Source organism: Arthrobacter sp. NPDC055585 (assembly GCF_053619115.1).
The window spans coordinates 1-57,671 of sequence record NZ_JBSHIT010000010.1 but is presented as its reverse complement, the minus strand read 5'-3'; the positions used below and the strand labels follow the sequence as shown (position 1 = coordinate 57,671).

Here is a 57,671-nt window from a genome sequence, read left to right as displayed (position 1 = left end):
CCAGGCGTCCCGGGCAGCATTTACCCGCGGGGTGGCCTCAGCGGCAAGCCGTTCAAGTTCAGCGAGCCGCGCGCCCTGCGCGGCGGCTTCCTGTTCCACCTGGGCACGCCGCGTGCGCAGCGCGGCCTCGGCGGCGGTGTCCTCCTCGACTGCGGCGGCGAGTGTCACAATGTCATCGGCCAGCAGCCGGGCCCTTGCGTCCCGGACATCCAGCTGCACCTGCTTGGCCCGGCGGGCCACCGCGGCCTGTTTGCCCAGCGGCCCCAGCTGCCGGCGCAGTTCAGCGGTCAGGTCACTCAGCCGGGCCAGGTTGGCCTGCATCGCATCGAGTTTCCGCACGGTTTTCTCCCGGCGGCGGCGGTGCTTGAGGATTCCGGCTGCTTCCTCAATGAACCCCCGGCGGTCTTCCGGGGAGGCGTGCAGGACCTTGTCCAGCTGGCCCTGACCAACTATCACATGCATTTCCCGGCCCAGGCCGGAATCGGAGAGCAGTTCCTGGATGTCCAGCAGCCGGCAGGGTGCACCGTTGATGGCATATTCAGAGCCGCCGGCGCGGAACAGGGTCCGGGAGATGGTGACTTCGGAGTAGTCGATCGGCAGGGCGCCGTCGGAATTGTCGATGGTGAGGGAGACCTGTGCCCGGCCCAGCGGCGCCCGCCCGGAGGTACCGGCGAAGATCACATCTTCCATCTTTCCGCCGCGCAGGGTCTTGGCTCCCTGCTCCCCCATTACCCAGGCCAGGGCGTCCACCACATTGGACTTGCCTGAGCCGTTGGGACCGACGACGGCGGTCACTCCCGGCTCAAACTCGAAGGTGGTGGCCGACGCGAAGGACTTGAAGCCCCGCATCGTGAGGGTTTTTAAGTGCACTGGCCTCTGTCTCTCGTTTGTGGAACATTCCTTAAAGCCGGGTGGTACTCCACACTTAAGCGCAGTACTCGCAGAGCGTAATCCGGGATTTCGCGCGTTCCAGGCCTGGCAGGAAAGTAGGCTTCTTAGAGAATCATATGGTTCGACGGCGCCGTTACGGGTTGACCGGGCCCGGACCGCGATCTTTTTTGGCAGCAGACAAGGCAGGCATTTTGAGCGGGAACTTCAACTTCCACCACACCAACACCGCACTCCTGAGCGTCAAGAGCGTAGAAGCGCCCGTTGTTGTCAGTTCTCACGAGTTTGATGAACGGCTCTCGCCGTCACTGAAACGGCTGCGGTTATCCAAGGGCCTGCTCGAGCGTGTAGCCGGCGTCAGCGAGCGCCGATGGTGGGCGCCCGGTTCGACGTTCGAGGACGGCGCGATTGAGGCAGGAGCCAAGGCGATGGCCGAGGCCGGTGTCGAGCCGTCCCAGATCGGGCTGCTGATCAACACCTCCGTGACCCGGAAGAACCTGGAGCCCTCCGTTGCCGTGAAGATCCACCACAGCCTGGGCCTGCCCTCCTCTGCTCTGAACTTCGACCTCGCCAACGCCTGCCTCGGGTTCGTCAACGGGATCACCATGGCCTCGAACATGATCGAGTCCGGTCAGATCGACTACGCCCTGATCGTGGCCGGGGAAGACTCCCAGGGCGTGCAGGAAGCCACCTTCGGCCGCCTGAACCGCGAGGACTCGACCCGCCAGGACTACCTGCGTGAATTCGCCACCCTGACGCTGGGCAGCGGCGCCGCGGCCGCCGTGATCGGCAGGGCCGGGGACCACCCCGGCTCGCACCGCATCCTCGGCGGAGTCTCCCGGGCCGGCACCGAACACCACGAACTGTGTGTCGGCGGCGAGGGCGGCATGTACACCGATACCAAGGGTCTGCTTGAGGGCGGCCTGGATCTGGTGGTGACCGCCTGGCACGAGGCGCAGGAGAACGGCTGGGACTGGAAGGGCATGGACCGCTACGTCACCCACCAGGTCTCCAACTCCTACACCAACGCCATCATCAAGGCCGTGGACCTGGACAAGGAACGCGTTCCCATCACCTTCCCCCGGTGGGGCAACGTGGGTCCGGCGTCCCTGCCGATGACCCTGGCGCAGGAAGCCCGCACCCTGCATCCGGGAGACCGGGTGCTGTGCATGGGGGTCGGCTCCGGCCTGAACACCACCATGATGGAAATCGCGTGGTAGCTGAAGCCTGGCCCGGAGTTCCGGCCGCGTGGTCCCGCCATGTCCAGGTGCCCTCCACTGCCGCCGTCGACACCCCCGGCACCATCAACACGTGGCATCTCCTGGACAACGCCCCAGACCTCGCCGCCCGCGGCGTCGAACCTGCCGGAACGCTGCTGTGCGTCCATGGAAACCCCACCTGGTCCTATCTCTGGCGCTCCCTGGCAGCTGCCGGCAGCACGGCCGAGCGGCCCTGGCGGGTCATTGCCGTGGACCAGCTGGACATGGGCTATTCCGACCGCACCGGCACCTTCCGCAGGCTCGCTGACCGGATCACCGACCTCGGTGACCTGACGCGCGCCCTGAACCTCACCGGCCCGGTAGTAAGCGTGGGACATGACTGGGGCGGCATCATCTCCCTGGGCTGGGCTCTGGCCCACCGCAAGCAGCTCGCCGGCGTGGTACTGACCAACACCGCGGTGCACCCCGCCGGTTTCTCACTGCCCCCGGCGCTGAAGCTGGCACTGCACCCGGCCGTGCACGGCTGGGGCACCAAAAGCACCGACGCTTTCCTGCGCGTCACGCATTCACTGGCCCGTCCGGCGCTGCGCCCCGAGATTCGCCAGGCGTACGCCGAGCCCTACCGCACCGCGGCCCGCCGCACCGGCGTCGGCAATTTCGTTGCCGACATCCCCGCCGACGAGACCCATCCGAGCTACCGGACACTCACCCGGGTCGCGGAAGGCATCCGGGACCTGGACGTGCCAGTGCTGGCACTGTGGGGACCGAAGGACCCGGTGTTCTCCGACCGCTATCTCCGCGACCTGATCGGCCGCCTGCCGCAGGCCGACGTGCACCGCTTTGAGGGCGCCGGGCATCTGGTTGCCGAGGACAGGGACATCGCCTCTCCGGTCTTCGCCTGGCTGGAAGCCGCTGCTTCTCCCCGAGCCGGAAAGCCGGCAGCAAAGACGCAGCCGTCCGGTTTCCGCCCCATGCTGGCCGAACTGGATGAACGCAGCGAAGATGGGTCACCTGCCGTCGTGGACATGGCACCGGCCGCTTCCGGCAAAGCTCCCGCCGTGCTGTCCTGGGCGGAGCTGGGTACCAGGGTCAACGCCCTGGCAGCCGGCCTGGCCGGCATCGGAGTCCGCCCGGGCAGCCGGGTGAACCTGCTGGTACCGCCCGGCAGTGAACTGACCACCCTGATCTACGCCTGCCTGCGGCTTGGCGCAGTTGTGGTGGTAGCCGACGCCGGCCTGGGCGCTAAGGGCCTGAGCCGCGCCATCAAGGGCGCGGGACCGGACTTCATCGTTGGAATTGAACGCGGCCTCACCGGTGCGCGGCTCTTCGGCTGGCCGGGCACCCGGGTGCTCGCCGGCGAGGCATCCCCGTCCAGGCGCCGCCTGCTGGGCGTGGAACATACGGTGGCCGGGCTGACCGCAGCCGGTGCCGGACAGCCTGTTCCCGGCTGGGAGGTTGATCCCGACGCCGACGCCGCGGTGCTCTTCACCTCAGGGTCCACCGGTCCGGCCAAGGGCGCTGTTTACACGCACCGACGGCTCACCGCCATGCGGGACACCCTGCGGCAGACGTACAACCTCAAGGCAGGGTCATCCCTGGTGGCAGGTTTCGCACCGTTTGCGCTGCTGGGGCCCGCCCTGGGTGCGACGTCGGTAACGCCGGACATGGATGTCACGGCGCCGCGCACGCTGAGCGCCGCTGCCCTGGCCGACGCCGCAGCAGCGGTTGACGCCACCACTGTGTTCGCTTCCCCGGCCGCCCTGACCAACGTCCTCGCCACCGCCGGGAACCTCGACGCCGGCCAGCGCGCCGCACTGGGCAAAGTGGAACTGCTGCTCTCCGCCGGCGCTCCCATCCCGGAGGCACTGCTGACCCGCGTCCAGGACCTGGTTCCGGCCGCCGCGCTCCACACTCCCTACGGGATGACCGAGGCGCTGCCGGTAACGGACATCAGTCTGGAACAGATCCGCAAAGCCGGCACCGGCAACGGCGTCTGCGTTGGCACCGCCGTTGCCGGCGCCCGCGTGGCACTGGCACCGCTGTCCGCCGACGGCACGGCCGGCACCGAGGTTTCCGAAGCATCCGGGATCACCGGTGAAATCCTGGTCAGCGCACCTCATGTGAAGGACCGGTATGACCGGCTCTGGATCACCGAGCAGCACAGCAGTTCCCTGCCGGGCTGGCACCGGACCGGAGACGTTGGCCATTTCGACACCGACGGACGGCTCTGGGTCGAGGGCCGGCTGGGCCATGTGCTCACCACTGCTTCCGGCCCGGTAACCCCGGTAGCTGCCGAGCAGGCCGCCGAGTCGGTACCTGCTGTCCGGCTGGCCGCACTGGTAGGGGTCGGACCGGCCGGAACCCAGGTTCCCGTGGCCGTGGTGGAGACCGTTGACGGTGTCCGCCGCCCCGGCCCCGCCGAGGATTCACTGGCTGCCGAAGTACGCTCCGCCGTCGCGGAACGCTGCGGCCTGGACCTGGCCGCGGTGCTGGTGCTGCCGCAGATGCCTACGGACATCCGCCACAACTCCAAGATCGACCGCTCCGCGCTCGGTGCCTGGGCTGCACAGGTGCTTGCCGGGGGCCGGATCTCCGCACCGGGAGCACGCCGATGAGCCGCCGGACACTTGTCACCGGAGCCAGCGGGCTGCTTGGCGGCGCCGTCGCCGGCGTCCTCGCCGGCAAGGGGCATCGGGTACGCACCCTGCAGCGCCGTCCCTCCGCGGTTCCGGGACTGGAGTCCGTCTCGGGTTCCATCACGGACCGCGCCGCCGTGGACGCAGCCACGGCGGGAATGGACGCCGTGGTGCACCTCGCTGCCAAGGTGTCCTTCACCGGTGCGTGGTCCGAGTTCCAGGCCACGAACATCGACGGCACCCGCAACGTCCTGGACGCCGCACGGGCGGCCGGGGTGCGCGACGTCGTCTTTGTCTCCTCCCCCTCGGTGGCGCACTTCGGCGAGCCAATCGCCGGTGCCGGAGCAGGAACCGCGGACCCCGAGCGGGCACGCGGCCACTATGCCCGGTCCAAAGCGGCCGCGGAGCTGCTGGCCCTGGCTGAAGACTCCCCCGGTTTCCGCGTCGCTTCCATCCGGCCGCACATCGTCTGGGGGCCCGGGGACACGCAGCTGGTGGAACGGGTGATGGACCGGGCACGGTCCGGACGGCTTCCACTGCTCGACGGCGGCGCTGCCCTGATCGACACCACGTACCTGGACAACGCCGCAGCCGCCATTGCCCGGGCACTTGAGCGGATGGAACACGCCCGCGGCCAGGCACTGGTGGTCACCAACGGCCAGCCCCGCATGGTCCGGGAAATGATCAGCGGCATCTGCGCAGCCGCAGGCATTCCGTCTCCGTCCCTGAGTGTGCCTGGCTGGCTGGCCCGCGGCGCCGGCAGCGTCATTGAAAAGGCCTGGCTGGCCGCAGGGTCCCGGGGACTGGTGGAGGACGAGCCGCCCATGACCCGGTTCCTGGCCGAGCAGCTTTCCACGTCCCACTGGTTTGACCAGCGGCGCACCCGGCAGGTCCTGGACTGGGAGCCGGAGGTCTCCGTCGAGGAGGGCATGGCCCGGCTGGCCAAGCACTACGCCGCATAGGATGGCAGGGATGAAGACTCTCGAACAGACCCAGTCCTGGCCCGCTGACAACGTCTCCGCCGCCGTCATTGCTGCCGATGGCACTGTGCTCGGAACCGCCGGGGATCAGCAGAAACGTTATCCGCTGGCCTCGGTAACGAAACTGCTGACCGCTTACGCGTTCCAGGTGGCCCTTGAAGAGGAAGCCGTTGCCCTGGATGATCCGGCCGGTCCGGAGGGGTCCACGATCCGGCACCTGCTCGCCCACTCCGGCGGGTACGACTTCGGCGACCGCACGGTCCGCTACGAACCCGGAACCCGCCGGCTGTACTCCAACGCGGGTTTCGAGGTTTTGGCTGAGCATCTGGAAGCGGCCACGGGCATCGGTTTCGCTGACTATCTCTCGGAGGCAGTCCTGGCGCCGCTGGGCATGAAGGACACAGCCCTGGAAGGTTCCCCGGCCGCCGGTGCCGTCTCCACGGCGGCTGACCTGTCCCGCTTCGCTGCCGAACTGCAGGCCCCCCGGCTGATCTCTGCTGAGTCCCTGGCTGCAGCTACCTCCGTGGTGTTCCCCGGCCTGACCGGCGTGCTGCCCGGTTTTGGCCGGCAGAGGGAGAATGACTGGGGCCTGGGGTTCGAGATCCGCAACGGGAAATCCCCGCACTGGACCGGTTCCTCCAACTCTCCGCGCACCTTTGGGCACTTCGGACAGTCAGGGACGTTCCTGTGGGTGGATCCGGAGCTGAAGACCGGTGCGGTAGCGCTGACCGACCGCGACTTTGGCCCCTGGGCGGCAGAAACCTGGCCGGCATTTAACGACGCACTGGCCGCCGAACTGCGGGAGCGCTGACTACCAGCGCCCGTTGCGCGGTCGCTTCTGGCAAACAGGGCAGGAGTAGGACGAGCGGTTCATAAACGAATCGCGCCGGATCAGCGTGGGAAGGCCGGCTGCCTCGCACCGCGGGCACGGCTGGCCCTCACGCCCGTACGCGTTCAGGGAGCGCGCAAAGTAGCCTGATGCACCGTTGACGTTGACGTAGAGCGAGTCGAAGCTGGTGCCCCCTGCCTCGAGCGCTCGGAGCATTACGTCCCGGGCAGCTTCCACCAGCCGCAGTGCATCGGCACGGCGCATGGTGTCGGTGGGCCGGGCGAAGTGCAGCTTCGCCGCCCACAGCGCCTCATCGGCATAGATGTTGCCGACGCCGGAAATTAGACCCTGATCCAGCAGGGCGCGTTTGATGCCGGTGCGGCGGGCGCGCAGCCGGCGGAAGAAATCCTCGAAGGAGAACGCCGGATCGAGCGGATCGCGGGCAATGTGCGCAGCTTCTGCCGGTACCAGCGGCAAACCGGTTTCAGACAGGCCGCCGGGCTCCCCATCAGCGGTGGGCTGCAGATCCGCCAGGAACACTCCGCCGAAGATCCGCTGGTCCACAAAACGCAGCTCCTCCGGCATGGGAGTGCCGTCGGGATCAGTAGCGGGGCTGAGCGTGAACCGGACCTTCAGGTGCTTTTCATCCGGCAGGTCCGGGGTTTCCATCAGCAGCTGTCCGCTCATGCCCAAGTGGGCCATCAGCGCGAACGGGGGTGCGGCGTCGGCCGCTGAGGCCTCCACCAGCGGCATCCAGAGGAATTTGCCGCGCCGGGCCACGTCCAGGACGCGGGCTCCTTCAAGGTTGCCTCGCAGATCCTCTGGACCCGGGGCGTGCCGGCGGATGGAGCGCACGTCGAGGATTTCGACGCCGGTGATGGCGCGCCCACGCACCCAGCGGGCCAGGCCGCGCCGCACTACCTCGACTTCGGGAAGTTCGGGCATGGCGCAGCCTACGCGCCGGCGGGGGCTGCGGGAGTTTGGAGCGTGTCCTGCTCGCGGAGCAGCCGGCAGGTGTCTGCTGCTGCTTCCTGTTCGGCGTCCTTCTTGGACCGGCCGTTGCCGGTTCCGAAGGCACGTCCGCCAATGTGCAGCACGGCCACGAAGCTGCGGGAGTGGTCCGGTCCCGAGCCGGTGACCCGGTATTCGATGTCGCCCATTTTCCGTGCGGCAGCGATTTCCTGGATGCTGGTCTTCCAGTCGGTGCCGGCGCCCAGCGTGTCGGCGTCATGGAGCAGCGGTCCGATCAGCCGCATCACCATGGAGCGTGCGGTTTCAATGCCGTGGCAGAGGTACACCGCGCCGATCAGTGCTTCGGTGGTGTCCGCCAGGATGGAGGACTTGTCCTTGCCGTTGGTCAGTTTCTCGCCCTGGCCGAGCAGGATGAAGTCGCCGAGCCTCAGCTGGCGGGCTACCGATGCGAGGGCCTTGGTACTGACCACGGCGGAACGCCGCTTGGCCAGTTCGCCCTCGGAAAGATCGGGGTTGTCCCGGTAAAGCGCATCGGTCACGGAGAAGCCCAGAATCGAATCGCCCAGGAATTCAAGGCGTTCGTTGGTGGGGATGCCGCCGTGCTCGTACGCGTAGGAGCGGTGGGTGAGCGCAAGACGAAGCGTCTCGGCATCGATGTCGACGCCGAGACGCTTCAGAAGCTCTTCAGTATTTTTCACTTGCTGATTGTGCCCCGAAAAGCAGTGAGCCCCCTCCAGCGGCTGCCCGTGGGGCAGACGGCAAAGGGGACGTTCACTGGTCTTAGACGTCCGCTACCTTGCGGCCCTTGTATTCAAGGAACAGCGCGGTACCTGCGGAGTCGGTTACGACCTTGGCCTGGTGGGGCAGGCTGTAGGTAACGCGGCCGTTCTCAACGGTCTTTACCAGGTTGGGCGCAGTTGCCTTCCACTGGGACCGGCGTGCACGCGTATTCGAGCGGGACATTTTCCGCTTGGGAACAGCCACGACTAACTCTCTTCTCTCTCGTCTGACTCTGTACTTGTTGCCGCATCTTCAGCGGCGGTGCCAGCCAACCCGGCAAGGGCTGCCCAGCGAGGATCCACGACTTCATGGTGGTGACCCGGATCCTCCTCAAGGCGCGCCCCGCATTCGGAGCAAAGGCCTTCGCAGTCCTCCCGGCACACCGGCTGGAACGGCAGGGAAGTTACCACTGCGTCCCGCAAAACCGGTTCAAGATCGATTACATCTCGCTCGATCCGGCGTTGCTCTTCTTCCTCTTCTTCTTCGAAGGACTCAGTGTCCTCGTAGTAGAAGAGTTCCTGCACATCGACGTCCTCGTTGTACTCGATGGGAACCAGGCACCGCCCGCACTCCCCCTTGACGGGGACAAGCGCGGAACCCGAGACCAGGATCCCCTCGTGTACAGCTTCGAACCTCAGATCGAGCTCAATGTCCGATCCGAACGGCACGCCAATAAGCGCAACACCGAAGTCTTTCGGTGCCGGCACATGCTCATGCATTGTCCGCATGGTTCCCGGGCTGCGCCCGAGATCCTTGACATTAATTGCCAAGGGGGAACTCGGTTGTGACCGCGATGAAACGCTAATGAGAACTCCTGTAGAACATAGACCGACATATCATCTTAGCCTGAGGAGCCGGAATCTCTCAAACCGGCGTCCGGGCAAGCCGGAAGCGCCGGGTTTCCGTCTCCCACCCAAGTCTACTGCCTGTGTACCGGCCGCAGCGCCGATGCGGGCGCGCAGGGCGCATTCGCCTAGGCTTACGGTGTGCTTCACTCCCCTCCCCGCGCCAGGCTGCTTCGGATCCTCACAGTGTCCGTGGCTGCTGCAGTTTCGGCACTGCTTCTCTGGCTGCTGGTGGCGGTGAACCTCTTCTACTATCCGCAGACCTCCCGGGAACCGGGCAGTGCCGACGCCGTTGTGGTCCTGGCCGGCGCGGCATCGGAGCGGCTGCCCGTAGGCAGGGAGCTGATGCGGGAGGGCAGCGCGCCCGTCCTGGTCCTCTCCACGACGGACACCCCGGGGAACACGAACATGGACATTGTCTGCAAATACACCCAGGACCCGTCCATTCGCTGCTTCTCCCCCTCGCCGCTGAGCACACGCGCCGAAGCGCGGTCCATCGCCCGCCTGGCGGCAGACAACGGCTGGGACGAGATCATTGTGGTTACATCCACGTACCATCTGGTCCGCGCCCAGGCGAACATAGAGCAGTGCAGCAACGCCCGGGTGCAGATGGTCGCCGCCGAACCGGACCTCTCCGCACGCCAGTGGCTGGGCCGGTTCGTTGAGGAGACCGGCGGTGTGCTGGCGGCTTTCCTCCGCCCGGCGTGCAGTTCCCGGGTGGGTTAGCCCAGCCGCTTCAGGACGGCGCGGGGAACGAAGTCAGTAATGTCTCCGCCCAGTGACGCCACTTCCTTGATCAGGCTCGAGGAAAGGTGCGTGTAGGAGTTCTCTGCAGCGAGGAAAACGGTTTCGACGCCGGTGAGCTGCCGGTTCATGACGGCCATCGGCAGCTCGTACTGGTAGTCCTGTACGGAACGCAGCCCTTTGACGATCGCGCTGGCGCCGTGTTCGCGGCAGAAGTCGGCCAGCAGTCCGTGGCCCATGGGCAGTACGGACACGCCCGCGAGGGAACCCAGAGTCTCGGCCGCAATTTCCAGCCTCTCCTCTTCGGAGAACCGGTACTTCTTGGAGTAATTGGTGGAAACGGCCACGATCACCTCGTCAAAAAGGTTCGTGGCACGGGCAATGACTTCAAGGTGGCCGTTGTGGATGGGGTCATATGATCCGGGGCATACAGCGCGTCGCATAAGACGAATCTACCCGGTGGCCGGCCTCAGCCCGGGTCAGGCGCGGCGGTGCGGGAAACTCTCCAGCAGCGGTGCCAGGTCAATTCTCAGTTCCGGAAGGCTCGCCCCCGCCGCCAGGTCGGCGATCAGCTGAGGACTCAGCGCTTCCGAAGGAACGTCGCAGGCGCTGACGGCGTCCGCATCCAGGGTGGTAAAGAAATCCTCGAATTTGTACCGGTCCCCGCTGATCACCCGGTCACTGATACGCAGCCACACCCACGGCACGCCGTACGCCTGAGCCACAACAATTCCATGGAGCGAACTCGAGATGCAGGCCCGTGCCCCGGCGATCTGCCGGACCGCCGGTTCAACTCCTTCCCGGACATCCACCACTGTGATGCCGGAACCCGCTGCAGCCTTCAGGGGTTCCCGGTGGTCCAGATGCGCGACGACGGCGACTGCCCCGGTGGCATCTGCTTGATCAGCCTGGAGGAACTGCGGGAGCAGCAGCGCGGGGTCACCATAGATTTCCGGAACGCTCCAACCGGTTTTCCGTTTCAGTTCAGCGCGTGTGTTCCGGCCGCGGACGGCATGGACTCGCACGTCCGCCAGGCTCCGGAGCCGTGCCAGGTTCTCCCCTTCCAGCGGTCCCATCAGCCCGGATCCCCAGATTTGGGATCCGTCCTGTTCCAGCCAGCCGGCAATCTAACCGGCAGTTGCCAGTGCCGGCGTGCCCAGCCGAAGACCCCGGCCGTTCACGGGCGTCAGGCCGCTGAGGCACCTGGCGAGCCACGGCCCGACGGCGTCGCCAAAGTTGGGGCGTTCATCCCACCAGAGCAGGTTGAGGAACCCCGGCGCGAGTTCACCTGCCGGCCGGGATGCGTCCAGGACGGCGCCCACTGTGTTGCGGATTTCGCGGATCCTGGCCTCCGCGCCGGCAAGGAGATCGCCTGGACGCGCTGCGGCAACCCCCAGCAGGTGGCGTTCTCCCCGGTCCTGAACCAGCGGAAACCTTCCCACCAAGGCGTTCCGCAGCACCCTGCGTGCTTCTTCCGTGTCGGCCGTGACTGAGAACTCTGCTCTGCTGCCGTCCGGTCGAATCTGGAGGATGAAGCTGCTTTCACGGCTGTGAAACTGGAGTTCCAGCAGGCTGTTCCCTCTGCTGCGGATTTCCTGCCACGGCGGGGCCTGTTCCCGGGCTGCGCGTTCCGCCGCCCGTACCAGCAACCCGGATGACTCCATGTTTCCCAGCCTTTCGTCGCCTCGGTTTCGCTCCTGCTGCGGCCGGTTCCAGGCGCCGGGGCTTCTGGCCGGACCATGCCGTCAAACGCCAGCAACTATACCGGCGGGACGTTTCGTGTCCCCGGCGGGTAATACTGGAAGGCATGACTTCAACTCCCAGTTCACCCGCGCTCCGAGACTCCCGGGACGGACAGCCCGCCCCCTGGCAGCGGACGGCAGCCGGCGCGAATCTCCTCGGCGAAGACGGCAACCTGGGCATCACCATTTTCGAGGAGATCACGGCCCTGGCCGGGACCCACAACGCGATCAACCTGGGACAGGGCTTCCCGGACGAGGACGGGCCGGCAGAGATCCGCAACGCCGCCCGCAGGGCGATCCTGGCCGGCGCCAACCAGTACGCCCCCGGGATGGGGCTGCCCGTGCTGCGCGAAGCCGTGGCCGATCACCAGGAACGGTTCTACGGCCTGCGGCTGGACCCCGGCACGGAAGTTATGGTCACCACCGGCGCTACGGAAGGCATCGCTGCCACCCTGCTGGCGCTGACCGGCCCCGGCGACGAGGTGCTTACTTTCGAGCCGTTCTATGACTCCTACGGCGCCATGATCGGCCTTAGCGGTGCAACCCACACCACTGCTCCGCTGCTGGCCCCGGACTTCCAGCCGGATCTTCAGGCCCTGGAAGCAGCTTTCACGGACCGCACCCGGGTGGTGCTGGTCAACAACCCGCACAACCCCACCGGCGCCGTTTTCCCGGAACCTGTGCTGCAGCGCATTGTGGATCTGGCAGTGAAGCACGACGCCGTGATCGTCACCGATGAAGTCTACGAACACCTCACCTTTGGTCCCCGGCACATTCCCGTCGCTACGCTGCCCGGCGCCCGGGACCGCACCCTGACGATTTCCTCCGCAGGCAAAACGTTCTCCCTCACGGGATGGAAGATCGGCTGGCTCAGCGGACCCGCGGATCTGATTGCCGCCGTACGGGCGGTCAAGAGCTTCCTGACCTACAGCTCAGGTTCCCCGTTCCAGTCCGCCATTGCAGAGGGCCTGCGGATGGATGACGCGTTCTTTACCGACATCGCCGGGACACTCCGCGCCAAGCGCAATGTCCTTTCTGCCGGCCTCCGGAAAGCGGGGCTGGAGGTTTACCAGCCGCAGGGCACCTACTTCGTAAATGCCGACGTCGCACCGCTGGGCATCGACGACGCCACCGAGCTGGCGCGGCGGCTGCCGGAGCTGGTGGGCGTCGCCGCAATTCCGGTAGCGATGTTCTGCCATCCCGAGGGGGCCGGGCGGACCCGGACACTGCTGCGCTTTGCCTTCTGCAAGCGGTTCGATGTGCTGCAGGAAGCAGCAGAGCGCATTTCCCGGCTTAACGAGGTGCTCTGAAGTGGAACGCCGCCCGCCGTCCCGGCTGCTGCGTGGAATCGGCGCCCACGCTGAACTGGATGAGGACGCGTTCAACGACGGCGCCTGGATCCTCTCCATCGGAGGTGCCCAGCAGTCCCACGTGAACCTCGCCCATCCGGAAGAGATCTTCTACGAGTACCTGCGCCGCATCGGCAACGTCCTGGACCTGGCCGGACCGCAGGGTGTGCCGCTGCGGGTCCTGCACCTCGGTGCCGGTGCCCTGACCCTGGCCCGGTACGTGCAGGCTACGCGCCCGGGTTCGGAGCAGGCCGCCGTCGAACTTGAACGTGAGCTGCTGGACTACGTGCTGGCCTATCTGCCGCTGCCGGAAGGAACGGTACTTCAGACAGTGACCGGTGACGCGCGGTCGGAACTGGAACGTTTCGCGGCCCACTCGTTCGACGCGGTGGTGCTGGATGTCTTCGCCGGTGCTGATGCACCGGAGCACCTTGCAGACGCCGGATACTACGCGGAGCTGCTTCAGCTGCTCTCGGAGCGCGGCGTGCTACTGGTGAACGTGGGCGACGATCCTCCGCTGGCGTTCGCGCGCCGGCAGGCCAAAGCACTGCAGGAGGTCTTCACTGCTGCCGGCGGTGAGATCGCCGCGCTGGGCGACGCCTCGATGTTTACCGGCAGGCATCCCGGGAACATCGTCCTTGCAGCAGTGCCGTATCGCTGGCCGGCGGAGTGGACGCAGTCCCTGCTGCAGGCCGGACCGCATCCGGCCGCCGTGCTGACGGGAGCCGATCTGGATGCGTTTGCTGCCGGACGCTGAGGAGACCTATTCCTCGTCTTTCTGCGCCGGTTCGGCAAACCAGAGGGTTGTTTCCCCGTAGGAACGTTCACTGAAGCGTTCCATGCCTTCCGGCCAGGCAGGTTCGGGTGAGCGGGAGGAGCGTTCCACCACTACGACGGCGCCGGCGGCCAGCCGCGGGCTGAGCGCTTCCAGCACGGCAGCCAGTCCGTCTTCCTCCAGCGGGTAGGGCGGGTCCAGGAAAACCAGGTCCCAGACCAGTCCCGGCGGTACCCGGAGCAGGTAGGACTCTGCCTTGGTCCGGTGCACGCGCACCCGCTCCGAGCCGAGGATCTTGTTTACCAGTGAAGCGTTGCTGCGGCAGACCTGGGCTGCTTTCTCGGCCAGTTCAACCAGGTCAACGCGGGCGGCCCCGCGGCTGGCGCTTTCCACGCCCAGGGAGCCGGAACCGGCGAACAGGTCCAGCACGTAGGCGCCGTCCAGGATTCCGTAGGATTCCAGCCGGGAAAAGAGCGCTTCTTTCACCCGGTCCGTGGTGGGCCGGGTGCCCGATCCGGGAACACTGGACAGGGTGGATCCGCCGGCGACTCCGGCAATGATGCGGCTCATGTGTCCACTTTAGCCAGCGGGCAGGTGCCGTCCGGCATCCTCGACCCTCTGCCGGTGTCAGCCGCGGTCCAGGAACGCTTCCTTCTCCGGGTTCAGGTACGCCTCGATCGCCTCGTTGAGGGCCGGATGCTCCAGCAGGTCCGGGTCTTCCTGGATCAGCGCCTGGGCGTCTGCCCGCGCGCGTTCGATCACTTTTTCATCCTGGATGGCACGGAGCAGCTTCAGCGTTGACCGGCCGCCGGATTGGGAGGCGCCCAGAATGTCGCCTTCACGCCGCAGTTCCAGGTCCCGGCGGGAGAGCTCGAAGCCGTCGGTGGTGGCGGCCACGGCGTCCAGGCGTTCCCGGCTGGGATGCCCGTTCTCAAGGTTGGTGACCAGCAGGCAGGTTCCGGGCAGGCCTCCGCGGCCTACCCGGCCGCGCAGCTGATGCAGCTGGGAAATCCCGAAGCGCTCGGCGTCGAGAATCACCATCATGGTGGCGTTGTGCACGTCCACGCCCACTTCGATCACAGTGGTGGAAACCAGCAGGTCTATCTCACCGCGGTTGAACGCGTCCATTGCGGCGGATTTCTCCGCCGGGTCCATCCTGCCGTGGAGCATGCCCAGCCGCGTGCCGGAGAGCACCGGCAGCTCCTGCAGGCGTTCGAGGACTTCCAGGACGGACGCCAGCGGCCGCTGGTTCCGCGGGGCGGCGGGCTGGTGCGGCAGGTCTTCCAGCAGCGCCAGCTCTGTTCCGGGTTCCTCTTCTTTCTCCCCGATCTTGGGGCAAACCACGTACACCTGCCGTCCGGCATCGATCTCTTCCCGGGCACGCGCCCAGATCCGCGGGCCCCACGCTGGTTTGTCCGCCAGCGGAGCCAGGTGGGTGGAGATCGGTGCACGTCCGGCGGGCAGCTCGGTGAGGGTGGAAACGTCCAGGTCTCCGAAGACGGTCATGGCCACTGTGCGTGGAATCGGGGTTGCCGTCATGACCAGCAGGTGCGGGGTGGAGTCGCGGCCCTTGGTGCGCAGGATGTCCCGCTGTTCGACGCCGAAGCGGTGCTGTTCGTCAACCACCACCAGGCCCAGGTCAGCGAACTGGACGTGTTCGGAGAGCAGTGCGTGTGTGCCGATCACGATTCCCGCCGAGCCGGAAGCAGCTTCGAGGAGGGCGGCCTTGCGCTGTCCGGCGGACATAGAGCCGGTGAGCAGGGTGACCCGGGTGGCGGTTTCGCTGCCGCCCAGCATGCCGGCCTGGCCCAGCGGTCCAAGTGTCCGGGTGATCGAGGCGTAATGCTGGGCTGCCAGTACCTCGGTGGGGGCCAGCAGCGCTGCCTGGCCGCCGGCGTCGACCACCTGCAGCATGGCCCGCAGGGCCACCAGGGTCTTGCCGGAGCCAACCTCGCCCTGCAGCAGGCGGTTCATGGGGTGGGCTTTGGCCAGGTCAGCGGCCAGTTCCTCACCGATGGCGGCCTGCCCTGCGGTGAGCGTGAACGGCAGCGCGGCGTCGAAAGCTTCCAGCAGCCCGCCGGGGTGCGGCGGGCGGGCGGTGGCATCCTGTTCGGCGGTGAAGGCATGCCGCCGGGCAAGCGCGGTTTGCAGCACCAGGGCTTCCTCATAGCGGAAGCGGTGCCGGGCCTTGTACGCGTCCTCGATGACCGCCGGGCGGTGGATCGCGTTGAAGGCGTCGGCCATGCCCATCAGACGTTCCCGGGAGCGGATGGCCGGCGGAATCGGGTCGCGGAGGCGTTCGGTCTGGAGCGAGTCGAGCAGCAGGTCAATGGTGGTCTTGATTTCCCAGCTGGTCAGCTTGGCGGTGGCCGGGTAGACGGGGATGGGCCGTTTGGCTTCCTCTTCGTCATCCGCTTCGTCACTGAGCAGCACGTAGTTCGGGTTGGTGAGCGTCAGCTGGTGCTTGTAGACGCCCACCTTGCCGGAGAACATCGCACGGACGCCCGGCTGCAGGTCCTTAAGCGCTCCGTAGCCGTTGAAGAAGGTGAGATGCAGCAGTCCCAGGGCGCCGGCGTCGTCATCATCAGTGACCGTGATTTCCACGATCATGCCCTTGCGGGTCTGCATACGGCGCGAGTTGTTGCTCTGCACCCTCGCCACGAGGGTTACTTCCTCGTCGAACGGGATCTCGGAAATCCGGGTGAGTTCCCCGCGTTCCAGGTAGCGCCGCGGTACGTGGAGCAGCAGCTGGCCCACCGTGGTAATGCCGAGCTGCTTCTCGATCTTGTCCGCAGACTTCTTTCCGATCCGGCGGTTCAGTGGATAGTCGAGCTCGCCGGGAATCCTGTCCTGCATGGGCCTCTAGGCTTCGCGCGCGAAACCGTCGACGGCGGGCTGGCCGGGCAGCGGGATCTGCGGGATTTCAGTGGTCTGGTGTCCATTGGCGGAGAGCTCGGTGATGGTGACGTTGGTCGGTTCACCCACGGCGTGCAGCGCGTCCATCGCGGCACCGGCGTCGGGGGTGTGGACGTGGACCCGCCAGCGGTAGCCCTCCCCCACCGGGCTGACGGCACTCATGATCACCGAGTCGCCCAGTTCGTCCAGCTGCAGCCGCAGGGTGGCGGCGTCCAGCGGGCTGAGCGTGATGGTGCACATGACCTCCACACCTTCGAGCTGCGGCTGGGTACCGTGGATGTGCGGATCCTGCACGTCGTAGCCGTGCAGCCCGTCAAGGAGCTCGCCCTGCAGTTCCTCGCCCAGCGCCGCGGCGCGCATCGCATCGAGCACGAGCAGGAAGCCCACACCACCTGCGTCCACGACGCCGGCGTCGGACAGGGTTTCAAGCTGCTCCTCGGTGCGCACGACGGCGGCGAGGGCGCTGGTCATCATGCCCCGCAGGGTCTCTGCCAGTCCCGCGTTGCTGTCGTCGCCGGTCTGGGCGGCCTCTACCTGGGAAGCTCCGCGGGCCGCTTCTTCCAGGACCGAGAGCATGGTGCCGGGGACCGGGTCGCTCAGCACGGACCAGGAGCGCAGCTGCGCTCGTTCCAGCGCACGGGCCAGCAGTGGGGCCGAGAGCCGTGTGTTTCCCTGCAGTGGTTCGGCCATGGAGGTGAGGAAGACGGACAGCAGCGTGCCGGAGTTTCCCTTGGCCTGCTCCATCGCCGCGCGGCCTGCTGCGGAAAGCAGTTCTCCGATGTCCTGGGTTTCCAGGTCAGCAACCGCTGCCGAAGCTGCCCGCATGGTCAGGTAGAGGTTCGTTCCGGTGTCGCCGTCGGCCACCGGGAAAATGTTGATGGCGTTCAGCCGGTCGCTGTGGTTCCCCAGGGACACCTCGGCTTTGCTCAACCATCGCTTCAGCGCCTGCGCGTTTGCGGTGATCTTAGTCTGCAAGGTAATCCCGTTCCGTGCTGCTGCTCATGCTTCTCCTCCGGATTATCTTCGACGGACGTCGTTGTCCTTCGAACCGGCATGGTCAGTAGGAAGCCTACCGCAGGGCCCTGGCAGCGTGCAGACGGAGATTTGCATAATTATGGGAAGGTGGAGTCCATGGCGCAGAAGCAGTATCCGGACATTGCAGCGGCACGGCACATGAAGAGCACCCCCTCGCGGCCGGACAAAGGTCCTGCCCGCGGGAAGCGGGTGCACTCACCGGCTGAGGCGCCCAGACCTGTCCCCGCCTCCCGCTCCAAGATGGACCCGGCATACCGAAAAAAGAGGCTGGTGGCGTTGCTTGTCACAAATCTGGTGTGTCTTACGGTTCCAGCGCTCATTGTGCTTTTGGTTCTTTTTGGCTGATCCCCTGCGGCCGCGCGGCTCTTCGACGGGGCAGCGGCGTCCCGGTTGCGTAACGGCAAATGACCCTATCCGGTGATCGGCTATACTCACTACTGCTAGCGAAGCATTTGTCAAGTCTTTTCGGGGGAATCTCATGCCAGTTGTTATGCCGATCTACGGGACGCGCCCGGAAGCCATCAAAATGGCTCCGATCGTGGCCGCTCTCCGGAAATCGAAAACACTGGAGTGCTTTGTAACCGTGACCGGACAGCACCGTTCAATGCTGGACCAGGTAAACAGCCTCTTTGACATCGTTCCGGACTATGACCTGAACATTTTCACGCCGGGCCAGACCCTCAACGGGATTCTCACCAAAACCATCGACGGCCTGGACAAGCTTTTCAGCGTCAACAAGCCGGATGCGGTCATCGTCCAGGGCGACACAACAACCTCCACCGCTGGCGCAATCGCAGCCTTCTACCACGGCATTCCGGTTATCCACGTGGAAGCCGGCCTTCGCAGCGGCGATCTCTTCTCCCCCTTCCCCGAAGAAGCCAACCGCAAGATCACCTCGCAGATCGCCAGTCTGCACCTCGCGCCGACCACGACCAGCCGGCAGAACCTTCTGGTAGAGAATATTTCTGCTGCAGACATTGTGGTCTCCGGAAACACTGTCATCGATGCACTGCTGATGACCGTTGACAAGAAGATTCCGTTTACCGACCCGAAGCTTGAAGATCTTGCGGCAGCCGGCGGCCGTATTCTGCTCTCCACCACACACCGGCGGGAAAACCAGGGCGAAGCAATGCGCGGTGTGGGCCGGGCTCTGGCACGGATTGCTGCAGCAGAGCCGGAGCTGACGATTGTGCTTCCCCTGCACAAGAACCCCGTGGTGCGGGATGCTGTTATGCCGTTTGTGGAGAACGTCCCCAACATCATCGTGACGGAGCCCCTTGCCTACGGTGAGTTCACCCGTATGCTCTCCCTGTCCCACGTCGTCCTCACGGACTCCGGCGGAGTGCAGGAAGAAGCACCCAGCCTTGGCAAGCCCGTCCTGGTCATGCGCGAAAACACCGAACGGCCGGAAGCCGTCGTAGCCGGGACCGTCAAACTGATTGGCACGGATGAGGAGCGCATCGTCTCCGAGGTGCAGCAGCTCCTGAACGACGAGGCCTACTTCAACTCCATGGCCAATGCGGTCAACCCGTACGGTGACGGCAAGGCCGCCGAGCGCACCGTGGCTGCCATTGAGGAGATGCTGGGCCTCGGAACTAGGGTCGCTGACTTCCGTTCTTTGTGACGGCCCGTTCGACGCGCAACAGCCCAGATGCGCCGGGCATAGTCTCGGCAGAGAATATAGGTAACATGCTTACTCCGAGCCAGGTATCAGCCATAAGACTCATTGTTCTAGAACAGTTCCACCCTCTTAATAATTCAACGGTACGTGAACGAGCTGAGAAACTCATCCACCAGAGAATCATCAGTTCTGACTCTTTTCCTGACGTTTCCATAACGCATGAAGGCGTTTGGCAACCCCAAGAAGGTAGGAGTCACCAGCGGTATCTCCATGGGTTTCTCTTCCTCAACGACTGGTTTGGCACGGTACTGGCTGACGAAAGTACGCGGCACGCCGCGACCAAATCGGCCCTGGATCTCATACAGGCATGGGTTGAAATGAACCCATGGACGGGCGACGGAACGGGCATGGCCTACCACGATGAGACAACGGCGCAGCGCATGATCAACCTGTTGCGTTTGGAAATTTTGATATCTGATGTATCCCCTGAGCATACGGAAAGCCTGCTTCGTCCGCTGCTGGACCAAACCGCCCGCATTCTGGCCAGCCCAGACTTTCACTCTCCGGGCAACAACCATGGAATGTTCCAGGATCTGGCACTGGCATACTATTCGGTCCTAGCTGACTGGGCACCGTCAGAAACTAAAGAACGTTACTTTAATTTGTCGCTAACGCGACTAAAAGATTACTTCTCAGAGTGTTTCACATCCGAGGGTGTTCATATTGAAAACACGCCAACCTATCATGTGATGGTGTCGCGTCACCTGGGCGTAGTCCAGCGAATCGTACAGACAGCAAATCACCCGGATTCCGCATATTATACGGCCCTTCTCAGTAACGCAGAAAAGTATGCAACGCACGCGCTAATGCCCAACGGAATCTATCCCCCAGTGAGCGACACCACTCAACGCCGCGTAGACTCGAAACAGAACCTTGACCTTTTCAATAGTCAAGAATTCCTGTACGCAGCAACGGCAGGAAAACGTGGATCCGCCGACCCAAACCGCATTTTAGTGCTGCCAGAGTCCGGCTACGCCATATATCGCAGCTCGTGGGGCGACCAGAATGCCACCTATGCTTTCTTCTCAGCTGCTTACAACGGGAATTACCATAAGCATTCCGATGACTTAAGCCTCTACCTTCGGAGCCAAGATACTGAACTCCTGACTGAAGCAGGCCCCTATAGCTACGACTATAAGGACCCGTTGTCCAAATATGCCTATTCGCAATTCTCACATAATAGCTTGATTGTCGATAATCAAAGTCTCCCTCGAACAGACGACAAAGCCCACACAGTTCGCCTTCATGCCAAGGAACAGACCCCCAACCGCGTCGTCGTACTTGGTACTAACGGCCGCTACCCGGACACCGAGCACTCACGCGAGCTCAGAATCGACGACTCAGCTGGCACGGTACGCATCGACATAGTGGACACCGTCATAAGCTCAACGCACCACAGCTACAAGCTGCTCTGGCACCTGGGAACCGACATCCAGCCCGTAGTTCACGGCCAGGGCTTTGAGTTATACAAGAACGGAGCTAAAGTCATGGACCTTGCGTTCACCGCAAATGTCCCGACACGCACTTCGGTCCACTACGGGCGAGTCAAGCCCCGTCCCATGGGTTGGAGGTTCCCAAAATTTGGGGAAGCCGTCCCTACCCACACCGTCTCAATTGAGTTCGAGGGTAAAAACGCCGAGATGGCGACCACGATTCGGCTGAATGACTACACCTATCAAGACCGTCAAATCCTACCGGCTCAGGGCTGGAAGCGTCATCAGGGAACAGTGCCGGTTAATTATCTGTACATCCCTCCGAAAAACGGCAGGCCCAACAAACTGGTGATCGTCTTTTCAGCAATCAATCGGGCTGGGGATTTCACATACAATTATAAGAAAACCGTTGATGAGTCAGGCATAGGCGCTCTCTACATTCTTGATGATTTCGGCGACCAGGGCGCTTACTACTACTCTGACCATCGCTCCACGGACATATTCGACTCTGTCCAGAAACTCATTAAGTTGGTCATGGAACAACATGGATACGGCCTGGCGGACGTAGCCATGGCGGGCTCTTCCAAAGGCGGATCGGCTGCCCTTATCCATGGCTTGGCGCTTGGCGCCGCACGCATCATTGTTGGGGCTCCGCAAACGAGAATCGGGACATTCGTTCGGCACGCACATCCTAATATCCTGAAGTTCATGAGCGGTGGCACGTCGGAAGAAGACGTAGATTTCCTCGACAGCATCATCAGCGAGAAGCTTCGGCAAGCGAAACCAGCAACTAAGATATTCCTGGTGGTTGGAGAGAAGGACCACCATCTGCGCGGACACGTGACTCCATTCTTGGCGGATGCTGAGTCCGCTGGCGTCGATGTTTCCAGCCTGGTCCTGCCGGGCCTTCCGCACGGTGAAATTGGCAGGATATACCGCGATTATTTGAGCGCTAATTTGGAGCAGTGGACCCGCAATAGTACGGAAATCGCTTTACCATACAGCATTTCTGTCGACAAGAGCACCAAGAGCGTGAGACTGCGAGTCCATTCAGGGACAGGGGATCAGCATGCATATCGACTTTTCCATGACAACCAACTAGTCGAGAGTTGCGGGTACTCAGACAGTCGGAGTGCCTCCTATGCGGACCTTGCGCCCGGAGTTTACCGTGTTCGAGTATATTCTCGGAGCTCTCCCGACTCGTTGCCCACGGCCTTCACTACTCGGACCGTCAGAATCAGCTAGGTTCACTGGGACAGGACGTTATTCCACGTGCATAGGAAAGGACCCATTAGGGTCGTGTCTGCGAACACGAGCTGCTTCCCAAGACATCTTCATGTCTCACCGTAGTGCTCGGCTGGCTCCGGCCGGAAGAATGATCTTGGTCTAGGAAGTCACTTCTGGAGGCACGGGGCGAGATGCAGACAAATAGATGGGCGCCTCCCGTTCCATCGCTTACTGGTGAGCGAACCGCTACCGGGGCCGGCCTGGCAGACCACGCATCGACGCTGAAGTCCTACCTACGCCACCCGCGCCGGCGGCGACAGCCAGAGTCGTTGCGGCCCGGATTATAAACACTACCGGCCGGGTGAACCTGGCGAACCGAACCGGGTCGTCGTCGGACGGCGGGACGCTCGATCGGCCCGGTCTGGGCCAGCCGGCGATTTCTCCTCCGGGCCGTAGACACGCTTTCGGACAGGGCCCGGAACCGTTGCTCCACCGTGTTCGGCCGGACGATGCCACCGGAAAGCGTCAGGCATCCACACGTATCCTGTTGCGCAGTGTTTCTAGAACCGATGCACGAACACCCATCACGGCAGAAAATTCACCACGAAACATAAAGGGAGTAGATACCGTTCTGGCGCCAAGCCGCTGGGTGAGGCGTTGCAGGACTTCGGTGATCATGTCGATGTCATTGCCAAGCTTGACCACATGGAACGCGTCTACTGGTGACAGCTGTGCGAGGCAGCCAGATCAGCGGTGCCCCGCGGAACAGCGCCGACCACTCGTTCGCAACGAACTGCATACCCAGCCGCCATTCCTGCGGGAGGGCGAAAATGCCAATCTCAAGGCCTTGGCTATCAAGGCCGTCCACGAAGCCCAGGACCTGGCCGGTGTCGAGTTCGACAATGGCTTGCCGCCCCGAGTACGGTACGTGGATCTGTCCCTTAAGACAGCTTCCACATACTGCCCTGGGACGGCGCCATCTGTTTATGACTCACTCGTATGTCGTCCGGTCATCGCGCGCCATCCATGCATGCTCCCCTACAACATGCGATGTGATCTCAGGCAGTATCCGGGCCGATGAAAAAACAGTTTCCACGAATACTCGCGCTTCGACTGTGACTCTCTCATAGATCTCTTCCGATTCAGTGGATTGTCGTATTCTGGTCACCATTTCGTCCACGGACGCGGAAATCCAAGAGACCGGGTAAATCTGGTCCGCCCCTGGCCAGCCTAGAATGACGGGCAGACTCCCATGGGCGGCCCCATCTGCGATCGTGAGGTGGAAGGACTCGAAGTCACTCACCGATATGACCACGCCCACCCCTTGGTACCAGTCGGACATATCGTTACCGTAGCCATCGAACGTCACTGCGTTGATGAGGTCCGGATCTGTCCGGAGACGCTCATATTGAGCGGCGTAATATTCCATCTCAGCGGGCCGCTGCGACATCCATGAGTATTCCTCCGGCTTCTTGCCCTTAATAGCCAAGGTGTACCGCCGATCGAGCTTCCTGAGAGCGCTCAGAAGATCCAGCGCCACATCCAGGTTCTTCTGTGCAGGAACGATTCCAACCATTCCGAGCCTATGCCGGGCTGAATCGTCTTTCGCCTGTACGTCTCCAGGGATGTCTACCGCGTTTGGCACGACTATCATCTTCGATGAAGGGATGCCGTGATCCCTCGCTGCGATGTTCGCGATGTGCTGCCCAACCACCAGTATTTGATCTATACGATCATGTTTGAGCTGCTTCAGGTAAGGTGTAAACAGTTCCTGTGAGTGCAGTCTGGTAACCAGTCTTTGATGCGGCTCGACATTTGCGGAATACCAGACTGCATTTCCCAGAGTCCACTCACAGAAGATCACATCTGCGACGGCGAGTAACTCGCGGCTTTGTTCCTCATCATGCTGCGCGTGCCCCGCCCACTGGTCGATTAGCACCTTATGTCCCTGGCTTTCCCACGCTGCAATAATACCGCGGGCAAATTTCAGGTCGTGTCCGGCGACCAGAATCGTTAGGGCCTGGCTGTTGATTCCGGGAGCATCCGCAGCTTTTCTGGAGCCATCCTGGTCATCAAGACACGAAACGCTTCGACGCATTCGCACGCAATTCGCCGCATCGCTGTTCGTGGCTGCTCCTATCCTCTCCAGAAGAGGCATCCGCTGGTCTGCTTCCCGAGGTTCTGCCGCACCGACTAGTGCCAAAGTTTGTCCAGGTACGTCCAGAGCCTGATCTGAGTACGTGAGCTTGTCCCATCGACCATATCGCTCGGCAGTTAGCAAGTCCTCATAGGCCGTGCGGTCCGATAGCCCGTCTATGTAAGGACCAATCCATACTATTCCGCTCTCGATAAGCAACTCCGAGGACAACTCAGCCCGTGGAATTGCTGTGATTCCTGACGGCAGGTGGACACCATCGATAGCGGAGTCGTAGACCACTACGCTTGGCAGCACGGTTTGCCGGCTGATGGCAGTTGCCGCTTCCGGGGTGAGTGACCCCACGGTGAGGGCGTACCCGCCTAGGACCGGGGCTTTAACGACCAGACCCGCCGTTCGCAGCGCATAAGTGAGGCGATGCGCGGCTGTATGGCCACGGTGGATAAGCCTGTACGCAAGCCAGGCATCGTGGATCCGGCTCTTTTCGTCAGTCATCCACCGCTTTGCGAGGACGGTAGCTTCCTCTTGGGACTCCACGGTATATACCAGGCCGGCCATAACCTCATCGACGCCTCGTCCTCGGCCGCTGATTATTGTGGAGCCGGATGCTGCAATTTCGACGACTCGGCGCGAAAACATAGTTGGTGACGACGCGACCGAGTTCACATTGATATGAACAGGATGGGCCTTATAGGCCTTCACCATGTCTAGGTAGTTGAGTCCCCCAGACACGTACCTGCTCAGCCCGGCCGGGAATTTATACGGGCTGTTTTCGTTGAGCAGCTGCCGGTCATAAATAGTCAATCCAAATGGTTTCGCTGCATCCAGCAGCTGACCAAGCTCCCGGGACCGTTCCTTGTACCGGTCACCGTAATAAGTTCCAGCGTAAGCCACCGATGGGATGGGCTTCTGTCCCGAAGGCAGCGGGTTATGGATTAATGGCTGTGCGTAGAACGGCAGCGATCCAACGCTTTTAACGTGGGGGCCAGCATCTGTTGCATATCTGGAGATGCAGTCCGCATCGGTTGTAAAGATATGGTCGAAGTGTTTGGCACTGCCCTTAAACCTGTTGTAATGTACTGGATCTTCTTTATTCCAGAATATGGTTGGAATCGACCGTTCGCGGCAGAATTCCAAGAGGCTGCGCATAACACTGAACTTTTCGTCATCGTAAAAACCGACGCGCTGGTGCCACTCATTATTGATACCTTCCCATGCCGACTCCACGAACAGGGCGTCGACGTCCGCTTGCTCAAGCTGTTTCTGCCACGAGTATGGCCGCAGTTCAACGAGGTCTACCTCCGGACGGAGGCCTTCCGTGGTGAATGTGTCGGCGATGATAGCCAGTCGGATATCCCGCAAGACCCGGGATTTCCCATCCATCTGGCTCTGGGAATCCTGTATCTGCTTGTATGCGCTCAGAATCTGTTCAGCGGTCAGATACCAGGTGCGTTCTAGGACGGTCCAGAGTCGTGAGCGCCGTCCAAGTTCTCGCCGGTATTCAGGATTGTCAAGAAGCCTGATAATGCCGTCCGCCAAGGACTGCGGGTTCGAAGGCTCGACCAGGATACCCCTGTCTTCGTTTGCTCCAGCCAGATCAATGAGGGGTGCGACCCTCGTGACCACCATGGCCTTGGCGCACGCCATCGCTTCCAACGGCTTCAACGGGGAAACGAGTTCCGTGACGGGCAGGCTCAGCCTCGGGCAGGGCATAACATCAAAGATACTGATGTACTTTGACACTTCCGACGCAGGCACTCGCCCGGTGAAAATGACTGTCCGAGCCAGTCCCAGCCTGTCGGACTCCGTTTTCAAGTTCGCTAGCTCTGGCCCGTCCCCCACCAATACAACGCGAAGATCACGCCCTGAATCCAGAATTCTGCGGGTTGCCTGGAGCAGATCAGATACCCCCTCGTAGCCAACGAGACTTCCTGCGTAGCCAATGACGGGAACATCAGCTGGGATATCGAGTTTGGTTCTTAGCGGAAGATATGGTGGCATCGGCGTGAACTCATGAGTGTCCACTGCGTTCGGCAAAAGACTGATCTTCGACGAATCGACACCTCGGCGTACTAGCTCATCCCGTACCTGCGGAGTGATCGCAAACACGTGATCCGCCTGGCTTGCGACCAGGGTTTCCATACGTTCCGAGAACTTGTATCGCTCGGACTCTTCCCATCCATTCCGCTCTGAAGCCCCCGTAACTTCCCACAGTCCCCGCACCTCGTAGGCGAACGGGACGCCCAGCCGGCGGGCTGCAATGAGTGCCGGCAAGGCGGTCACATAGTTCGACGCCGAATGTATGACCGCGGGCCGTTGCCGTTGCGCTTCACGGACGTATGCATCTATTGATGCCAGCAGATAGTGGTCGAGGCGGTCATCGGTCCAGCTCAGGCAAGGGTTATAGACGTGTTCGACTCCGCCGATGATCTTCACAAATCGCTTGACAGGGGGTTTCTGGACGTCGACTTTGATGTCCCAGGGATACCCCGGACGCGCAACCGTCACTACATCTTTGTCTTGACTCGTAAGTCCTCGAATGATTCCGGCAGTTCTCGTCGAATACCCGTTGCTGTTGAAATGTCCGGTGCTGTGGGCGCAGTACAACACACGGTTCCTTTCCACCTGGAAGGCGGCATTCGGCTGCCGCGGAGGAATCTGCGGCTCATTCTGCATGAGTGCGTCCAGCCCCAGAAGAACGCGGACCAAGCGCGCGTCTTTCACATCAAGGTCGGTGAGGATAGCCGCGTGAGCTCTCAACAGCGAAGCAGGACGACTTATATCCCCTAGCACAAAGTAGGCATGGTTGGCGTAGCGGAGAACACTCTCCCTGGTGCCGTCCTTTTCGGCCGCTTCGAGATAAGAGTCATTAACCGCCCTCGCATCCATATCCTGGCGGCGCGATGCCCCAGGTATGGGCTTGAAAACATCGGGTTCATGCTTCGGCACGGAAGCAGGACTAGGGGAAGCTTCCGGCTTCGTTGACTCCATTATTGCCTTCTTTACGAGGCGCATAGGCAAGGTAACGGCACGTCCAGCTCTGACGCTCTTGGACAGCCTCAAAGCTTTCAGTGTGTCTTTGAGCTTCTGGTTTTCAGCGCGCAACTTCGCAACGTCGGATTTTAGTCCGGCGAGTTGCTTTTGGCTTTTCGTGAGTTCATTTCTCAGTTCAATAAGTTGCTTCGACTCACGTTTGCTACGAACCACGAGGTGTTCATAGTTAGTCACCAACTGATCAAAGTTGCCCAAGTATTTCTCACGCTTCGCTTGCATCCCTGGTGAGAAGGGGGGCAGTTCATCTTGATGCTTCATATCTCCGTTACCTTGCCCAAGCCGATATGCGCTGTCTAGCGCCAGATACCCCGAGTGTCGATGACCTTTTTATGGCGCAGCAGTTCCGTGTCCACCTGCTTGAACGAGTCATGGTCAACGAGGAGGAGCACCACGTCAGCGGATGTTACCGCGTCTTCGGTAGAGACCAGCTTGACGTTTGCCGCTCCGGACAGGGAACCGGGCAGTTCTTCAACATGAGGCTCTGCAACCAGAACGCGCACTCCTTCCATCTCGGAGAGTTCGCTGACGATGGCAACCGCTGGTGATTCGCGCAGATCGTCAATATTGGCCTTGAACGCCAGTCCCAGGGCCGCAACTGTCGGAGTGGTTTTCCCTTTGGGCAGGTTCTTACGCACTTGATCCAGTACCCATTGGGGCTTTGCGTCATTAGACTCCCGTGCCTGCCGGATAAGCTTGGCTTCCTCAGGTGCGCTGGCCACGATAAACCACGGATCAACGGCGATGCAGTGTCCGCCCACCCCCGGCCCCGGCTGAAGGATGTTCACCCGAGGATGGTGATTCGCCAGTTCAATAAGCTTCCATACATCGATGTCGAGTTTCTCACTGATAACAGAAAGCTCGTTCGCAAAAGCGATGTTTACGTCCCGGTAAGAATTCTCCACCAGCTTAGCCATCTCGGCAGTTACGGAATCGGTAAGGTGTATCTCACCCTGGCAGAAGGAAAGGTACAGATCCCGTGCCATTTCCGCAGCAGTACTTGTTAGGCCACCAATGATTCGGTCATTGGTCACCAATTCGATCATTACCCGCCCCGGGAGCACACGCTCAGGGCAGTGCGCCACGTGAATCGTCGGAAGATCCGAACCCGGGTCCAGAGACAGGTCTGGACGCAGTGAGACGAGGTAATTCGCGAGGTGCTTGGTCGCTCCCGGAGGAGACGTCGATTCCAGAATAATCAGCTCATCTCCCGTGAGCTGCGGCGCGATGTTGCGAGCGGCAGCTTCAATGTAGGAGAGATCCGCGTTCCTGTCCGATGTGAAGGGGGTGGGAACGGCAACGATGTACGCGTCAGCTGGTGGAGTATCAAGCGTCGCTTTGAGCATACCCTTGCTCACCGCCCCGGCCACCTGCGTAGCGAGATCCGGCTCCACGAAGGGAACCTCCCCGCGGTTGATAGCTTCCACGGACGATGCCTTCACGTCCACGCCGACCACGTTGACGCCGTTGGCTGCAAGGACAGCGGCGGTCGGGAGACCGATGTAGCCGAGGCCAATAACGGCCACAGTTTGGATATTGCGCATTAATAATCCCCTAAATAACTATGTGTTTGCTCGGCGGGCCGAAAAACACAACTCTTCCCGACGCCATGATTTTTGCGTCAGAAATTTTCCAAGTGTGGTCCGCGCTTCCGCGGTACTGGAAGTAATTGAAGCGGTCCGCCGAGTAGATGCGTCCACCTTCGCGAACGACATCGCGGAGGAAGGTGGTGTCTTCCCCGAGGGACAGATCTTGAAAATTTACATTTTCAAACGTATCTCGGCCACCAGTAATGGTTGGCCCCATTACCGATGTCGTATACCGGTGTTCTCGGTCTGCGTACCTCAGGACCGCGGTGTTCGCCTGATCTAAAAACACATAGTGTGCCTGCTTGCCGACGATATCTGCTTTGGAATAGGTGAGCGCGTGGAGCGCGTCCACCAAATAACGAGGAGAGTAGAAATCGTCGTCGTCCATTTTGGACAGCACCTGACCCGATGACGCGGTCACACAATCGTTTAGGCACCTACCCAAAGAAACTGAACGAGGACGTTCGAGGACGGATACGTTGTCGACGCCAAATTCAGCCTGAAGGCTTCTCAGCTGGTCTGCGGGCAGATGGAATCCGTGTGTCGCCAGGATCAGTTCAGTCTCGACACCTTCCTGACTGCCAATCGTGCCGAAGACAGAACGAAGCTGATGCGGGCGTATGGTCGAAACGAGAAGAGATACCGGCGGCAAAGTCACTGGAACGGTCCGCTCAGGCAGAACGGACGAAACAATCTGTTCCGTCCTGTGCGTGTATGTGTGCTCTGACCAGATCCGTCGCTGAGCACGGTGAAGCTGGCGGTCCGATATCTCGGGATTCTTTATGATCGCTTCGATTGTGAGTTCAGCATCCTCTACCGTCTGAACTAGGAACTGTTCCTCCGGCTCCCACATTCGGGTAAGCGCTTCACTAGGGGTGCTGACTATAGAGGTTCCAGCAGCCGAAATCTCGAAAATACGCCTTGCACACATCGTGGGAGACTCGACGACAGAGTTGACGTTGAGGAAGACCTTGAACGCCTTATAGGCCGTAAGCATCTCGGCATATGACAGCGTACCCCTGACAAATCTCGTCAACTCCGCAGGAAACCTATAGTTGGGGTCCTTCTCGGCGTGGCGGGTAAAAATGTCGAGTTCATGCCCGCTGTTATCTGCGACTCGACGAGCCGCTGAGAGCAGCATGTCGAGTTGTTCCCGGCGCTGTGGAAACTTATGTGCGAAGTACATGCCTGCGAACGCGACGCCGCGATCATGCCATCCGGTCCTCGGCCGTGCAGGGTTGTGCAACGCGGGCTGCGCGGCGAACTGCAGGACACCAACGTTACGGTGGCCCAGGTCTGCGAGATAGGCCGGCAGCCGATCCGAGTCACTTGTAAAGACGAAGTCAAAGAGCCGTGCAGTCTCAAGAAAGTCATGGTAGTGCGGTGGGTCTTCTTTGTTCCAGAAGACGGTAGGTATGCCCATGTCACGGCATGTGTTAACCAGATCTACCAGTTCCTGTTTGGGGCCGGATGCTCCCGTTAGCGCATATTTCCACTCGCCACCGTTGCCGTTCCACGCTGATTCTACAAAAAGCAGGTCGGGGCTGGTCTCCGCTAGAGCAGTCCGCCAGTCCTTTCGTGCTAGGGAGACCTGGTTCCATTCGTACTGAAAGGCGAGACTAGAAAACTCATCCAGGATGACGGCAGCCGTAAGGTCCGGACGCCTGACCTGTCCAACCTTCACTTTATAGGGTTCGAAAGTTAGCCGTTTGCGATGCGTCCAGTAACTTGATGTTCTAAGCACACGGGCTGATCCTCCAGGCTCAACCCATTGTTCCCGATGTCGGCGCAGTTGCTGCACACCACCGTTCCTGAAGTGCCACAGCAGTTTCCGAGCTCTTTGAATATCTGGCCTCATGCGGCACCGAGTTTCCGCCGGCCAGCAACTTTAGGCTGGACATCGATGACCTTGAGGTCCCGCAGCATACGTCGTCGAATCTGCGCAGCTGAGCCCCTGTCCTTGGCTGACAAAAGAGAGGTGTACTTTCGGTACCAGCTAATTCCTTGCTGCGGCTCACCATCGTACAAGAGATCCCCTTTGTCAAGCCAAATCAGTCGGTTACACAGATCGTTAACGGTGGCCAGGCTGTGGCTGACTAGGAAAACGCATCCGGCTTGGGCGCGCACCTCATCCATTCGTTTTTTCGTTCTATCCTTAAATTCGTCGTCACCGGTGTTGAGCGCCTCATCGATAATTAGGATCTCCGGATCGATGGCCGCAGCAATAGCGAATCTTAGGCGAGACGCCATACCGGATGAATAGGAACGCATTGGCAAATGTATAGATTCCTGCAGCCCGGAGAGTTCGAGGATGGACTCATACCTGTCCGCGACTTCTTCCCTGGTCATGCCCATGGCCAGGCATCCCAGCATGATGTTGTGGGCTCCCGAGAGATCAGGTACCAGAGCAGCAGACACACCCAGCATGATCGGGACCGAGGAAGCATATACGCTCCCCTGAGTCGGTTTGATCTTCCCTGAGATGAGCTTCATCAGGGTGCTCTTACCTGATCCGTTGAGACCGATGACCCCAATGACCTCCCCCTGCATAGCCACTAAGGACAGCTCCTTGAGCGCTTCGACCCGAGTTACACGTGCCCTGCCTGTCAATCTGGCGAGTGCTCCCGATAGACCAGGTTGTCTGTTCGAATTCGCTGAAACTTCGTAGGTCATGCCTACTTTATCGACGACCACCGCGGGAGTATCAGACAAAACATCCATTTCAGTCATCCCGGCCATAGGATTCTTCTCCTCTCCAGAAGAAAAACATGCCAATACACAACACCCCAAGGGACCATGCCAGAAGCGCTGCCCAATCCTGCCAAGAGGGCGTGGTCGCATACAGCAGGCAGTCTCTTGCCATGGAAATAATGATGTACATCGGATTTGCTTCCACGATGGACTTGATGACGGGCCACTGCTCATAACGATCAATCGAAAACATCACGCAGGAGGCAAACATCCAGAAGCGCATCCCGAAGGAAATGACGTGTACCAAGTCATTGAGTCGGGCCACCATCGGCGCCAGGAATAAGCCGAGACCGAGATTAAAGACGCATTGAAGAAGAATAATAACCGGAATCACGGCCCACATCCACGTGATGGACTCGACCGGCGGTATCACGATGATCAGCAAGAGCATCATTAGCACTACCGGAACATTGGCAATCAACTCCCGGATATTCACAGCCAAAGCCAGCGTCGCCCGTGGGAAGTTAAATGCCTGTATAACATTTTGGTTAGTCGTGATGATACGAGCCGTCGCAACTATCGAACGGGTGCTGAATTGGAACAAGAATACACCAATAATCAAGTATCCCAGGAAATTCTCGATCCCCCTGCTCGAATTCAGCAGAAGGCCAAAAATGAGGAAATATCCCAGTCCATTGAGAACCGGGTCCAGGAGCAACCAGGCGCTGCCCAAACGGTCCCGTCTGTTGGCCGTTTGCACACGAGCCCTCGCGTCATAAAAAACGAAATGACGGAACGTCCACAGCGATACCAAGTAGTCCGCCAGCTTGGGCCTGGCACCAACTCTCGAGAGATCTTTCAGGTCCAGAGCCACTGTTTTCTTATTCGACCGGCTCACCGAACCTGACGGCTTGGTTTCTGCCACTAACTTACCTTCAATCGTTTATACATTTCCGTCGTTCGGAGTGCTGTTGCTGTCCAGGTCCGCTCGTCAAGAACGCGTTTGCGCCCCGTTGTACCCATGCGCTGCCGCCGTTGCGCGTCTCTCGTAAGCGAAGCTACTTCCTTTGCCAGCCCATCGCGGTCGCCGGCCCGGAACGCAATTCCTTCCGCTCCGTCCGTAACCGACTCATGCAGCGCCGGCAAGTCGCTAAAGACTACCGGGCGTCCGGAAGCTAATGCCTCCACCGGTTTGAGCGGCGTCACGGAACGAGTCACCTCGCTGTCAATTCGCGGCAGCACAAAAACGTCCAGTGCCTGGTGATACAGGTGGGCCATACTGCGGTTGACCCTGCCTGTGAAGATGATCCGGTCACTGAAGGCTGACTCTTTTGCCTGTTGCCGCAGAGCGTTCTCCGCCGCACCTGATCCTACGATGAGGCAGATAAGAGAGCGGTCTTCTTCTGCCAGCCGGTCGAATACTGCCAGCAGATCATTCAGGCCTTCGTAGCCAACCAGGCTGCTGACGGTTCCTATGTAGGTTCCTTCGACGGGCAGCCCGAGTTGCCGGCGTGCCTCAGACGCGGGCTGAGGATCCTCCAAAAATGCTTCCCCCACCGCATTTGGCAGGAGCAGTGTCTCCAGTGATCTTCCAACCTGCTTTGTAATCGCTGTGTCCATTGATCGGCTGAGGGTAGCGCACTGATCCGCCCGGAGCATGGCGTCCACTTCGCGGGCCACGAACGTCTGGTACCGCTCGCTTTGGCGGGCTTCTTCGCTGCGTGACGAGAGCCAGGTATCGGCGAGCTGGCCGCGGATCTCGTAAACCCAGGGGATGCCGAGGGCTTCCGCTACGGCGGCTGTCACCAACGCGTTCACAAAGTGAGTGGTGGTATGCAGCACCGTTGGGCGGAGCACCAATGCAAGCTGCAGCGTTTCCTCAGCCTGCAGCTGGAGGCGGGCGGCCATCCCCTGGGGCAGTTTGGCAGGCAGGAGCCGGTGATAGACCACTCCGTCAAGCCAATCAGTGCTCCTGGCCGCCACAACCCCAAGCTGTACGGGGTAGCCGGGGCGAGTCACAGCATGGACGTTCCACCCCAGCTGCCTCTGCGCTTTCAGGATTGAATGCGTCCGCTGCGCGTAGCCGCTCCCTGTGTGCGGCAAGGAGTTTGTGAGCACATGAAGAACGGTGTTGTCGTCTGGACGGTATGTTCCGACCGGGCTGAGCGTGGGCCGCCACCCATGAAAGACTTCACGTTCGCTCCTCAGCCTTTCATGCATATTACGGGCTCTCCTGCCGGGGACACCTTCAAGCACCTTTATGGCGCCCGTCATATCGCCTTCGTGCCAGCGCAGGCGTGCGTTGGTGGGGGCGGCTGCCCTCGTGGCCGGACCCACGCCGTCCATAATCTCGCGCCCAAGGTCCGGATACCCTCCTGCTATGGCGATGTTGGCCAGACGGATCCTGTCTCCCGCGCTCTGTGTCTCTTGAGCCTCCGTGAGTTGATGGAACAGGGCGGCCTGATCGCCTGCAAGGAGAGACATCAGCGGTTTAAGAAAACTGCGGGCGGGGAGGATCCGGGACACGTAAGTGAGCTTGGAAACCAGCCGGCCGGGGAGCTTGCGCGAGATCTGGACAACAAGAAGGACAGGATCATCAACGAGGTGCCTGGCAGCTGCTGAGGCAGTCAGGCAGAAGTTCCGGATCAGTTGAATAAACATCACTGGTTCGGCCTTTTTTTGCAAACCTGTGTAATGAGCCGGGCATACTCAGCGGAAAGCGCCTCGATGTTTACATTGGTTTCTACCCAATCCCGTCCGGACGTACCGGTGAGGAGGAGGCTGCGGTCCATTTGCAGTGTTTTCCAAAGGTCGGCGATGCTCGCCGCATTCGACGGGACCACCGTCCCCGCGCCCGACGCTTCGATGATCTCCCGGGCTTCTCCCAGCACTATTCCTGTTACATGGCGTCCGACGGCGAGGACCTCATAGGTTTTGGAGGGCACCGTAGTTTCGAACGACTTCCAGTCATCCCGAAGAGAGACAACGCAGGTATCTGCCCTCCGGTAGTGTTCCATCACTTCCCGGCCGTATGCGGGTCCGTGAAAGCTCACCGGTGCTCCGAGGTGCTTGGCAAGTTCCATAAGCGCTCGACGCTGCACTCCGTGGCCGACCATGGATAACTGGACATAATCCTGTGCAATGGCGGCCGCCTTCACAATGGTCTCAAGGCGCTGGCTCTCTCCGTGATTACCCAGATACAGGACGTTCAGGCGGTCCGACTGGGCCGGAGGAGGAGGCAGCAGCTCGCGCACGGCAGTGTCTACACCATTGCTAATCGCCGCCACATGATCCATTCCGCGTTCGCGGAGAGTTCGGGCAAATCCCTCGGTCACCGTGACGACGAGGTCAGCCTGCTGCTGGATCGCAACTATGACACGTTCGACAATACTTCGGGCGCCGCCCTGCACCAGGCGTGCGTCGCGGGCGATGTCCGGCCACGCATCCCTCATATCCACGATAAGGGGCAGGCGCCTGGCCTTTGCGACGACGTATCCGGCGCCAAGAATCGGGAGGCTGGGGACAGTCACTATCAGTGCATCCGGCCGCCTGACGCAGAGGCCTGCCAAAACACTTGCCGAGGCCGAAAAGCAATGATCGATCAGGCGTCCAAGCCGGGTAGTCCGGTGCCAGAGGAACGGAACCCGGATGATCCGCTCACCGTATTTCCCCCTGTCCGTTCGAAACGCACGCCCGGCCGTCTTCCTGGCCAGCACCCGCCTGCCGTAAGGCGCGTGCGCGATGGGCGCTATCACGTCGACGTCCCAGTCAGTCTTCCGAAAATGCCGAATGAACTGCATCCATCGTCTCTGCGGGGGGCTGTGCTCCGGAGAATACGAATGCGTCAGTAAGAGTACGCGCAAATACTTGCCCCCCAAAAAAACAAACGCATACCTGCGCCAAAGTCGAAATTACTTGCTCAGTCTACTCTTGGATTGCTAAGACGTGGTTGTGATGTCAACCGGCGGCTTGCGCAGCTTGCGGTAGTAGAGCGCTCCAAGACCTATCAGGAGCAAGACGACGCTGCCGCGCACTGCCCAATCCGAGCTGGACGAGCTGTCCCCACCCGCAGTTTTTTGAACCGCAATCATGGATTCGCTTGCGGAGGGCTTTGGGGACGCGGAGGGCGAAGCGCTGCTCGAAGATTCCTTCGAAGGAGTCGCCGAGGGCGACGCCGACGGCTCCGGGGTGGCCGCGGGCGAATCTGGTGTTGCATCCGCTGTCAAAGAGGTCACCAGTCCAGTAGCCGGGTCGATCCGCAAATCTGTATAGAGAGCCGTGCGTCCGTCGATGAGATTGCCAGTGCCGGGCTCAATCAAGTAGCCCGTCTCTGGGTGCACAGGATAGCCGGCAAAGGGATTCTGCTGGACAGGGCCCTGCGGAGGCGCCGGAGCTGGAGCGGGATCCTCCGGGGCAATCACGGGCGGTTCAGGCTCCGTGGGCGGAGGACTGTCTCCGCCAGGCGGCGGCGCGGGCGGATCTGTAGGTGTATCGTCAGTCGGCGGCGGAGACGGCGGTGTCGGGTCAACCGGTTCCCCAATAACGGGGACATCCGGAGGATCCGTCTCGGTGGCGTGCGCAGGTACGGCGCTCAGCCCGGCCAGCAATGCTGCCGCGGCCGCGGCACCTGCCAGGCGGCGGCGGACCCTAGAGCTAGTCATCCTCGTTGTCTCCCCATTTCACGCCGGCGGCGTACTTTGGCTACCTTACCGGCTCCCTACTCCCCCATAAAAAAGACCGGGCACCGTCCAAGCGATCATAGCGGCTCCCCGCACACAGCTGGGTCCCGGGATTCGAGGGTACCCGGGACCGCCGGATACCCTTGAACCATGAAATTCCTTCCGGCAGCCGTTTCCGCCGGCGCCCTGATCCTCGCCGCCGCCCTCAGCGGTTGCACACCCGCGGCCGACGTCGAGTCCGCGCCCGACGCCGCCAATCCGGACTGCGCCACAGTAATGGTGGCCCTGCCGGAAAACCTGGCAGGTGCAGACCAGCGCGAGACCACGAGCCAGGCCACCTCGGCGTGGGGCAGCCCTGCCCAGGTAATCGTCCGGTGCGGTGTTCCCGTTCCGGGTCCCACCACCGATGCCTGCGCAACGGTGAACGGGGTGGACTGGGTGCTGCGCGAAGAAGGCAGCATGTGGACGGCCACCACCTACGGCCGGGACCCCGCCGTCGAGGTGATTTTTGACACCGAGCAGGTTGCGTCCTCCACCGTGCTGGTGGAACTGGAGAACGCGGTAGCCCGCATCGAACAGACACGCGAGTGCCTCGCGACCAGCGACGTCGAACTGCCCGGATAGCCCGGCTCGTGCCGGGTGCTCTCAGCGCAGGCCGGTGGGCCGCTCGAGCGCCAAGGCAATAAGCTCGTCGATCAGCTCGGTGTAGGGCAGCCCGGACTTTGCCCACATCTGCGGGTACATGCTGATCGGGGTGAACCCGGGCATGGTGTTGATCTCATTGATCACCAGGTCCCCGTCCGGGGTGTAGAAGAAGTCCACGCGGGACAGTCCTTCGGCACCCACTGCTTCGAAGGCAACAGCTGCCAGCTCGCGTACGCGAGTAGTGACGGCGTCGGGCAGGTCCGCCGGGCAGCTCAGTTCGGCAGCGGCGCCATCGACGTATTTGGCTTCAAAGTCATACCACTCATGGCCGTTGTGAGTGACGGCAATTTCCCCCGGCTGGCTGGTGCGCGGGTCATCGTGCCCGCGGCCCTGCAGCACGGCCACCTCGATTTCGCGGCCGGTGATGCCGGCTTCGATGACCACCTTCGGATCGTGCTGCCGCGCTGTCTCCACGGCGGCGCGCAGCTCCGATGGCTCCGAAACCCGGGTGATGCCCATGGATGAGCCGGCACGCGCAGGCTTGACGAACAGCGGGAACGCGAGCCGGGAGGCACGCTCCAGGCACCCTTCGGCGTCGCGGTTCCACTGGCGGTCCGTGATGACCTCGTAAGGTCCCACCGAAAGGCCTGCGGACTCGAACACCACCTTCATGTAGTGCTTGTCCATCCCGACGGCGGACGCCAGCACACCCGCGCCCACGTACCGTACATCGGCCATCTCCAGCAGACCCTGCAGCGTGCCGTCCTCCCCGAACGGACCGTGGAGGAGGGGAAGAACGACGTCGATCCGGCCCAGGGAGCGCGGCATAGTGTTGGGGGCGTGGGACACCAACTCCTGCGAAGAACCCTCGCTGGAGATAACTACCGATTCAGGCCCAGCGGTGATTTCAGGCAGTGTCTCCGCACGCAGGGACCATTGTTCGGGATCCACCGAGACCAGCGACCACTGGCCGTTGCGTGCAATGCCGATGGGCACGACGTCGTACTTGTTGTGGTCGATGGCCTCCAGCACACCGGCAGCTGTCACGCAGCTGACGGAGTGTTCGCTGGACCTTCCGCCGAAAAGCACGGCGACGCGCGGCTTGGAGCCGCCGTCGGGAGTAACGGGCTGGACGCTCATGATGCGTGTACACCTTCGGGTTTGAGTTCGCGGGCCAGCAGTCGCGGCCCCAGTTCGTCTACGGAGATGACGCCCTGCAGCACTGCAACAACGTTCTCAGTGATAGGCATGTAGACCCCCAGCTGGGTGGCCCGGTCCAGCACAGCCTGCGCCGACTTGATTCCCTCGGCGGTCTGCGCCATTGTCTCGGTCACCTCGTCCAGGGTCAGCCCCTGCGCCAGCAGCCGGCCGGCGGTGTGGTTGCGCGAGAGCGACGAGGAACACGTGGCGATCAGATCGCCCATGCCGGAGAGGCCGAAGAGGGTTTCGGTTTTACCGCCCAAGGCAACGGCCAGACGCGTGGTTTCAGCTAGCCCGCGGGTCATTACGGAGGCTTTGGTGTTGTCACCCATCTGCTTGCCTTCACAGATGCCGACGGCGAGGGCGATGACGTTCTTGACGATCCCGCCGATCTCCGTGCCGATCACATCCGTATTCGTATACGGCCGGAAGTACGGCGCGGTGCAGGCTTCAGCGATCCATCCGGCTACGGCGAGGTCCGAGCAGGCAACTACGGATGCCGTCGGTTCCTCCCGGGCGATTTCCATGGCCAGGTTCGGGCCGGACAGTACAGCAATGCGTTCCTGGGGCCAGTCCAGTTCCTCGGCGATGACCTGGCTCATCCTGGCATCCGTGCCCACTTCCAGTCCCTTCATCAGGGAGAGGATGACGGCATCCTTCGGAAACAGGTCCTTGAATTCGCGCAGCCGTTCGCGAAGCGTCTGGGCCGGCACTGCGAGGACCACAAGCTGGGCACCGGCGAGGACTTCGGCAGGATCCGCTGAGGCACGCAGATTGGCGGGCAGCTGTATGTCCTTCAGGTACCTGGTGTTGCGGCGGGACTGGTTGATTTCCTCTGCCGCCTCCGGCCGTCGGGCCCAGACCCGGACGTCTGTCCCCCGGGCGGCGCCGGAGTCCGCGGCAATCTTAGCGAAGGTCGTTCCCCAGCTGCCGGCACCAAGGACGGCGACGGCGGATGGGTGGGCTGGACGGTTCACTGCTTATCCTCCGTCTTCGGGTCGAACGCCCGTCCGACTGCTTTTTGGCCTTTGCGGGCCGGGTCCCAGCGCTCGGCCGGCGCCGGTTTCCCGCGAAGGGAAGCAACCAGCGACGTCAGTTCAGCCATGATTCGTTCCGTAGCTTCTTCCAGTACAGCCTTGGTCAGCGGGATTCCGCGCAGGTCTGACAAGTCCACCGGTTTGCCGACCAGCACGCGCACCCGCTTGCGGGGAAAGAGGTGGAGCATCTTCCCGTACCGCGGCAGCAGGTCCTGGGCCCCCCAGTGAGCCACCGGAATGACCGGTGCTCCCGTCTGGAGGGCGAGCCTCGCCGCGCCGGTGCGCCCCTTCATTGGCCACAGGTCGGGATCGCGGGTGAGCGTTCCCTCCGGGTACACGATCAGGGCGCCGCCGGCGTCGACCACCCGCTGCGCTCCATCCAGGGAGGCTGCCGCGCCGGCGCCGCCGCGCTGGACGGGCACCTGCTTAGTGGCCTTCAGCGCAGCACCCAGCACGGGCACCTTAAAGAGTGAGGCCTTGGCCAGATAACGGGGCAGGAAGCCCTGCTTGTAGAAGAAGTGCCCCACCACCAGCGGATCGATTTCAGTCACATGGTTGGGGCAGGCGATGAAACCGCCGCCTTTGGGCAGGTTCTCAATCCCTTCCCAGCGCCGCCCGATCATGAGGTTCATGGCCGGCCGGACGATGGTTGCCAGGATAGTGAACGTTACCCGTGACTTTTTCGATTCGCTCATGGGCCGAAGCTTACTTCCCGTCCGTGACGTCGAAGTCCGCGCCCAGGCCTTCAAGCTTGTCCAGGAAGTGCTCGTAGCCCCGGTTGATCAGTTCGACGCCGGTAACCCGGGACGTGCCCTCAGCTGCCAGGGCGGCGATCAGGTGGCTGAATCCTCCGCGCAGGTCGGGGATGTCAATTTCCGCGCCCTTGAGCTGGACGGGTCCGGAGATCACTGCGGAGTGCAGGAAGTTCCGCTGCCCGAAGCGGCACGGAATGCTGCCCAGGCATTCGCGGTGCACCTGAATGTTCGCGCCCATGCGGATGAGGGCGTCAGTGAAGCCGAACCGGTTCTCATAAACCGTTTCGTGCACAATCGATACACCGTGGGCCTGGCTCAGCGCCACTACGACAGGCTGCTGCCAGTCAGTCATAAACCCTGGGTGGACGTCCGTTTCGAGAACCAGCGGGTTGAGTTTTCCACCGGGGTGGTAGAAACGGATCCCGTCATCGTCGACGTCGAACGCGCCGCCGATCTTCCGGTAAATGTTCAGGAACGCGGTGAGGTCCTGCTGGTTGGCACCCTCAACGTAAATGTCGCCCTTGGTGACCAGCGCAGCGGAAGCCCAGGAAGCGGCCTCGTTGCGGTCCGGCAGGGCCCGGTGGTTGTAGCCGGTGAGCTCCGGTACACCCTCAATGCGGATTACGCGGTCCGTCTGGACGGTGATGATCGCACCCATCTTCTGGAGTACGGCAATGAGGTCAAGGATTTCGGGCTCGACGGCGGCGCCGCTAAGTTCCGTAATGCCTTCGGCACGGACGGCGGTAAGCAGCACCTGCTCGGTAGCTCCAACAGATGGGTAGGGCAGCTCGAGCTTGGCGCCCTTGAGTCCCTTCGGTGCGGAAATCGAGATGCCGCCCGGGCGCTTCTCCACCAGGGCACCGAAGTTGCGGAGCATCTGCAGGTGGTAGTCGATCGGCCGGTCACCGATTTTGCAGCCACCCAGGTCCGGGATGAACGCTTCGCCGATGCTGTGCATCAGCGGTCCGCACAGCAGGATCGGGATCCGCGAGTCTCCGGCATGCGCATCAATGTCCCGGGACGCAGCCGTCTTGGCGTTCTGCGGGTCCATCAGCAGATCACCGGTTACGGGATCCTTGGTGACCTCAACGCCGTGGAGTTTCAGCAGGGACGTAACGACGTCCACGTCCTTGATTTCAGGGACGTTGCGCAGCAGAGACGGAGAATTGCCCAGCAGTGCTGCCACCATGGCTTTGGGAACGAGGTTCTTCGCCCCGCGGACCGGTACTTTGCCTGTTAGGGGTACACCACCACGGATGGTTAGAACGCTACCCATGAACACCTTTTTCTTTCGTTTCTATTGCCCCCGAGGCCATAAGAGACTGCATCCCAAGCATAGGAGCAAGCCTGCCTTTCCCGAAATAACGCGGCCGCTGCGGGCACCCTTGAGAGGGGCTTCACAGCGACAGGAATGAGGGGAAAAGCTGATGGGCCTCCCACAGGGGAGGCCCATCAATACTACTGCTCAACAGTCCCAGTCAGGAAACCTTCGTATGCCCTGCCAACCAGGTGGCCGCCGTCGGAGACGCGTCACCCTTCGCACTGTCTGAGCAACCGCGTAGCGCAGGCTACACGCGAATCTCTAGCGCATCGTACATAGCGTTACGGACAATCGCCTCACTGCGGTGAAGACGGCAGGACGCCCGGGCAAACTGCACGACCTCGTCGTAGGCATCGTCCTTGAAAACAGCTAAAAGGTCTTCGCGCAGGTCTGATGGAGTGAATCTGGGGCAACCGTGGTCCCCGAAATTACTCCATATCCCTGCTCTGAGGTTCTTCCCCATCTGCAGCCCCACGGATCCTTGAGCGCCAACTCCTACAGAGAGGGTTCCTGCCGCGAGGGCACGCACGCCGCCCATGCCTGCAACACAGGCTGCGACAGCCGCGTTCATACGCCGCGGCACCTCTGAAGGCTCCACCCAACCGGAATACTCAACCCGTACACGCGGCAGATGTCCAAGTCCCTCTGTAAAAGCCGCTTGGAAGCGGCTTTTCAGAGGGCCGTCACCCAGGACATTGAGGACCCAGTCAATGTCTGGGAACAGCTCCGAAAGCGTTGAGACCAGAGTGATGGTGGGCTCAATCTGATGCAATTTATCTTGCGCCAGCCTCGCCGCAGTGACGACCGTCCCCGTGCCATCCGCAATTTTTTCCTGAAGAGTTAGGTACGGAAGGTCAAACACCTCGTCTGGGACTCCGTTCGGGACCACCGCGACCTTCCACGGTTCGATCTTGCCTACCCGAACTACGAAGTCCTGAATCGATGGGCTTGCCGCCAGGATCGTCTCCGTTCTCGGCGACCAATCGTTCACCTGGTCTAGATACGCCCCATGAATCATGTGGTAAACGGGCGTACCAGTTATTTCGGATGCCCGCAGCGCGACGTTTCGGGCGTGCGGTCCATGGGAAAAGATCTTGTCCCAAGGACCTGTTGCAATCACCTTCTCCATTGATGACGCCCATTTGTCCCAATCCAGGACAACAAATTTAGCTCCAAGTGATTCGATTCGTTCGCGGAAGACGCCATCCTGGCCGACGACCACCACCTCACAGCCAGCTGCGTGCAAGTCGATAACTGCATGAAAAACCCATTCGTGGAGCCCCCCCCACTCAGCAACCGTACGGACAGGCATGAGAATCCTAGCGGACATGGACAGGACTCCCATCAACGTTCAGCTGCAGGTCAGTGCTGATAAGAAGCCTCGCAATTGCTTGAAGCCTCTTCTCGTCTACCAGCTCGGCAAGGCTGGAAGGAATCGTGATTTTCGAAGCGCTCAAGTCTTGTGCCATAAGGACCGGAACCGCCAGGGCAGCCTCTAGTTCAGTATTACCATTCATAGTCAGCGACGGTTTACCAAATAGCCATGAATTCGTCGCGACTGTGACCGCCTCGAAGGTGAAGAGACGGCCTGCCGCCTGATGCGTCGGAACCTCCCGCAACGCCATACGGCGCCGATCGAAATGGTCTAATATGGGAAATTCCTCTTCCCTCTGCACCACTATTAGCTCGACCGAGCCCGTGTGAACCGCCAGAGGTACCGAGGTAGTCTCCGGTATGTCGAGGCCTTCAACTCCGGTGAAGGCCCTGATCTGCCCCGCCACCCGCTGGGATATAGGCCGGCCAACCTTCAGCCGCTCGGTGATTGTCCGCCCGAGGAGCAAAGCCGATGCGACGGCGATACGGTCTCCCGTCAGTGTTCTCAGGTGACCATGCATGACGAGGCTGGGAAGAGGCGATACGGTCTCACCCAGAATTTCCTGTGAGAAGGCAAAACGCATTTCACCCCCGATGTCAAAACTTGGATTTACGCGCATTTATACCCCTAAGTGGCGCTGAACGGCGACGGTGATGTCGCGCTGAACGGGAAGGACCATGGACCAGGAAGCCGCGGCAGAACCGCGCTCAGCCAGGAAGGCGCGTGCTTTATCCTCGTTGCTGAATCCGATAAGGAGCCTGCTAACTCTCGAATCCGGTTCCGCGTTAATCGAGAAATGATGGGCAGAAAGCAGACCGGCCGCGTCTCGCAAATCCGATAGCGACAGGTGTTCACCCTCAACGTTGACCAGCACTGCCGAAGGCGATGCCTTGCGGGCATCCTGCAGGATCGCGTTTATGCGGGTATTCATCACTTTGGCCTGTTCATCACCGGTTTCAGCGTTTTCCGTGTCGGGTTCAGCAACGGTCCCGACCTCGGCATTGTAGGAGAATCCGGTAAACCCTGACTGGCGAATCGCTACGATATCATCCCAATTTAGCCGGCTCACCCCCCCCATTTCCAACGTGGAACGATCTGTAAGTAGATCGGTTTCAGCAATTATGTAGCTAAAACGATCATGAAGATCCAGAGCAAGGATTTTCTTGCCGACGAGCCCCTGGACTGTTCCTGTCCTTCGAACGAGATGATCCGGCAGGAAAGCCCCAAAAGTCTGAGCCAGTTTTTGCTTGTCTGCAGGGTTAGGGAAATGGAGCGTCTTACCCTTTTCAGTGATCGCCTTTATGCCATTAAAATCTGCCGTAAAAGTGTTGGCATAACGGGTCAGTATCGCCGCGGCCCGCTGACGTCTTGAATCTGTTTGGCTGACCTGCGTGGGATGCAGCCTGCGGAGGAACAGCACTTTCTCCGTATGCTTCCACGTCAAACCGCTCATTACCGTTCGAACAGCCATGTTATGGTCCACGGAGCTCGTTAAGGACTCGTCATAGCGGAGCTCCCGAATAATGGCCGTTGGGAGAAGCCACGTAGCATGACCTGGAGTCTGGCCGCTAAACGCAACCAGTTCTTTGCCGAAGCTTCTCTTCGTGATATGAAGGGCCATTTCAGCCGTCACGTCATCGAAATTGACCCACGACCCGTAGGATGCTCTGGCATCGGCTGAGATCACGGACAGGCTCGTCTCCAGCCGCCACGGGAGCATAATGTCATCGTCATCATGAACGGCGGTGAAGTAGCCAATCGATTCATCTGCCGCACGGTTGCGCGCTGAACTTATTCCAGTCGGATCTTGGCGGTAATACCGCACACGGTCGTCCGCTACCGATTCGACGACGCTCCGCGTATCGTCTTCTGAGCCGTCATCGACAACGATGAGTTCCCAGTCTTCGAATGACTGGGCCTGCACAGAACGAATGGAGTCGAGTAGATACTCGGAACGGTCTCGAGTAGCGATGGAGACGGACACCAATACAGGCCGCAGCGGACGCGGCACCGACCAATCAACAAGGTTGCGGAAGATCGACGGGTCTGACTGGACGTGTGCTTTTTGATTCTCGCGGACAGACACGTTCTGTGGCAAAGGCTCAGAAGTTAGACCCGGAAATACGGGATCAAGGTCGATTGCGTATCCATCCATCGGGTCCACGCGCAGATGACCCATGGTGAAGCGTCGGAAGCGGGAAAGCAGGTCCATGACATAAGTGGCGTTATAGCTTATGCGCTCATCAAATCCCCTAACACGGAGGAAATCTTCACGCCTAACTGCGAAACCCAGGGGAGATTCTTCGTGGACGCTGCGTGTAAACTCAACTTCGTCCCAGTCGAGACTGAGCATCTCTTCAAGTTCCAGCTGCTGAGACAGAATCGGCCGCCGTCCGTCGAGCGTTACGAAGGTGCCTTCGGAAAGCGAAGCCACCTGGCCGACGGCTTCACCCAATCTGGGCAAAGCCGTTCCCTGACTGAAGAACAGAACCTGCCCGGGCTTCTCATCTGCAGCGAGCTGATTGAACATGGACATCTGTCGAGTTCCGGCTGGGAAGTACCGTACCCCCTCCAACGCGGGGAGCACCTCGGCAGATTCCACAGCAACTCTTACATCACCGCTGGGTCCCAGGGTGCTGCGGACGTAATCCACGAAGACACCCAAGTACTCTGGATCCGGGGAGCTGAGCGCATATAGGTAGGTGACAAAATTCATCGAGTGATTTCCCCCAGTAGATGGATTGGGTCCAAGGTGCTGTGTTGCCCCGATACAGAAACTCGGTGTGCTGCGTACCTGCATCTGTGCAGCCTTGGATAATCGTTGGCTGAAATCTCCCGCTTTGCCCACGGAACGCGCACGAGGGAAAGACGTATCCGGTCGAACTCCTTGACCGCTTCCACTTCTCTCAGTTTTATGAGACCTCCACGATAATCATCGGGAACGTACACAAAGGAGCTGTCTACCGCGTCGGAGTAGAACCAGTTCAGCTGATCCGGCGTGCGTGGGACTTCACCGAGCGATATTTCGGCAGTGATCATCCATTCCTTGGAACCCTCAGGGATTCCTAAGATTTCTACTGCTAAGTCCGTGCGGCGAGTTGCACCGCCAAATTCCAACAACAATTGTTCGTTGACCAAAGGTCCTCCGTTTTAACAATGATCTAGAAATGCCAAGCATCGAGGCGGCAGGGCCTCGGCGGCAACGGGCGGGGAGGGGCGCGGCTCTGCGTGTCTTTCGCTGATTCTTCATGCACCGTCTGGGTCAATCATTCGACGTGTCACAGCGATGGTGTGTCTCCTGCAGCCGCCCGCGCCCGGAGTTCAGTGTTAGGGCCGCCCCAGGGCCCGGTACGTCCAGCCCGCACCCCGCCACTTCTGAGGGTCCAAACAATTGCGCCCGTCCACGACAACCTTGGTTTTGACCAGGTCACCCAGCCAGAACGGATCGATTTCCTTGTACTCGTTCCACTCCGTCAGGAACAGAACCGCGTCCGCCTCTTGAACTGCCTCGTCAACTGTTGGAGCGAAAGTCAGCTCCGGAAATCTCCGTCTGGCGTTTGCCGTCGCAACCGGATCCGTCGCCAGCACTGTTGCACCTTGGAGCTGCAGCTGGACTGCCACGTTGAGCGCAGGTGAATCACGGACATCATCCGAGTTCGGCTTAAACGCCAATCCAAGAATGGCAATCTTCTTGCCTAGAATGGATCCTCCGCAGACGTCGCGTGTCAGCTCGACAATCCTCGTTCGGCGTCGAACGTTTATGGAGTCCACCTCTCGCAGGAATTTCAGGGAGCCGCCGACGCCCAACTCCTCCGCCCGCGCCAGGAACGCCCGGATGTCCTTCGGCAGGCACCCGCCTCCGAAACCCAGGCCGGCATTGAGGAATTTACGGCCAATTCGTTCGTCGTAGCCGATCGCGTCCGCAAGCTTCGTTACGTCAGCTCCAGCAGCTTCGCATACTTCGGCCATTGCGTTGATGAATGAAATTTTCGTAGCAAGAAATGCATTTGCAGACACCTTGACGAGTTCCGCTGTCTCGTAGTCTGTTCGGACGACGGGGGTCGCTGCCTCGATGGCGGATGCGTACACCTCGTCCAGAACGGCGGATGCTGTCAATCCATCTGCGGGCAGCCCATAGACGAGCCGGTCAGGGGAAAGCGTGTCCTTGACAGCGAACCCTTCGCGGAGGAACTCAGGGTTCCAAACCAGGGTGGCGCCGGGCACTGCGAGTTCCACTCTTTCCGCAACGGAACGCGCTGTACCCACCGGGACGGTTGATTTGCCGACTACGATGTCACCTGCGCTGAGGTACGGCATGATGCTCTCGACCGCTGCATCGACATAGGTCATATCAGCGGCATATTCGCCGTGTTTTTGCGGAGTCCCAACCGCAATGAAATGAACACGACTTCCGCTTATTTCGGACGTGTCTGTGGTAAACCGGAGCCTCCCGGATGACATACCTCGTGTCAGCAACTCCGGGAGACCAGGCTCAAAAAACGGCGCCGTTCCAGCGCTTAGTGCTTCAATCTTGGCGCGGTCCACGTCCACGCCTACAACGTCATGGCCCAGTTCAGCCATACACGCGGCGTGGACTGCTCCTAGGTAGCCACAACCAATCACAGAAATGCGCACAAAAATCCCCCTGCTAAAAATCTACCGGTAACCACCCGATTCTACCGTCCATTGTGGTGCTTCACCTCCAGCCAGGCTGTGGCGGGCAGTCGTTGCTTCGCAACCGTCCGCTGGCCTCGGGGCATAGGCACCTTTTTGTGCACACTTGGCTCTTCTTACCCGGCGGCTCCCACCTTGGGAGGTTGAGGCTCTGGAGGATCGCACCTACCCAAGGTCCTGAATACTCCGGACTTCGGTTCTCAGGCCATCTGGGCATACCCTCGTTCTCAGCCAGGGCGAGGAATAAACCTTGGTCCAGGCAATGCCCGGACCTCGAAATCACCGCGTGGTTAGACCCAATGCCGCCCGACTACCGGCAGCGAGACTGTTCTGATCGGGAATGCCTAGGTCCGCGCCGGAAGGGTGGTTGGCTTGAAAGCAGGACGACGCGCCTCGAAAGCGGTGATGTCTTCCTCGTGGCGCAGGGTCAGCCCAATGTCGTCCAGTCCTTCGAGCAGGCGCCAGCGGGTGTAGTCATCGATCTGGAACGGCGCGGTGACAGTGCCGCAAACAACGGTACGGGCCTGCAGATCGACCGTGACTTCAGTGCCCGGGGATTCTTCAAGCACTTTCCAGATGAGCTCAATGTCGTCCTGTGCAACCTGGGCTGCCACCAGGCCCTGCTTGCCGGAGTTGCCGCGGAAGATGTCTGCGAACCGGGAGGAGAGCACAGCCCGAAAGCCATAGTCCTTTAGCGCCCAGACTGCATGCTCACGGGAAGACCCGGTTCCGAAATCCGGGCCGGCGACCAGCACGGAGCCGGAGCTGAACGGCTTCTGGTTCAGGATGAACTCGGGGTTCTTGCGCCAGCCGGCGAACAGGGCATCTTCGAAACCGGTGCGGGTGATGCGCTTAAGGTAGACGGCGGGGATGATCTGGTCGGTGTCCACGTTGCTCTGCCGCAGCGGAACGCCGATTCCGGTGTGGGTGGTGATCTTTTCCATGATGTTCTCCTAGGCGGCAGCGGTGGCGGTGGAACCGGCGGCTGCGCCGGGCAGGGGGTCAAGGTCCGACGGCGAGCTCAGGGTCCCGCGCACAGCTGTGGCTGCTGCCACTACCGGGGAGACCAGGTGTGTGCGTCCGCCCTTGCCCTGCCGTCCTTCGAAGTTGCGGTTGGAGGTGGAGGCGCAGCGCTCCCCCGGCTCCAGCTGGTCAGGGTTCATGCCCAGGCACATGGAACATCCGGCGAAACGCCATTCGGCGCCGAACTCCTTGAAAACCTGGTCCAGGCCCTCCGCTTCGGCTTCGAGCCGGACGCGGGCGGAACCGGGGACCACCATCATGCGGATGTTGGGGTCCTTCTGCCGTCCGCGGATGATGTCTGCCGCGATGCGCAGGTCCTCGATCCGGCTGTTGGTGCAGGAGCCCAAGAACACGGTGTCCACCCGGATGTCCTTCATGGGAGTGCCGGCCTTCAGGTCCATGTATTCGAGGGCACGCTCAGCGGCGGCGCGGGCGTTCTCGTCACCGAAGTCAGTGGGCGAGGGAACGGCCTCGGAGAGGGAAACACCCTGGCCCGGGTTGGTGCCCCAGGTGACAAAAGGTTCAAGTTCGTTGGCGTCGAGGAACACCTCTTCGTCGAAGACCGCGTCCTCATCGGTAACCAGGGACTTCCAGTGCTCGACGGCGGCGTCCCAGTCGGCACCCTGCGGCGCGTGCGGCTTGCCTTTGAGGTAAGCGAACGTCGTTTCGTCGGGGGCAACCATGCCGGCGCGGGCGCCTGCTTCGATGGACATGTTACAGATGGTCATCCGCGCTTCCATGGACAGCGAGCGGATGGCCGATCCCCGGTACTCCAGGACATACCCCTGGCCTCCGCCGGTGCCGATCTTCGCGATGACCGCCAGGATGATGTCCTTGGAAGTGACGCCGGGCTTCAGGGTTCCCTCAACGTTGATGGCCATGGTCTTGAAGGGCTTCAGGGACAGCGTCTGAGTAGCCATGACGTGCTCCACCTCGGAGGTTCCGATACCCATTGCGAGGGCGCCGAAGGCGCCGTGGGTGGAGGTATGCGAATCACCGCAGACAACGGTGAGGCCGGGCTGGGTCAAACCGAGCTGCGGGCCCACCACGTGGACAATGCCCTGTTCCGCGTCTCCCAGCGGATGCAGGCGGACGCCGAACTCGGCGCAGTTGGCGCGCAGGGTTTCAATCTGGGTGCGGCTGACCGGGTCCGCAATTGGCTTGTCGATTGCCAGGGTGGGAGTGTTGTGGTCCTCCGTGGCGATGGTCAGGTCCGGGCGGCGCAGTCTGCGGCCGGCCAGGCGCAGCCCTTCGAAGGCCTGCGGAGACGTGACCTCGTGAATCAGGTGGAGGTCAATGTAGAGCAGGTCCGGCGCACCGTCGCTGCCTTTGGAAACTACATGCTCATCCCACACTTTTTCGGCGAGCGTCCTGCCCGCTGAGTGCTCTCCCATTGTCTTCTGCTCCTCGCCCCGGCACAGTTTCCGGCGGTTCTGCCGGGCACTGCGGAATCCTGATGGTTTAAGACAACCAGCATCCCCGGCACCCTGCCAGTTTTTCGGCTTGCATCTCAGATATTGAGACGGCAATATCATTCTATGGACAACTCAAGCGGTGTGGGCGTCATCGACAAAGCAGCAATGGTGCTCGATGCACTCGAAGCCGGGCCCACGACTCTGGCGCAGCTCGTGGCTGCCACCGGTCTGGCACGGCCCACCGTGCACCGGTTGGCTTTGGCGCTGATGCACCACCGTCTGGTGGGACGGGACATCCAGGGCCGGTTTGTGCTGGGCAGCAGACTGGTGGAGCTGGCCTCAGCTGCGGGTGAGGACCGGCTGATCGCTTCCGCCGGGCCGGTGCTGCTGGCCCTGCGCGATGCCACCGGGGAAAGTTCGCAGGTTTTCCGCCGTCAGGGCGAATGGCGTGTCTGTGTTGCCTCCGCGGAGCGGCCCATCGGCCTGCGGGACACCATTCCGGTTGGTACGCAGCTCTCGATGAAGGCAGGCTCCGCAGCACAGGTGCTGCTGGCGTGGGAGGACCATGACAGGCTGCTTGAAGGCCTGCAGAATGCCCGCTTCACCCCGACTGTGCTGGCCGGCGTCCGGCGTCGCGGCTGGGCCCAGAGCCTGGGCGAACGTGAACCCGGTGTAGCCTCGGTGTCCGCACCGGTCCGCGGACCGTCGGGGCGGGTGATCGCCGCTGTCTCCATTTCGGGGCCGATCGAGCGCCTGACCCGGCAGCCCGGCCGCATCCACGCCGAAGTGGTCTCCAAAGCTGCGGCGCAGCTTACGGAAGCGCTGCGAACCAATACCGACTGACCCGCCGTCGGCCTATTCTGGGAAGCCCGGGCCCAAAGGAGCGGGCATGAAACGGTTTCGCGTCCTCTGGAACATCATCCGCGTCACGAGCGCCGACGTCGTGTTCTACGGTTTCCTCGCCGTATATGCGGGCGCCGCACTGGTGCTGCCGCTCTTTGAGCCCGGAATTCCACGCACCGGCGATGCACTCTGGTACCTCTTTGTCTCCTTCACCACGATCGGTTTCGGTGACTTCGTGGCACAAACGTTCGTGGGACGGATGCTGACAGTTATCGTTTCCCTGTACGGCATCCTGGTGGTCGCGCTGGCCACCGGTGTGATTGTCGGGTTTTATAACCAGCTCGTCCGTGCCCGCACCCGGGGCACGCTCCAGTCAATAGTGAGGGAACTGGAGCATCTTCCGGATCTGAGCAGGGAACAGCTGGCTGATCTATCCCGGCGAGTGCGTGAGCGCCATCTGCTCGACTGATTCTCAGCCGCCGAAGTGGTCCCAGCCTGCCGCGGCGGGCTCCGCACCGCCCACGCTCACCAGGCTTTCTCCGTGCCTCCGTGCATGTACGGTGCCCACCCTGCGGAAACCGCGGGGCAGGACCTGGTCCGGGGCGAAGGCGGCCAGCAATCCGTGGTCCTCTCCCCCGCCCAGGACCCAGTGCAGCGGGTCAGCGCCAAGCTTCGAGGCGGTGCCGGCCAGCGGCACCGCTTCCGCCCGGAGGATGTCAGCATCCAGGTCGACGCGCACGCCGGAGGCTTTGCCGAGGCGTCCGGCGTCGCGCACCAGACCGTCCGAAATATCCATCATGGCGTGTGTACCGGCTGCGGCAGCCGCGGGTCCGGCGGACAGCGGCGGGCAGGGCCGGGACTGAAGCGCCGTGAAGGCCCGCTCAGGACCGTTCAATTCGGTGTAGTCCAGGGGGCTCTCCAGCAGGGCCAGTCCTGCCGCAGCCTCGCCCAGCGCCCCGCACACCGCCAGCACGTCTCCGGGCCGGGCGCCGGACCGGAGCACCGGCGTCCGGCCCTGCAGGTCACCTGTAACAGCCGCGGTAACCACCAGCTGGCTACCCCGGCCCAGATCGCCGCCGGCAACGGCACAGTCCTCAGCTCCGAGGGCCCGAAGAGCGGCCGAGAGTCCGTCAGCGAGTCCTTCGACCCAGCTGACCGGTGTCTGCGCAGGCAGGGTCAGGCTGACCACCAGCGACGTCGCTACCGCCCCCATCGCGTTGACGTCGGAGAGGTTCTGGGCAGCACATTTCCAGCCGACGTCGTAGCCAGTGGTGCGGTATCCGCCAGGCCAGCGCAAACGGAAGTCCTGGTCCTGGACCAGAGTGTCGATGGAGATGACCGTCCGGCCGTCCGGAGCACCCAGCACGGCAGCGTCATCGCCGGGGCCCAGCACCATCCGCCCGCCGCCGAGGCGCGGAAAAATGCGTGCCAGCAGCTCCGCTTCGCCCAGTTCTGCCACCGGCCTGGGGTATTGGGCGTTCTTTGCCACGAAATCCGCTTCCTTGTCTGTCTGTGTCCCGGTGTTTCATTATGCTGCACGCCGCCACGGCCCGGAGTACCCTCGCCGTATGAACCCTGTGCGGGACACCCGCTACGCCATCCTGCTCCGGGGAATAAACGTGGGCGGCATCACCGTGAAAATGGCGGACCTGCGCGCCGTGCTGGTGGACCTGGGACTGCGGGACGTACGTACCCTGCTGGCCAGCGGCAACGCCGTCGTGACCGCGGACTGGACCGCTGCCGAACTCAAGGAACGGACGGAGCAGGAGCTGCGCAAGGCATTCGGCTACGAGGCCTGGGTGATTGTGCTCCCGTTATCCCGGGTGGCAGAGCTCGCCGGAGCCGTTCCGTATGCCGGGGATGATTCCGCAGCCCATGCCTACGTCACCTTCTCCTCTGACCCGGCAGTGCTCGACGAGCTCTACGACATTGGCGCGTCCGCGGGCGCCGAGCAGGTCCGGATAGGTCCCGAAGCGGTGGCGTGGACAGTGCAGAAAGGTTCCACGCTCGAATCCCCGCTGTCCAAGGCGGCCGCTAAACCCCGCTATAAATCAGCGACGACAACGCGGAATCTGCGGACCCTGCTCAAAATAACGGAAGCAGAATAGGAATCGGTTAAATGGAAACGGTCCCGGACATTTCTGTCCGGGACCGTTTTCTGTGACCCCAGCGGGATTCGAACCCGCGTTACCGCCGTGAGAGGGCGACGTACTAGGCCGCTATACGATGGGGCCATTTGCTTCACCTGCTAAGTGAGCTCAACAAGTATTTCATACCTGCCGTTTATTTCTCAAATTCGGCTAAATACCCAATTTGATTAGCGCTGGGATACCAGGACTCGAACCTAGAATGACGGTACCAGAAACCGTTGTGTTGCCAATTACACCATATCCCAATGTGCTCTTCCGGGCCGCTTCCGGACCAACAAGTTCCGGCCTCAACCCCTCAGCACGAGTTATTACTATACACGGGTTCCGGCCGGAGTACAAAACGGCCCCGGAACCGGTCCGCTGCGGCGCCCTAGTGCAGACCGACGGCGGCTCCAACTGCCGCCAGGCTGTCGGCTACCGCCAAGTGCCGATGGCCAGCGCGCAGCTGGTCATTGCCGCTGCGTTCAACCCAGAGTGCCTGCAGTCCGGCGGCGAGAGCTCCCCTCCCGTCCACTACCGGGTTGTCCCCTACGTAGAGGGTCCGAGCCGGCTCGGTACCGAGCAGCCGCACTCCCTCCAGGAAGATCGCTGGATCCGGCTTGGCCGCATCAACGGCGTCAATGCCCACCAGAACCTTAATACGTTCCAGGCCGGCGGCGTCGAGCTTGGCGCGCTGGTAGTCATGGACGTTGTTGCTGACGGCGCCGTAGGGAATCCCGTGGGCGTCGAGCAGGTCCAGCACCGGCACGACGTCGCCGAACGCCTGAAAGTGCCGCGGAAGCGTCTGATCATAGGCGGCGTTCCAAGCTTCCTCGGCGTCGCCGTCGAACATCGGCAGCCCGTGGGACTGCTGGGCGTGGGCTACCCGAAGCAGGCGCTGGCGGGTGAAGCTGAGTTCACCCGCCAGGTACCGGTCGTAGTAACCGCGCGGGTCCGCAGCATAGAGGTGCTGGTAGGCCGCCCAGTCCTCCTCGGTGAAGTGCGCCAGGTCCTTGGCGCTGATCTCTCGCAGGGTGTTGCCCATAGCGGTGCGGAGGTCCACGAGGGTCTCATCGATATCAAAGAGCACACCCGTGGGCCTGCCGCGCCGCATGTCACTCATGGGTTCCTTAGGCCTCCGCGGCGCGGAACGCGCGGATCCGGGCAAGAGATGAATCCTTGCCCAGGATCACCATGGATTCGAAGAGCGGCGGGGAAATGCGGCGGCCGGAGACGGCGGTGCGCACCGGGCCAAAGGCAAGCCGGGGCTTGATGCCCAAGTCTTCAACCAGGGCCTGGCGCAGGGCGGCCTGAATGTGCTCCGCCGTCCATTCCTCCACAGGTTCGAGTGCACCCAGGGTTGCGTCCAGCACCTCGATGAGATTGGCGGGCAGTCCCTTGCGGGCGTCGTCGGCAACGTCAATCGCGTCGTCGTCCTTGAACAGGAAGCCGAGCATGTCCGGGGCCTCGCCCAGCAGGGTGATGCGTTCCTGGACCAGCGGCGCGGCCTCAGTGAGGATTTCCTGCTGCCGACCGGTCAGCTCCTCCCCCACCAGGCCGGCGTGCTGCAGGTACGGCACCAGGCGGCCGCGGAAGTCTTCAGGATCCAGCTTGCGTACATGGGTGCCGTTGATCGCTTCGGCCTTCTTGATGTCGAAACGGGCCGGGTTGGACAGCACGTCGTGGATGTCGAAGTTCTCCACCAGCTGGTCCACGGTGAAGATGTCCTCGTCAGCCGACAGCGACCAGCCCAGCAGGGAGAGGTAGTTCAGCAGGCCTTCGGGGATGAAGCCGCGTTCGCGGTGGAGGAACAGGCTGGACTCCGGGTCGCGCTTGGAGAGCTTCTTGTTTCCGCCGCCCATCACGTAGGGCAGGTGACCGAAGAGCGGCATGTACTGGGCCACTCCGACGTCGATCAGTGCGCGGTACAGCGCAATCTGGCGCGGAGTGGAGGAGAGCAGGTCCTCGCCGCGGAGGACGTGGGTGATGCCCATCAGAGCGTCGTCGACCGGGTTCACCAGGGTGTAGAGCGGTGCACCGTTGGCGCGGACCACCACGAAGTCAGGGACAGTGCCGGCCTTGAACGTGATTTCGCCGCGGACCAGGTCGTTGAAAGTGATGTCTTCATCGGGCATACGAACGCGCAGCACAGGCTCGCGTCCCTCCGCCTTGAAGGCCGCGATCTGCTCTTCGGTCAGGTCGCGGTCGAAGTTGTCGTATCCGAGCTTAATGTCCCGGCCGGCTGCACGGTGCCGGGCCTCGATTTCCTCCGGGGTGGAGTAGGACTCATACAGGTGCCCGGCGTCCTTGAGCTTGGCGATGACGTCCTGGTAGATATCGCCGCGCTGGGACTGGCGATACGGTTCGTGCGGGCCGCCAACGTTGACGCCTTCATCCCAGGTGATGCCCAGCCAGTCGAGCGCGTCGAGGAGCTGGAGGAAGCTCTCCTCGCTGTCCCGGGCCTTGTCTGTGTCCTCGATGCGGAAGATCATCTTGCCGCCGGTGTGCTTGGCGTAGGCCCAGTTAAACAGGGCCGTGCGTATCAGGCCCACGTGGGGCGTGCCGGTCGGGGACGGGCAGAAACGAACCCGCACCGGAGTGTTGTCGTCGACGGTGGGAAGATCAGCGAAGGAAGAAGGCTCAGTAGTCATGATTCCTCCAGTTTAGTCGCTGCCGCCAAACCCCTACGTGTTCAGGCCCTGAAGCAGCACAAACAGGCCGCCGCCCACTACGGCGCCGGCCACAGCCGATGCTGCGGGCAGCTGCCAGCCGCCGCGCATCCGAAGCGCAAGCAGGATGCACAGGAGTACGGCGGCTGCGGCGGGCAGCATCGGTCCCCCGCTGATCGAGAACAGCAGGACCGGGATGACGACGGCGGCAGCACCGGTACTCACGGCGCTCCAGTCCAGCTTTACGGCACGGTTGAGCACCAGGACGGCGGAATAAGAAGCAATCATCGCAAAAACGCCGGCCGCCAGCACCCGCGGACCGTCAAGCCAGAGGATCAGCCGCAGCACCATAAAACACAGTGCACCGGCGCCTAGGATTACCGGCGTCACCGGAGCCCTGACGATCGAGTAACGAAGGTCCCCCCTCCGGTCCAGAGTGCGGACCAGCAGCCAGGGAAAAATCAGCAGAAGCAACACTGTGCCTGCTCCCCAGGCCCAGGCCTCCGCCGTCGTAATTCCGCTGCTGACCGCGGCAAGGAGGATCACGGCACTCCAAAGCACGCCCGGAAGCAAGTTCCCGGCAGTCAGTTCCCGTGATCCCCCCGACAAAGCTGCTGCCTAGCCGCGCACGATGTTGGCGAGCGTACCGATACCCTCAACCTGGATTTCGATGCGCTGACCTTCGGTCACCAGGCCAACGCCGGCCGGGGTGCCCGTGAGGATGATGTCGCCGGGCAGGAGGGTGAAGGCCTGGGAAACGTAGGACACGAGTTCCCGGACCCCCCAAATCATTTCGGAGGTGTTCCCGTCCTGTACCAGGTCGCCGTCCAGGTAGGCCTTGATGGACAGGTTGTCGGTGTCCAGGTCTGTCTCGATCCACGGTCCAATGGGGCAAGACGTATCGAAGCCCTTGGCCCGGGCCCACTGGTTGTCCGTCCGCTGTGCGTCGCGGGCCGTCAGATCGTTGGCGCAGGTGTAGCCGAAGACGACCTCGTCCACGCGTTCCAGCGGAACGTCCTTGCAGATCCGGCCGATCACTACCGCGAGTTCGGCTTCGTAGGAGACTTCCTCGGAAAAGGACGGCAGCACCACGGGATCGTTGGGACCGATTACTGCGGTATTCGGCTTGAAAAACATCAGCGGCGCCGGCGGAACTTCACCGCCCATTTCGGCTGCGTGGTCGGCGTAGTTCTTGCCGATCCCCACTACCTTGCTGCGCGGGATGATCGGAGCAAGCAGGCGAACGTCCTCCAGCTTGTGCCGTTCTCCGGTGAGCTGCACGCCGGAGAAGAAGGGGTCCCCCTTGATCACGGCAATTTCTTCATGGCCTTCTTCACCGTCGACGATGCCGAAGGCAGGGTCACTGTCCTGGATAAACCGAGCAATACGCATGAGTCCAAGCCTAATCGAGGAAAGGCGCTTCCCGCTTCGGTCAGAGTGATGCGCCGACGGTGGCGGCGACCGGCAGCAGCGCGCAGACGATCAGGAAGACCACGACGGCGGTGCGTCCGGCGCGGTTGCCGATGTTGATGGTCATGCCCATGCCGCTCCCCCGGCGTTTCGAAACCAGGACACGCGGATCAGCTTCGTCGTTGTAGAGGATGCCAGCAATCCACTTGGCTTCCTCTGCCGCCTCCTCATCCGTCGGGTTGATTCCCTGGTTCCGCGCTGCCTGAAGGGCACGTCTGGTTTCCCAGCCGTAACAGGCGGGAAGCGCAGCAAGTACCAAAGGCATCACGGTGAGTGCGGGCCATATTGGCACCAACTCAGGAGTCCGCCATCCTGCCACCGTCAGCGTGCCAATCACGACAGCGACTATAAGGGAGCACACTCCCAGCGCCGATACTGTGCCCGCGATGTTTCCCCGTCTCCGGAGTTCGTCCCATGCACTGTCTTTAGGTTCGTAGTGTGTCATGGCAGGAGCGGCTGCCGATGCCAGTGCCATCAGCCCGTCTGGAGTGCCGTCTGATCCCCAGTGTGTAGGCACCGTTTCCGGCAGACCGCCGTAGATCAGGACGCCATAGAAGTAGATACCCGCCACGATCAGGGCTGCAGCCAGATGTGGAAGCCATGGTCCAAGCCGGCGCCGCTGTATTGTCCTTGCCGAGTCGTTCCCCATCCGCATGCCTGACACCCTAGCAATCCTTGGATTCCTGCAGGCGTGTGGCCGGTGGATTTGGCCCGGGTTCACGCCTGCCTTCTGGGCCGTGGTTCCCACGGTTTGTGGCGGGTGGTGTCTGGTGTGGTCCCACTGGGTAACAGGTGTCACTGAACGTGGGAAGGGCGGCAGGCTGCCGGGAGGCCAGGCAGTGTTGAACCGATGATGTTGGAGGACGCGGCCCTGGACTAGGCAGTGCTGGCCGGCCGG

General features: G+C 61.8%; 50 protein-coding genes and 2 tRNA genes (1 of these 52 running past the window's edge). 14 read left to right on the top strand and 38 right to left on the bottom strand.

The genetic code is table 11. The annotated features are described in order from the left end of the window. A protein-coding gene (gene smc, locus ACWGQ2_RS15790) for a chromosome segregation protein SMC (RefSeq protein WP_452018945.1) crosses the window boundary here: on the bottom strand, positions 1-870 show its 5' portion. Its footprint begins 2,739 nt before the window's first position; only the first 870 of its 3,609 coding nucleotides appear in the window; the start codon lies at positions 868-870; its stop codon lies off the left edge, out of view. 212 nt (positions 871-1,082) lie between these two features. Here smc and ACWGQ2_RS15785 point away from each other — a divergent pair, with 212 nt between their 5' ends. From ACWGQ2_RS15785 to ACWGQ2_RS15770, 4 genes are read left to right on the top strand one after another with little or no spacing between them, the layout of a single operon-like run. Beyond that, the gene (locus ACWGQ2_RS15785; RefSeq protein WP_452018943.1) at positions 1,083-2,108 is read left to right on the top strand and encodes a 3-oxoacyl-ACP synthase III; all 1,026 of its coding nucleotides are present in this window, start codon (positions 1,083-1,085) and stop codon (positions 2,106-2,108) included. After that, complete coding sequence (locus ACWGQ2_RS15780) at positions 2,102-4,723, top strand: alpha/beta fold hydrolase (protein WP_452018941.1); 2,622 nt, start codon at positions 2,102-2,104, stop codon at positions 4,721-4,723. The genes ACWGQ2_RS15785 and ACWGQ2_RS15780 overlap by 7 nt, the downstream gene beginning before the upstream one ends. Continuing rightward, positions 4,720-5,706 carry an NAD-dependent epimerase/dehydratase family protein gene (locus ACWGQ2_RS15775; protein ID WP_452018939.1) on the top strand — a complete coding sequence of 329 codons (987 nt, stop codon included), beginning with the start codon at positions 4,720-4,722 and terminating at the stop codon, positions 5,704-5,706. Before ACWGQ2_RS15780 ends, ACWGQ2_RS15775 begins: the two co-directional genes overlap by 4 nt. Before the next feature lie 10 nt (positions 5,707-5,716). Next, positions 5,717-6,535 carry a serine hydrolase domain-containing protein gene (locus tag ACWGQ2_RS15770; protein ID WP_452018937.1) on the top strand — a complete coding sequence of 273 codons (819 nt, stop codon included), beginning with the start codon at positions 5,717-5,719 and terminating at the stop codon, positions 6,533-6,535. Here the strand turns inward: ACWGQ2_RS15770 and mutM are convergent, their stop codons facing one another. The 4 genes from mutM to ACWGQ2_RS15750 form a co-directional block, all read right to left on the bottom strand. Beyond that, entirely contained in the window at positions 6,536-7,498 is a 963-nt protein-coding gene (gene mutM / locus ACWGQ2_RS15765; RefSeq protein ID WP_452018935.1) for a bifunctional DNA-formamidopyrimidine glycosylase/DNA-(apurinic or apyrimidinic site) lyase, read from the bottom strand. Between the two features lie 8 nt (positions 7,499-7,506). Continuing rightward, positions 7,507-8,223: a ribonuclease III gene (gene rnc / locus ACWGQ2_RS15760; protein WP_452018933.1), complete on the bottom strand. Its 717-nt coding sequence runs from the start codon at positions 8,221-8,223 to the stop codon at positions 7,507-7,509. An 82-nt stretch (positions 8,224-8,305) separates the two neighbouring features. Further along, positions 8,306-8,509, bottom strand: a complete 204-nt coding sequence (rpmF, locus tag ACWGQ2_RS15755) for a 50S ribosomal protein L32 (RefSeq protein ID WP_055240805.1) — start codon at positions 8,507-8,509, stop codon at positions 8,306-8,308. A gap of 2 nt (positions 8,510-8,511) precedes the next feature. Further along, positions 8,512-9,075: a YceD family protein gene (locus ACWGQ2_RS15750; protein WP_152227418.1), complete on the bottom strand. Its 564-nt coding sequence runs from the start codon at positions 9,073-9,075 to the stop codon at positions 8,512-8,514. A 216-nt stretch (positions 9,076-9,291) separates the two neighbouring features. On the opposite strand from ACWGQ2_RS15750, the gene ACWGQ2_RS15745 reads away from it, so the two are divergent. Further along, on the top strand, positions 9,292-9,876 hold the full coding sequence (locus tag ACWGQ2_RS15745; protein ID WP_452018930.1) for a YdcF family protein: 585 nt from the start codon (positions 9,292-9,294) through the stop codon (positions 9,874-9,876). On the opposite strand, the gene coaD is transcribed toward ACWGQ2_RS15745, so the two are convergent. Genes coaD through ACWGQ2_RS15730 form a run of 3 tightly spaced genes read right to left on the bottom strand, consistent with a single transcriptional unit; the run spans position 9,873 to position 11,558 of the window. Then, complete coding sequence (gene coaD, locus ACWGQ2_RS15740) at positions 9,873-10,337, bottom strand: pantetheine-phosphate adenylyltransferase (RefSeq protein WP_452018928.1); 465 nt, start codon at positions 10,335-10,337, stop codon at positions 9,873-9,875. The two genes, ACWGQ2_RS15745 and coaD, sit on opposite strands and share 4 nt — an antisense overlap. Positions 10,338-10,373: 36 nt before the next feature. Continuing rightward, positions 10,374-10,973, bottom strand: coding sequence for a polysaccharide pyruvyl transferase family protein (locus ACWGQ2_RS15735; RefSeq protein ID WP_452019110.1), 600 nt, complete (start codon positions 10,971-10,973; stop codon positions 10,374-10,376). Between the two features lie 48 nt (positions 10,974-11,021). Continuing rightward, entirely contained in the window at positions 11,022-11,558 is a 537-nt protein-coding gene (locus ACWGQ2_RS15730) for a hypothetical protein (RefSeq protein ID WP_452018926.1), read from the bottom strand. 143 nt (positions 11,559-11,701) lie between these two features. Here ACWGQ2_RS15730 and ACWGQ2_RS15725 point away from each other — a divergent pair, with 143 nt between their 5' ends. Together ACWGQ2_RS15725 and ACWGQ2_RS15720 are read left to right on the top strand one after the other, a co-directional pair. After that, positions 11,702-12,946, top strand: a complete 1,245-nt coding sequence (locus ACWGQ2_RS15725; protein ID WP_452018924.1) for an aminotransferase class I/II-fold pyridoxal phosphate-dependent enzyme — start codon at positions 11,702-11,704, stop codon at positions 12,944-12,946. A 1-nt stretch (position 12,947) separates the two neighbouring features. Continuing rightward, positions 12,948-13,742 carry a spermidine synthase gene (locus ACWGQ2_RS15720; protein WP_452018922.1) on the top strand — a complete coding sequence of 265 codons (795 nt, stop codon included), beginning with the start codon at positions 12,948-12,950 and terminating at the stop codon, positions 13,740-13,742. Positions 13,743-13,748: 6 nt separating this feature from the next. Here the strand turns inward: ACWGQ2_RS15720 and rsmD are convergent, their stop codons facing one another. Genes rsmD through ACWGQ2_RS15705 form a run of 3 tightly spaced genes read right to left on the bottom strand, consistent with a single transcriptional unit; the run spans position 13,749 to position 17,651 of the window. Further along, the gene (gene rsmD / locus ACWGQ2_RS15715; protein WP_452018920.1) at positions 13,749-14,330 is read right to left on the bottom strand and encodes a 16S rRNA (guanine(966)-N(2))-methyltransferase RsmD; all 582 of its coding nucleotides are present in this window, start codon (positions 14,328-14,330) and stop codon (positions 13,749-13,751) included. A 57-nt stretch (positions 14,331-14,387) separates the two neighbouring features. Continuing rightward, positions 14,388-16,616: an ATP-dependent DNA helicase RecG gene (locus ACWGQ2_RS15710; protein ID WP_452018918.1), complete on the bottom strand. Its 2,229-nt coding sequence runs from the start codon at positions 16,614-16,616 to the stop codon at positions 14,388-14,390. A 6-nt stretch (positions 16,617-16,622) separates the two neighbouring features. Next, positions 16,623-17,651, bottom strand: a complete 1,029-nt coding sequence (locus ACWGQ2_RS15705) for a DAK2 domain-containing protein (protein ID WP_452018916.1) — start codon at positions 17,649-17,651, stop codon at positions 16,623-16,625. 538 nt (positions 17,652-18,189) lie between these two features. On the opposite strand from ACWGQ2_RS15705, the gene wecB reads away from it, so the two are divergent. Continuing rightward, positions 18,190-19,335, top strand: coding sequence for a non-hydrolyzing UDP-N-acetylglucosamine 2-epimerase (wecB, locus tag ACWGQ2_RS15700; RefSeq protein ID WP_452018914.1), 1,146 nt, complete (start codon positions 18,190-18,192; stop codon positions 19,333-19,335). A gap of 65 nt (positions 19,336-19,400) precedes the next feature. Next, a complete protein-coding gene (locus tag ACWGQ2_RS15695) occupies positions 19,401-22,070 on the top strand; it encodes a heparinase II/III domain-containing protein (protein ID WP_452018912.1) in 2,670 nt (889 codons plus the stop codon). 507 nt (positions 22,071-22,577) lie between these two features. Here ACWGQ2_RS15695 and ACWGQ2_RS15690 read toward each other — a convergent pair. The 8 genes from ACWGQ2_RS15690 to ACWGQ2_RS15655 all read right to left on the bottom strand — a co-directional run bounded on the left by ACWGQ2_RS15690 (position 22,578) and on the right by ACWGQ2_RS15655 (position 35,338). Then, complete coding sequence (locus ACWGQ2_RS15690) at positions 22,578-22,730, bottom strand: hypothetical protein (RefSeq protein ID WP_452018910.1); 153 nt, start codon at positions 22,728-22,730, stop codon at positions 22,578-22,580. Between the two features lie 313 nt (positions 22,731-23,043). Then, positions 23,044-27,435, bottom strand: a complete 4,392-nt coding sequence (locus ACWGQ2_RS15685) for a glycosyltransferase (RefSeq protein ID WP_452018908.1) — start codon at positions 27,433-27,435, stop codon at positions 23,044-23,046. A gap of 119 nt (positions 27,436-27,554) precedes the next feature. Continuing rightward, positions 27,555-28,802 carry a UDP-N-acetyl-D-mannosamine dehydrogenase gene (gene wecC, locus ACWGQ2_RS15680; protein ID WP_452018906.1) on the bottom strand — a complete coding sequence of 416 codons (1,248 nt, stop codon included), beginning with the start codon at positions 28,800-28,802 and terminating at the stop codon, positions 27,555-27,557. A gap of 10 nt (positions 28,803-28,812) precedes the next feature. Continuing rightward, positions 28,813-30,648: a glycosyltransferase family protein gene (locus ACWGQ2_RS15675; protein WP_452018904.1), complete on the bottom strand. Its 1,836-nt coding sequence runs from the start codon at positions 30,646-30,648 to the stop codon at positions 28,813-28,815. A gap of 53 nt (positions 30,649-30,701) precedes the next feature. Further along, on the bottom strand, positions 30,702-31,586 hold the full coding sequence (locus ACWGQ2_RS15670) for an ABC transporter ATP-binding protein (RefSeq protein WP_452018902.1): 885 nt from the start codon (positions 31,584-31,586) through the stop codon (positions 30,702-30,704). Beyond that, on the bottom strand, positions 31,570-32,463 hold the full coding sequence (locus ACWGQ2_RS15665) for an ABC transporter permease (protein ID WP_452018900.1): 894 nt from the start codon (positions 32,461-32,463) through the stop codon (positions 31,570-31,572). The genes ACWGQ2_RS15670 and ACWGQ2_RS15665 overlap by 17 nt, the downstream gene beginning before the upstream one ends. Further along, positions 32,463-34,223, bottom strand: a complete 1,761-nt coding sequence (locus ACWGQ2_RS15660) for a glycosyltransferase family 4 protein (protein WP_452018898.1) — start codon at positions 34,221-34,223, stop codon at positions 32,463-32,465. The genes ACWGQ2_RS15665 and ACWGQ2_RS15660 overlap by 1 nt, the downstream gene beginning before the upstream one ends. After that, positions 34,199-35,338, bottom strand: a complete 1,140-nt coding sequence (locus tag ACWGQ2_RS15655) for a glycosyltransferase family 4 protein (RefSeq protein WP_452018896.1) — start codon at positions 35,336-35,338, stop codon at positions 34,199-34,201. The genes ACWGQ2_RS15660 and ACWGQ2_RS15655 overlap by 25 nt, the downstream gene beginning before the upstream one ends. A gap of 289 nt (positions 35,339-35,627) precedes the next feature. Between ACWGQ2_RS15655 and ACWGQ2_RS15650 the strand changes: the two genes are divergently transcribed. Further along, positions 35,628-35,810 carry a hypothetical protein gene (locus ACWGQ2_RS15650; protein ID WP_452018894.1) on the top strand — a complete coding sequence of 61 codons (183 nt, stop codon included), beginning with the start codon at positions 35,628-35,630 and terminating at the stop codon, positions 35,808-35,810. Positions 35,811-36,367: 557 nt separating this feature from the next. Next, positions 36,368-36,841, top strand: coding sequence for a DUF3515 domain-containing protein (locus ACWGQ2_RS15645; RefSeq protein WP_452018892.1), 474 nt, complete (start codon positions 36,368-36,370; stop codon positions 36,839-36,841). A 21-nt stretch (positions 36,842-36,862) separates the two neighbouring features. Here ACWGQ2_RS15645 and ACWGQ2_RS15640 read toward each other — a convergent pair whose 3' ends face one another. The 11 genes from ACWGQ2_RS15640 to leuC form a co-directional block, all read right to left on the bottom strand. Beyond that, positions 36,863-38,002 (bottom strand): D-alanine--D-alanine ligase family protein, encoded by a 1,140-nt coding sequence (locus ACWGQ2_RS15640; RefSeq protein WP_452018890.1) that lies wholly within the window; start codon positions 38,000-38,002, stop codon positions 36,863-36,865. Beyond that, entirely contained in the window at positions 37,999-39,039 is a 1,041-nt protein-coding gene (locus tag ACWGQ2_RS15635; protein ID WP_452018888.1) for an NAD(P)H-dependent glycerol-3-phosphate dehydrogenase, read from the bottom strand. The genes ACWGQ2_RS15640 and ACWGQ2_RS15635 overlap by 4 nt, the downstream gene beginning before the upstream one ends. Continuing rightward, positions 39,036-39,794 carry a lysophospholipid acyltransferase family protein gene (locus tag ACWGQ2_RS15630; protein WP_452018886.1) on the bottom strand — a complete coding sequence of 253 codons (759 nt, stop codon included), beginning with the start codon at positions 39,792-39,794 and terminating at the stop codon, positions 39,036-39,038. The genes ACWGQ2_RS15635 and ACWGQ2_RS15630 overlap by 4 nt, the downstream gene beginning before the upstream one ends. Before the next feature lie 10 nt (positions 39,795-39,804). Continuing rightward, on the bottom strand, positions 39,805-41,130 hold the full coding sequence (gene murA / locus ACWGQ2_RS15625) for a UDP-N-acetylglucosamine 1-carboxyvinyltransferase (protein ID WP_452018884.1): 1,326 nt from the start codon (positions 41,128-41,130) through the stop codon (positions 39,805-39,807). 292 nt (positions 41,131-41,422) lie between these two features. Then, positions 41,423-42,487: a glycosyltransferase gene (locus ACWGQ2_RS15620; protein WP_452018882.1), complete on the bottom strand. Its 1,065-nt coding sequence runs from the start codon at positions 42,485-42,487 to the stop codon at positions 41,423-41,425. Between the two features lie 7 nt (positions 42,488-42,494). After that, a complete protein-coding gene (locus tag ACWGQ2_RS15615) occupies positions 42,495-43,169 on the bottom strand; it encodes a hypothetical protein (protein WP_452018880.1) in 675 nt (224 codons plus the stop codon). After that, positions 43,170-45,266 (bottom strand): glycosyltransferase family 2 protein, encoded by a 2,097-nt coding sequence (locus ACWGQ2_RS15610; RefSeq protein ID WP_452018878.1) that lies wholly within the window; start codon positions 45,264-45,266, stop codon positions 43,170-43,172. Continuing rightward, on the bottom strand, positions 45,263-45,688 hold the full coding sequence (locus ACWGQ2_RS15605; RefSeq protein WP_452018876.1) for a hypothetical protein: 426 nt from the start codon (positions 45,686-45,688) through the stop codon (positions 45,263-45,265). The genes ACWGQ2_RS15610 and ACWGQ2_RS15605 overlap by 4 nt, the downstream gene beginning before the upstream one ends. A 189-nt stretch (positions 45,689-45,877) precedes the next feature. Further along, positions 45,878-47,185 (bottom strand): UDP-glucose dehydrogenase family protein, encoded by a 1,308-nt coding sequence (locus ACWGQ2_RS15600; protein ID WP_452018874.1) that lies wholly within the window; start codon positions 47,183-47,185, stop codon positions 45,878-45,880. A gap of 383 nt (positions 47,186-47,568) precedes the next feature. Next, entirely contained in the window at positions 47,569-48,168 is a 600-nt protein-coding gene (gene leuD / locus ACWGQ2_RS15595) for a 3-isopropylmalate dehydratase small subunit (protein ID WP_452018872.1), read from the bottom strand. Positions 48,169-48,177: 9 nt separating this feature from the next. Further along, positions 48,178-49,641 (bottom strand): 3-isopropylmalate dehydratase large subunit, encoded by a 1,464-nt coding sequence (gene leuC, locus ACWGQ2_RS15590; protein WP_452018870.1) that lies wholly within the window; start codon positions 49,639-49,641, stop codon positions 48,178-48,180. 144 nt (positions 49,642-49,785) lie between these two features. Between leuC and ACWGQ2_RS15585 the strand changes: the two genes are divergently transcribed. Beyond that, complete coding sequence (locus ACWGQ2_RS15585; protein WP_422402301.1) at positions 49,786-50,505, top strand: IclR family transcriptional regulator; 720 nt, start codon at positions 49,786-49,788, stop codon at positions 50,503-50,505. Between the two features lie 46 nt (positions 50,506-50,551). After that, positions 50,552-50,974 (top strand): potassium channel family protein, encoded by a 423-nt coding sequence (locus tag ACWGQ2_RS15580; RefSeq protein WP_452018867.1) that lies wholly within the window; start codon positions 50,552-50,554, stop codon positions 50,972-50,974. A gap of 3 nt (positions 50,975-50,977) precedes the next feature. On the opposite strand, the gene ACWGQ2_RS15575 is transcribed toward ACWGQ2_RS15580, so the two are convergent. After that, complete coding sequence (locus ACWGQ2_RS15575; RefSeq protein ID WP_452018865.1) at positions 50,978-51,994, bottom strand: thiamine-phosphate kinase; 1,017 nt, start codon at positions 51,992-51,994, stop codon at positions 50,978-50,980. A gap of 79 nt (positions 51,995-52,073) precedes the next feature. Here ACWGQ2_RS15575 and ACWGQ2_RS15570 point away from each other — a divergent pair, with 79 nt between their 5' ends. Next, a complete protein-coding gene (locus tag ACWGQ2_RS15570; RefSeq protein ID WP_452018863.1) occupies positions 52,074-52,613 on the top strand; it encodes a DUF1697 domain-containing protein in 540 nt (179 codons plus the stop codon). 53 nt (positions 52,614-52,666) lie between these two features. Here ACWGQ2_RS15570 and ACWGQ2_RS15565 read toward each other — a convergent pair. The 7 genes from ACWGQ2_RS15565 to ACWGQ2_RS15535 all read right to left on the bottom strand — a co-directional run bounded on the left by ACWGQ2_RS15565 (position 52,667) and on the right by ACWGQ2_RS15535 (position 57,428). Further along, positions 52,667-52,739: transfer RNA gene (locus ACWGQ2_RS15565), tRNA-Glu, on the bottom strand. A gap of 89 nt (positions 52,740-52,828) precedes the next feature. Continuing rightward, positions 52,829-52,900: transfer RNA gene (locus tag ACWGQ2_RS15560), tRNA-Gln, on the bottom strand. Positions 52,901-53,025: 125 nt separating this feature from the next. Then, complete coding sequence (locus ACWGQ2_RS15555) at positions 53,026-53,757, bottom strand: HAD family hydrolase (protein WP_452018861.1); 732 nt, start codon at positions 53,755-53,757, stop codon at positions 53,026-53,028. 7 nt (positions 53,758-53,764) lie between these two features. Next, entirely contained in the window at positions 53,765-55,285 is a 1,521-nt protein-coding gene (gene gltX, locus ACWGQ2_RS15550; RefSeq protein ID WP_452018859.1) for a glutamate--tRNA ligase, read from the bottom strand. Positions 55,286-55,318: 33 nt separating this feature from the next. Further along, positions 55,319-55,849 carry a hypothetical protein gene (locus ACWGQ2_RS15545; RefSeq protein WP_452018857.1) on the bottom strand — a complete coding sequence of 177 codons (531 nt, stop codon included), beginning with the start codon at positions 55,847-55,849 and terminating at the stop codon, positions 55,319-55,321. A 72-nt stretch (positions 55,850-55,921) separates the two neighbouring features. Then, complete coding sequence (locus ACWGQ2_RS15540) at positions 55,922-56,695, bottom strand: fumarylacetoacetate hydrolase family protein (protein WP_452018855.1); 774 nt, start codon at positions 56,693-56,695, stop codon at positions 55,922-55,924. Positions 56,696-56,735: 40 nt separating this feature from the next. Then, positions 56,736-57,428 carry a DUF1648 domain-containing protein gene (locus ACWGQ2_RS15535; RefSeq protein WP_452018853.1) on the bottom strand — a complete coding sequence of 231 codons (693 nt, stop codon included), beginning with the start codon at positions 57,426-57,428 and terminating at the stop codon, positions 56,736-56,738. Positions 57,429-57,671 lie beyond the last annotated feature (243 nt).

Bases quoted from the DNA above. Each gene is read 5' to 3' on its own strand.
- leuC (WP_452018870.1), bottom strand. From the start codon at position 49,641: ATGGGAGAGCACTCAGCGGGCAGGACGCTCGCCGAAAAAGTGTGGGAT.
- mutM (WP_452018935.1), bottom strand. From the start codon at position 7,498: ATGCCCGAACTTCCCGAAGTCGAGGTAGTGCGGCGCGGCCTGGCCCGC.
- ACWGQ2_RS15620 (WP_452018882.1), bottom strand. From the start codon at position 42,487: ATGCCTGTCCGTACGGTTGCTGAGTGGGGGGGGCTCCACGAATGGGTT.
- ACWGQ2_RS15725 (WP_452018924.1), top strand. From the start codon at position 11,702: ATGACTTCAACTCCCAGTTCACCCGCGCTCCGAGACTCCCGGGACGGA.
- ACWGQ2_RS15570 (WP_452018863.1), top strand. From the start codon at position 52,074: ATGAACCCTGTGCGGGACACCCGCTACGCCATCCTGCTCCGGGGAATA.
- ACWGQ2_RS15730 (WP_452018926.1), bottom strand. From the start codon at position 11,558: ATGGAGTCATCCGGGTTGCTGGTACGGGCGGCGGAACGCGCAGCCCGG.
- ACWGQ2_RS15555 (WP_452018861.1), bottom strand. From the start codon at position 53,757: ATGAGTGACATGCGGCGCGGCAGGCCCACGGGTGTGCTCTTTGATATC.
- ACWGQ2_RS15630 (WP_452018886.1), bottom strand. From the start codon at position 39,794: ATGAGCGAATCGAAAAAGTCACGGGTAACGTTCACTATCCTGGCAACC.
- ACWGQ2_RS15580 (WP_452018867.1), top strand. From the start codon at position 50,552: ATGAAACGGTTTCGCGTCCTCTGGAACATCATCCGCGTCACGAGCGCC.
- ACWGQ2_RS15610 (WP_452018878.1), bottom strand. From the start codon at position 45,266: ATGAATTTTGTCACCTACCTATATGCGCTCAGCTCCCCGGATCCAGAG.
- ACWGQ2_RS15640 (WP_452018890.1), bottom strand. From the start codon at position 38,002: ATGAGCGTCCAGCCCGTTACTCCCGACGGCGGCTCCAAGCCGCGCGTC.
- rsmD (WP_452018920.1), bottom strand. From the start codon at position 14,330: ATGAGCCGCATCATTGCCGGAGTCGCCGGCGGATCCACCCTGTCCAGT.
- ACWGQ2_RS15615 (WP_452018880.1), bottom strand. From the start codon at position 43,169: ATGCGCGTAAATCCAAGTTTTGACATCGGGGGTGAAATGCGTTTTGCC.
- wecC (WP_452018906.1), bottom strand. From the start codon at position 28,802: ATGCGCAATATCCAAACTGTGGCCGTTATTGGCCTCGGCTACATCGGT.
- ACWGQ2_RS15650 (WP_452018894.1), top strand. From the start codon at position 35,628: ATGGATTCGCTTGCGGAGGGCTTTGGGGACGCGGAGGGCGAAGCGCTG.
- murA (WP_452018884.1), bottom strand. From the start codon at position 41,130: ATGGGTAGCGTTCTAACCATCCGTGGTGGTGTACCCCTAACAGGCAAA.
- ACWGQ2_RS15690 (WP_452018910.1), bottom strand. From the start codon at position 22,730: ATGATCACCGAAGTCCTGCAACGCCTCACCCAGCGGCTTGGCGCCAGA.
- leuD (WP_452018872.1), bottom strand. From the start codon at position 48,168: ATGGAAAAGATCACCACCCACACCGGAATCGGCGTTCCGCTGCGGCAG.
- ACWGQ2_RS15770 (WP_452018937.1), top strand. From the start codon at position 5,717: ATGAAGACTCTCGAACAGACCCAGTCCTGGCCCGCTGACAACGTCTCC.
- ACWGQ2_RS15585 (WP_422402301.1), top strand. From the start codon at position 49,786: ATGGACAACTCAAGCGGTGTGGGCGTCATCGACAAAGCAGCAATGGTG.
- ACWGQ2_RS15695 (WP_452018912.1), top strand. From the start codon at position 19,401: ATGCTTACTCCGAGCCAGGTATCAGCCATAAGACTCATTGTTCTAGAA.
- ACWGQ2_RS15645 (WP_452018892.1), top strand. From the start codon at position 36,368: ATGAAATTCCTTCCGGCAGCCGTTTCCGCCGGCGCCCTGATCCTCGCC.
- ACWGQ2_RS15670 (WP_452018902.1), bottom strand. From the start codon at position 31,586: ATGGCCGGGATGACTGAAATGGATGTTTTGTCTGATACTCCCGCGGTG.
- wecB (WP_452018914.1), top strand. From the start codon at position 18,190: ATGCCAGTTGTTATGCCGATCTACGGGACGCGCCCGGAAGCCATCAAA.
- ACWGQ2_RS15775 (WP_452018939.1), top strand. From the start codon at position 4,720: ATGAGCCGCCGGACACTTGTCACCGGAGCCAGCGGGCTGCTTGGCGGC.
- ACWGQ2_RS15535 (WP_452018853.1), bottom strand. From the start codon at position 57,428: ATGCGGATGGGGAACGACTCGGCAAGGACAATACAGCGGCGCCGGCTT.
- ACWGQ2_RS15655 (WP_452018896.1), bottom strand. From the start codon at position 35,338: ATGCAGTTCATTCGGCATTTTCGGAAGACTGACTGGGACGTCGACGTG.
- gltX (WP_452018859.1), bottom strand. From the start codon at position 55,285: ATGACTACTGAGCCTTCTTCCTTCGCTGATCTTCCCACCGTCGACGAC.
- ACWGQ2_RS15710 (WP_452018918.1), bottom strand. From the start codon at position 16,616: ATGCAGGACAGGATTCCCGGCGAGCTCGACTATCCACTGAACCGCCGG.
- ACWGQ2_RS15540 (WP_452018855.1), bottom strand. From the start codon at position 56,695: ATGCGTATTGCTCGGTTTATCCAGGACAGTGACCCTGCCTTCGGCATC.
- coaD (WP_452018928.1), bottom strand. From the start codon at position 10,337: ATGCGACGCGCTGTATGCCCCGGATCATATGACCCCATCCACAACGGC.